The organism is Enterobacter sp. QK-SA4 (assembly GCF_056856775.1).
The window spans coordinates 626809-682816 of sequence record NZ_JBXFXH010000007.1 but is presented as its reverse complement, the minus strand read 5'-3'; the positions used below and the strand labels follow the sequence as shown (position 1 = coordinate 682816).

At 54.4% G+C, this 56008-nt stretch carries 60 protein-coding genes (2 of these 60 running past the window's edge); 31 read left to right on the top strand and 29 right to left on the bottom strand.

Translation table 11 applies throughout. The features are described 5' to 3' along the window. The 16 genes from AC1VYI_RS04880 to AC1VYI_RS04805 form a co-directional block, all read right to left on the bottom strand. A protein-coding gene (locus AC1VYI_RS04880; protein ID WP_134867139.1) for a phage tail protein crosses the window boundary here: on the bottom strand, positions 1 to 1227 show its 5' portion. 555 nt of this gene lie to the left of the window's left edge; the window shows 1227 of its 1782 coding nt (coding positions 1-1227); it begins with the start codon at positions 1225 to 1227; its stop codon lies off the left edge, out of view. An 11-nt stretch (positions 1228 to 1238) separates the two neighbouring features. Beyond that, on the bottom strand, positions 1239 to 1769 hold the full coding sequence (locus AC1VYI_RS04875) for a phage tail protein I (protein WP_045353956.1): 531 nt from the start codon (positions 1767 to 1769) through the stop codon (positions 1239 to 1241). Continuing rightward, positions 1762 to 2670, bottom strand: a complete 909-nt coding sequence (locus AC1VYI_RS04870; protein ID WP_045353959.1) for a baseplate assembly protein — start codon at positions 2668 to 2670, stop codon at positions 1762 to 1764. Before AC1VYI_RS04870 ends, AC1VYI_RS04875 begins: the two co-directional genes overlap by 8 nt. A 5-nt stretch (positions 2671 to 2675) precedes the next feature. Then, entirely contained in the window at positions 2676 to 3026 is a 351-nt protein-coding gene (locus tag AC1VYI_RS04865) for a GPW/gp25 family protein (protein ID WP_023309241.1), read from the bottom strand. After that, entirely contained in the window at positions 3023 to 3664 is a 642-nt protein-coding gene (locus AC1VYI_RS04860; protein WP_032645069.1) for a phage baseplate assembly protein V, read from the bottom strand. Before AC1VYI_RS04860 ends, AC1VYI_RS04865 begins: the two co-directional genes overlap by 4 nt. Before the next feature lie 112 nt (positions 3665 to 3776). Further along, positions 3777 to 4244, bottom strand: a complete 468-nt coding sequence (locus AC1VYI_RS04855; RefSeq protein ID WP_134867138.1) for a phage tail protein — start codon at positions 4242 to 4244, stop codon at positions 3777 to 3779. After that, the gene (gene lysC / locus AC1VYI_RS04850; protein WP_230122831.1) at positions 4207 to 4452 is read right to left on the bottom strand and encodes an Rz1-like lysis system protein LysC; all 246 of its coding nucleotides are present in this window, start codon (positions 4450 to 4452) and stop codon (positions 4207 to 4209) included. The genes AC1VYI_RS04855 and lysC overlap by 38 nt, the downstream gene beginning before the upstream one ends. Continuing rightward, complete coding sequence (gene lysB / locus AC1VYI_RS04845) at positions 4340 to 4765, bottom strand: Rz-like lysis system protein LysB (protein WP_226484336.1); 426 nt, start codon at positions 4763 to 4765, stop codon at positions 4340 to 4342. Before lysB ends, lysC begins: the two co-directional genes overlap by 113 nt. Then, positions 4762 to 5271: a lysozyme gene (locus AC1VYI_RS04840; protein WP_023309246.1), complete on the bottom strand. Its 510-nt coding sequence runs from the start codon at positions 5269 to 5271 to the stop codon at positions 4762 to 4764. Before AC1VYI_RS04840 ends, lysB begins: the two co-directional genes overlap by 4 nt. After that, entirely contained in the window at positions 5255 to 5476 is a 222-nt protein-coding gene (locus AC1VYI_RS04835; RefSeq protein ID WP_023309247.1) for a phage holin family protein, read from the bottom strand. Before AC1VYI_RS04835 ends, AC1VYI_RS04840 begins: the two co-directional genes overlap by 17 nt. Further along, the gene (locus AC1VYI_RS04830; protein ID WP_023309248.1) at positions 5467 to 5670 is read right to left on the bottom strand and encodes a tail protein X; all 204 of its coding nucleotides are present in this window, start codon (positions 5668 to 5670) and stop codon (positions 5467 to 5469) included. The genes AC1VYI_RS04835 and AC1VYI_RS04830 overlap by 10 nt, the downstream gene beginning before the upstream one ends. Before the next feature lie 179 nt (positions 5671 to 5849). After that, positions 5850 to 6290 (bottom strand): DinI-like family protein, encoded by a 441-nt coding sequence (locus tag AC1VYI_RS04825; protein ID WP_029741403.1) that lies wholly within the window; start codon positions 6288 to 6290, stop codon positions 5850 to 5852. Positions 6291 to 6399: 109 nt separating this feature from the next. Then, positions 6400 to 8589 carry a replication endonuclease gene (locus AC1VYI_RS04820; RefSeq protein ID WP_045353968.1) on the bottom strand — a complete coding sequence of 730 codons (2190 nt, stop codon included), beginning with the start codon at positions 8587 to 8589 and terminating at the stop codon, positions 6400 to 6402. 1 nt (position 8590) lies between these two features. Then, positions 8591 to 8812: a TraR/DksA family transcriptional regulator gene (locus AC1VYI_RS04815; RefSeq protein WP_045404086.1), complete on the bottom strand. Its 222-nt coding sequence runs from the start codon at positions 8810 to 8812 to the stop codon at positions 8591 to 8593. Continuing rightward, entirely contained in the window at positions 8812 to 9039 is a 228-nt protein-coding gene (locus tag AC1VYI_RS04810; protein ID WP_134867137.1) for a DUF2732 family protein, read from the bottom strand. Before AC1VYI_RS04810 ends, AC1VYI_RS04815 begins: the two co-directional genes overlap by 1 nt. A gap of 68 nt (positions 9040 to 9107) precedes the next feature. Then, positions 9108 to 9446, bottom strand: coding sequence for a DUF5347 domain-containing protein (locus tag AC1VYI_RS04805; protein ID WP_023616298.1), 339 nt, complete (start codon positions 9444 to 9446; stop codon positions 9108 to 9110). Positions 9447 to 9673: 227 nt separating this feature from the next. Here AC1VYI_RS04805 and AC1VYI_RS04800 point away from each other — a divergent pair, with 227 nt between their 5' ends. From AC1VYI_RS04800 to AC1VYI_RS04775, 6 genes are all read left to right on the top strand, one after another. Further along, a complete protein-coding gene (locus AC1VYI_RS04800; RefSeq protein ID WP_045910040.1) occupies positions 9674 to 10249 on the top strand; it encodes a phage repressor protein CI in 576 nt (191 codons plus the stop codon). A 348-nt stretch (positions 10250 to 10597) separates the two neighbouring features. Next, positions 10598 to 11089 carry a type VI secretion system tube protein TssD gene (tssD, locus tag AC1VYI_RS04795; protein WP_134867136.1) on the top strand — a complete coding sequence of 164 codons (492 nt, stop codon included), beginning with the start codon at positions 10598 to 10600 and terminating at the stop codon, positions 11087 to 11089. 12 nt (positions 11090 to 11101) lie between these two features. Continuing rightward, a complete protein-coding gene (locus AC1VYI_RS04790) occupies positions 11102 to 11464 on the top strand; it encodes a tlde1 domain-containing protein (protein ID WP_134867135.1) in 363 nt (120 codons plus the stop codon). Further along, positions 11461 to 11928 (top strand): hypothetical protein, encoded by a 468-nt coding sequence (locus tag AC1VYI_RS04785; protein WP_134867134.1) that lies wholly within the window; start codon positions 11461 to 11463, stop codon positions 11926 to 11928. The genes AC1VYI_RS04790 and AC1VYI_RS04785 overlap by 4 nt, the downstream gene beginning before the upstream one ends. Positions 11929 to 12139: 211 nt before the next feature. Then, a complete protein-coding gene (locus AC1VYI_RS04780) occupies positions 12140 to 12574 on the top strand; it encodes a hypothetical protein (RefSeq protein ID WP_048991070.1) in 435 nt (144 codons plus the stop codon). Positions 12575 to 12779: 205 nt separating this feature from the next. After that, the gene (locus AC1VYI_RS04775) at positions 12780 to 13949 is read left to right on the top strand and encodes a coiled-coil domain-containing protein (RefSeq protein WP_134867133.1); all 1170 of its coding nucleotides are present in this window, start codon (positions 12780 to 12782) and stop codon (positions 13947 to 13949) included. Here the strand turns inward: AC1VYI_RS04775 and AC1VYI_RS04770 are convergent, their stop codons facing one another. Beyond that, positions 13950 to 14714, bottom strand: a complete 765-nt coding sequence (locus AC1VYI_RS04770; RefSeq protein WP_134867132.1) for a siderophore-interacting protein — start codon at positions 14712 to 14714, stop codon at positions 13950 to 13952. It abuts the gene before it with no gap. Between the two features lie 147 nt (positions 14715 to 14861). On the opposite strand from AC1VYI_RS04770, the gene AC1VYI_RS04765 reads away from it, so the two are divergent. Beyond that, entirely contained in the window at positions 14862 to 15356 is a 495-nt protein-coding gene (locus AC1VYI_RS04765; protein ID WP_029741394.1) for a PadR family transcriptional regulator, read from the top strand. Here the strand turns inward: AC1VYI_RS04765 and AC1VYI_RS04760 are convergent. Both AC1VYI_RS04760 and AC1VYI_RS04755 read right to left on the bottom strand, forming a co-directional pair. Next, positions 15353 to 16912, bottom strand: coding sequence for a methyl-accepting chemotaxis protein (locus AC1VYI_RS04760; RefSeq protein WP_023309265.1), 1560 nt, complete (start codon positions 16910 to 16912; stop codon positions 15353 to 15355). The genes AC1VYI_RS04765 and AC1VYI_RS04760 overlap by 4 nt on opposite strands. Before the next feature lie 335 nt (positions 16913 to 17247). After that, entirely contained in the window at positions 17248 to 18768 is a 1521-nt protein-coding gene (locus AC1VYI_RS04755) for a methyl-accepting chemotaxis protein (protein WP_134867131.1), read from the bottom strand. 435 nt (positions 18769 to 19203) lie between these two features. On the opposite strand from AC1VYI_RS04755, the gene ygjG reads away from it, so the two are divergent. The 9 genes from ygjG to pagP all read left to right on the top strand — a co-directional run bounded on the left by ygjG (position 19204) and on the right by pagP (position 27981). Further along, complete coding sequence (ygjG, locus tag AC1VYI_RS04750) at positions 19204 to 20580, top strand: putrescine aminotransferase (RefSeq protein ID WP_047743630.1); 1377 nt, start codon at positions 19204 to 19206, stop codon at positions 20578 to 20580. A gap of 260 nt (positions 20581 to 20840) precedes the next feature. Further along, on the top strand, positions 20841 to 21566 hold the full coding sequence (locus AC1VYI_RS04745) for a winged helix-turn-helix domain-containing protein (protein ID WP_134867130.1): 726 nt from the start codon (positions 20841 to 20843) through the stop codon (positions 21564 to 21566). Beyond that, positions 21529 to 22029, top strand: a complete 501-nt coding sequence (locus tag AC1VYI_RS04740) for a hypothetical protein (RefSeq protein ID WP_047743628.1) — start codon at positions 21529 to 21531, stop codon at positions 22027 to 22029. The genes AC1VYI_RS04745 and AC1VYI_RS04740 overlap by 38 nt, the downstream gene beginning before the upstream one ends. A 626-nt stretch (positions 22030 to 22655) precedes the next feature. Then, a complete protein-coding gene (locus tag AC1VYI_RS04735) occupies positions 22656 to 23333 on the top strand; it encodes a winged helix-turn-helix domain-containing protein (RefSeq protein ID WP_063927802.1) in 678 nt (225 codons plus the stop codon). Positions 23334 to 23454: 121 nt separating this feature from the next. Then, positions 23455 to 24894 (top strand): basic amino acid/polyamine antiporter, encoded by a 1440-nt coding sequence (locus AC1VYI_RS04730; protein ID WP_134867129.1) that lies wholly within the window; start codon positions 23455 to 23457, stop codon positions 24892 to 24894. A 21-nt stretch (positions 24895 to 24915) separates the two neighbouring features. Further along, a complete protein-coding gene (locus tag AC1VYI_RS04725) occupies positions 24916 to 26175 on the top strand; it encodes an arginine deiminase (protein ID WP_023333513.1) in 1260 nt (419 codons plus the stop codon). 12 nt (positions 26176 to 26187) lie between these two features. Then, the gene (locus AC1VYI_RS04720) at positions 26188 to 26658 is read left to right on the top strand and encodes an outer membrane lipoprotein (protein ID WP_023333514.1); all 471 of its coding nucleotides are present in this window, start codon (positions 26188 to 26190) and stop codon (positions 26656 to 26658) included. Between the two features lie 145 nt (positions 26659 to 26803). Then, on the top strand, positions 26804 to 27172 hold the full coding sequence (locus AC1VYI_RS04715) for an SHOCT domain-containing protein (RefSeq protein WP_226484340.1): 369 nt from the start codon (positions 26804 to 26806) through the stop codon (positions 27170 to 27172). A 167-nt stretch (positions 27173 to 27339) separates the two neighbouring features. Then, positions 27340 to 27981 carry a lipid IV(A) palmitoyltransferase PagP gene (gene pagP, locus AC1VYI_RS04710; protein WP_134867128.1) on the top strand — a complete coding sequence of 214 codons (642 nt, stop codon included), beginning with the start codon at positions 27340 to 27342 and terminating at the stop codon, positions 27979 to 27981. A gap of 98 nt (positions 27982 to 28079) precedes the next feature. Here the strand turns inward: pagP and AC1VYI_RS04705 are convergent, their stop codons facing one another. Beyond that, positions 28080 to 28625: a YfaZ family outer membrane protein gene (locus tag AC1VYI_RS04705; RefSeq protein ID WP_047743626.1), complete on the bottom strand. Its 546-nt coding sequence runs from the start codon at positions 28623 to 28625 to the stop codon at positions 28080 to 28082. A gap of 74 nt (positions 28626 to 28699) precedes the next feature. On the opposite strand from AC1VYI_RS04705, the gene AC1VYI_RS04700 reads away from it, so the two are divergent. The 5 genes from AC1VYI_RS04700 to AC1VYI_RS04680 all read left to right on the top strand — a co-directional run bounded on the left by AC1VYI_RS04700 (position 28700) and on the right by AC1VYI_RS04680 (position 33268). Continuing rightward, the gene (locus AC1VYI_RS04700) at positions 28700 to 29131 is read left to right on the top strand and encodes a hypothetical protein (RefSeq protein ID WP_063927800.1); all 432 of its coding nucleotides are present in this window, start codon (positions 28700 to 28702) and stop codon (positions 29129 to 29131) included. Positions 29132 to 29143: 12 nt separating this feature from the next. Further along, positions 29144 to 29437, top strand: coding sequence for a hypothetical protein (locus tag AC1VYI_RS04695; protein ID WP_023333518.1), 294 nt, complete (start codon positions 29144 to 29146; stop codon positions 29435 to 29437). A gap of 123 nt (positions 29438 to 29560) precedes the next feature. Beyond that, on the top strand, positions 29561 to 31009 hold the full coding sequence (locus AC1VYI_RS04690; protein ID WP_134867127.1) for an alpha/beta hydrolase: 1449 nt from the start codon (positions 29561 to 29563) through the stop codon (positions 31007 to 31009). 309 nt (positions 31010 to 31318) lie between these two features. After that, entirely contained in the window at positions 31319 to 32167 is an 849-nt protein-coding gene (locus AC1VYI_RS04685; protein WP_134867126.1) for a dihydrodipicolinate synthase family protein, read from the top strand. A 129-nt stretch (positions 32168 to 32296) separates the two neighbouring features. Next, the gene (locus AC1VYI_RS04680) at positions 32297 to 33268 is read left to right on the top strand and encodes a WaaS/CpsH family glycosyltransferase (protein WP_134867125.1); all 972 of its coding nucleotides are present in this window, start codon (positions 32297 to 32299) and stop codon (positions 33266 to 33268) included. A gap of 42 nt (positions 33269 to 33310) precedes the next feature. On the opposite strand, the gene lsrG is transcribed toward AC1VYI_RS04680, so the two are convergent. Genes lsrG through lsrA form a run of 6 tightly spaced genes read right to left on the bottom strand, consistent with a single transcriptional unit; the run spans position 33311 to position 38996 of the window. After that, a complete protein-coding gene (lsrG, locus tag AC1VYI_RS04675) occupies positions 33311 to 33604 on the bottom strand; it encodes a (4S)-4-hydroxy-5-phosphonooxypentane-2,3-dione isomerase (protein ID WP_008503162.1) in 294 nt (97 codons plus the stop codon). After that, complete coding sequence (gene lsrF / locus AC1VYI_RS04670) at positions 33601 to 34488, bottom strand: 3-hydroxy-5-phosphonooxypentane-2,4-dione thiolase (protein ID WP_134867124.1); 888 nt, start codon at positions 34486 to 34488, stop codon at positions 33601 to 33603. Before lsrF ends, lsrG begins: the two co-directional genes overlap by 4 nt. Before the next feature lie 11 nt (positions 34489 to 34499). Then, positions 34500 to 35501, bottom strand: a complete 1002-nt coding sequence (gene lsrB / locus AC1VYI_RS04665) for an autoinducer 2 ABC transporter substrate-binding protein LsrB (RefSeq protein WP_063409585.1) — start codon at positions 35499 to 35501, stop codon at positions 34500 to 34502. Position 35502: 1 nt separating this feature from the next. Continuing rightward, the gene (gene lsrD, locus AC1VYI_RS04660; RefSeq protein WP_045353999.1) at positions 35503 to 36480 is read right to left on the bottom strand and encodes an autoinducer 2 ABC transporter permease LsrD; all 978 of its coding nucleotides are present in this window, start codon (positions 36478 to 36480) and stop codon (positions 35503 to 35505) included. Continuing rightward, on the bottom strand, positions 36481 to 37512 hold the full coding sequence (gene lsrC / locus AC1VYI_RS04655) for an autoinducer 2 ABC transporter permease LsrC (protein ID WP_134867123.1): 1032 nt from the start codon (positions 37510 to 37512) through the stop codon (positions 36481 to 36483). Next, the gene (gene lsrA, locus AC1VYI_RS04650; RefSeq protein WP_134867422.1) at positions 37509 to 38996 is read right to left on the bottom strand and encodes an autoinducer 2 ABC transporter ATP-binding protein LsrA; all 1488 of its coding nucleotides are present in this window, start codon (positions 38994 to 38996) and stop codon (positions 37509 to 37511) included. Before lsrA ends, lsrC begins: the two co-directional genes overlap by 4 nt. Positions 38997 to 39211: 215 nt before the next feature. Between lsrA and lsrR the strand changes: the two genes are divergently transcribed. The 3 genes from lsrR (at position 39212) to AC1VYI_RS04635 (ending at position 44010) form a co-directional block, all read left to right on the top strand. Continuing rightward, positions 39212 to 40180: a transcriptional regulator LsrR gene (lsrR, locus tag AC1VYI_RS04645; protein WP_023309277.1), complete on the top strand. Its 969-nt coding sequence runs from the start codon at positions 39212 to 39214 to the stop codon at positions 40178 to 40180. A gap of 34 nt (positions 40181 to 40214) precedes the next feature. Beyond that, complete coding sequence (lsrK, locus tag AC1VYI_RS04640; protein ID WP_045354008.1) at positions 40215 to 41810, top strand: autoinducer-2 kinase; 1596 nt, start codon at positions 40215 to 40217, stop codon at positions 41808 to 41810. 178 nt (positions 41811 to 41988) lie between these two features. After that, the gene (locus tag AC1VYI_RS04635; protein WP_134867122.1) at positions 41989 to 44010 is read left to right on the top strand and encodes an NADPH-dependent 2,4-dienoyl-CoA reductase; all 2022 of its coding nucleotides are present in this window, start codon (positions 41989 to 41991) and stop codon (positions 44008 to 44010) included. On the opposite strand, the gene rlmG is transcribed toward AC1VYI_RS04635, so the two are convergent. Continuing rightward, positions 44007 to 45143 (bottom strand): 23S rRNA (guanine(1835)-N(2))-methyltransferase RlmG, encoded by a 1137-nt coding sequence (gene rlmG, locus AC1VYI_RS04630; protein ID WP_045354012.1) that lies wholly within the window; start codon positions 45141 to 45143, stop codon positions 44007 to 44009. The two genes, AC1VYI_RS04635 and rlmG, sit on opposite strands and share 4 nt — an antisense overlap. Before the next feature lie 83 nt (positions 45144 to 45226). On the opposite strand from rlmG, the gene AC1VYI_RS04625 reads away from it, so the two are divergent. The 4 genes from AC1VYI_RS04625 to sstT all read left to right on the top strand — a co-directional run bounded on the left by AC1VYI_RS04625 (position 45227) and on the right by sstT (position 49523). Beyond that, positions 45227 to 45730 carry a YgjP-like metallopeptidase domain-containing protein gene (locus AC1VYI_RS04625; RefSeq protein ID WP_023309281.1) on the top strand — a complete coding sequence of 168 codons (504 nt, stop codon included), beginning with the start codon at positions 45227 to 45229 and terminating at the stop codon, positions 45728 to 45730. Positions 45731 to 45800: 70 nt separating this feature from the next. After that, positions 45801 to 46799, top strand: coding sequence for a Gfo/Idh/MocA family protein (locus AC1VYI_RS04620; RefSeq protein WP_045354014.1), 999 nt, complete (start codon positions 45801 to 45803; stop codon positions 46797 to 46799). A gap of 251 nt (positions 46800 to 47050) precedes the next feature. Further along, positions 47051 to 48019: a TerC family protein gene (locus AC1VYI_RS04615; protein WP_023309283.1), complete on the top strand. Its 969-nt coding sequence runs from the start codon at positions 47051 to 47053 to the stop codon at positions 48017 to 48019. A 262-nt stretch (positions 48020 to 48281) separates the two neighbouring features. Continuing rightward, positions 48282 to 49523, top strand: coding sequence for a serine/threonine transporter SstT (gene sstT, locus AC1VYI_RS04610; protein WP_023309284.1), 1242 nt, complete (start codon positions 48282 to 48284; stop codon positions 49521 to 49523). Between the two features lie 137 nt (positions 49524 to 49660). Here sstT and AC1VYI_RS04605 read toward each other — a convergent pair whose 3' ends face one another. After that, entirely contained in the window at positions 49661 to 51148 is a 1488-nt protein-coding gene (locus AC1VYI_RS04605; RefSeq protein WP_134867121.1) for a UxaA family hydrolase, read from the bottom strand. 17 nt (positions 51149 to 51165) lie between these two features. Beyond that, on the bottom strand, positions 51166 to 52578 hold the full coding sequence (gene uxaC, locus AC1VYI_RS04600; protein ID WP_226484352.1) for a glucuronate isomerase: 1413 nt from the start codon (positions 52576 to 52578) through the stop codon (positions 51166 to 51168). Positions 52579 to 53053: 475 nt separating this feature from the next. On the opposite strand from uxaC, the gene AC1VYI_RS04595 reads away from it, so the two are divergent. The 3 genes from AC1VYI_RS04595 to yqjA all read left to right on the top strand — a co-directional run. Beyond that, positions 53054 to 54352, top strand: a complete 1299-nt coding sequence (locus AC1VYI_RS04595) for an MFS transporter (protein WP_029739665.1) — start codon at positions 53054 to 53056, stop codon at positions 54350 to 54352. Between the two features lie 115 nt (positions 54353 to 54467). After that, on the top strand, positions 54468 to 55244 hold the full coding sequence (gene exuR / locus AC1VYI_RS04590) for a transcriptional regulator ExuR (RefSeq protein WP_023309288.1): 777 nt from the start codon (positions 54468 to 54470) through the stop codon (positions 55242 to 55244). Between the two features lie 344 nt (positions 55245 to 55588). Further along, positions 55589 to 56008 carry the 5' portion of a DedA family general envelope maintenance protein YqjA gene (gene yqjA / locus AC1VYI_RS04585; RefSeq protein WP_023309289.1) on the top strand. 243 nt of this gene lie beyond the right edge of the window, so the window shows 420 of its 663 coding nt (coding positions 1-420); its start codon is at positions 55589 to 55591; its stop codon lies beyond the right edge, outside the window.

Sequence of the window (56008 nt, the reverse complement as noted above, 5' to 3'; positions counted from 1 at the left end):
TGGCACCAAAAAAGGTGCTGCGTTGTTTTGATACTGATCGGCAAAAGCACCCGCTCCGTACCAACCAGTGGAGTTCGTCTGGTAGTAAGTAGCATCAGACAAATACGCAACACTTCCGCCATGATTCGTTATGACCTTTGTCCAGCCGCCCCATACACTGTTATCGCCATTAAGAGCCCGGAATTTAAGCTGTTTCCCACCATCGCTATAAGATGCAGCGTATTGGACCCGGTAACCGCCAAGCCCGCCAACATCGAGAATCGTCGCCTCATAACCCGGCGAATTGGTTGCATTCGAATAACAAAAACTCACCGAGTTGAACGGCAGGGCATCGGCATTTGAAAGTCCTGTACCGGCTCTTGCAGATACAGATCTGATAGCCACTGCATTGCCGTTAACCAGCAACCGACCAGGAGTAATATCGTCAGGTGCCTCTTGCGCGTTTTTCGTCGCGGCGGTACCCAGGCTATTCCTGAGTTTAATGAGGTCATCGCCGACCGTTTTGACAGCCCTGGGTGTCGCCGCAAGAGACTCGGATTGACTATCAGTTACGCTACTGAGTTGGACAATCCCCTTTTGCCCTGTGGTCGCATCCTGAGCCGTATACTTACCACTGGCAAGGTCGTAGGCAGCTTTAACCGCTTTCGGCGTTGCTGCCAGCGCTTCAGAGGAGCTGTCAGTCGCACTACTAAGCTGAGTAAACCCTTTAGCCGTTAGCGTGGCATCAGGATGGCGGCGAGACTGCTCATGCTCTTCTAGCTTCTCATCAACATACTCCTGGGTCGCCATTATCGTAGACGTATCTATCGTAAGCTCAACCGAGGCGATATCACTGACCATGATCACCATTCGCACGGTCTGTGCACGGCCCGATCCCTCCTCCAGCAATGGTTTGTAACTTTCCGCCATGTTTCCGACGGCAATCAGCGTACCGGTGTCATCGTAAAGCCCCATCTCACGCATCCAGAAACCACCCGCTTCAGGAGGAATGAGAAGTTCTGCGATCACATAGTTACGCTTTTTATTGTCCTGGCTGATTTTATTCAACGCGTGGCGCCAGACTTCATTAACCAGCTTCGTCTGCCCGGCATCAGGAACCGGCAACGTGCCCCCACCGTCACCCACCGCCATCGCCGTAAAATTGACTTTCTTGCCGTTAGGGACGGTCGCGGCAGCCAGTTTTTCGGCACCGGCTTTGGTGATAACCGTTTTATATTTCACTGTCATTCTGCTCTCACTTATCCGGGATAAACCGTGATGATGTCGCCGTCATAGCTCAGGGCACCGGTATAGAGATAACCCGGAATGTCCTGGATGATATTCAGGCCAATAAGGTGGCGGCTGGCAGGCTTCGCATCGGCGATAAGCCTCTCCATTTCGTAATACATTTCCTCGGTGATGCCCGTGTCTAACACGCCGATATCAAGGCGGAAGGTGCCGGGCGGATCGTTGGTTTGCCACCACTCGGTGACGTTAATCAGATAGCCAAGCGGCTCCACCACGCGACGCACGGCGCCAATCGTTCCCTTGTGGGCATGAATAAACCACGCCGCGCGGATGACATCCCGCTTGGTGGCCTCGGGCCAGTTCTCATCCCAGCGGTCAACCGAAAACGCCCACGCCAGCCAGGGCAGCAGATTCGCCGGGCAGGTGTCCGCATCCCAGAGATGGCGCAGCGGAACGGGCGTATTTTCGATGTCCGCACAGGCGCGCGCCGCAGCGACCTCAAGCGCCGATGAGCCAACCGGTAAAAGGCGGGTATTACTCATCGTTTCCCCCCACGGTTACGCTGTAGTGGCTGCACCATGAGGCCTGAGTTTCATCAAGCACGATGTCCGCCGCGGGTGCGGTCAGCTCCACCCTCTGCACCCCTTCAACGTGAAGGGCAGCGTAAATGGCCGACTTGCGGATATCGCGTCCAAGCCGATGCTGCGCCGTGATATAGGCCTGTAGACGGGCCCTTGCCGCGCTAAGCACAGGCTCACTTTCAGGGCCGGGGAAGAGAAATAGCGAGGCGGCAATGCTGTAGTCGACAATGTTGGCCGACTGGACGGTCACGCGGTCGGCGACGGGCCTGACGTCCTCATCGTTCAGCGCATTGCGAACAACGGCGAGCAGTTCCTCAGAGGCCACGCCGTTGTTCTCCCGAGAAAGGACTGAGATCGTGACGTTCGCCGGCTGTGGGCTGATTACGGAGATGTCCGCCACCCGGCCATCTGCACTGCGACCATGGAACTGATACGCGCCCGTCGAACCGGCCACGCTAAGCCCTTCCGGCGCCTGCTGGATGCGCAAACGAAAATCGGTATCGGACTCCATCACGGCCGGAGTGGGCGGGAACGTGGCGTCATCGGCAGGAGTAATGACCAGACGCGCAAGGTTAGCGTTTGCCCCAATCTGGTCCAGATCGCTGCCTGCGGCATAGGCCAACATAACTGCACGCGCAGCCTCATTAACCCGCTGGCGCCAGATGACTTCCCGGTAGGCATTCTCCTGAAGCAGCTTCACAATCGGCTCGGATTCCAGCGTCAGCGTCCGTGCAATCGCTTCTCGCTCCTCTTCCGGATAGAGGGAGACAAAGGTGGCCTTTCGTTCTGCCAACAGCGTTTCATAATCCACCTCCTCCACGACATCAGGCGCGGCGAGCTGGCTCAGATCAACAATAGCCATAGCGTTTAACTCAGTGAAATGGTGATAGAAAAGGATTGCCCGGAGGTCGGGCGCGTGCCGGTGATATCGACATACAACGTCCCGTCGTTCTCCGAACGCTCGAAAGTGATGGCCGTCAGGCTTATCCGCGGCTCCCATTTCTGGATGGCGGAATAACAGGCGGCCATGATCTGCAGGCGCAGCGCCGGACTCTGCGGCCTGTCGATCATCGCCGCCAGCAGCGAGCCGTAATCCCGCCGCATGACCCGTGAGCCAATCGGCGTAACCAGAATGTCGCGCACGCTTTGACGGATGTGTTCCGCCTCTGAAATGCTCAGCCCGGTCTGCCTGTTCATCCCCCTGTAACGCACCGTCATTGTGTCCCCTTAGTCCAGCTTCCGCCGCTTTGCACACTGCCGTGCGCGTGGTTATCCACCTGCACCCCGTTGGAGGTGAATTTACCGCCGGAATGCTCAATATTTCCGGCCATCACACCGCCCTTCTGCACTTCAAGAGAGGCTGTAATTAACCTGTTGGTACACACCACTTCAGGCGTATCCAGCGTGATGCGGGACGTTGACGTCACCCGCACCTCCGGCACGGTGGCGGTCAGCGATTCAGAGGCGGTAATGTCGGCCGTTTTAATGCCTGCAACCGTCAGCGCCCCGCGCCCGGGTTCGTACTCGATCACCGCGCCGTCAGGGAACGAGACGTGGAACGCGTCAGGTGACCCGGACGGCGCCGGATGGTCGTCAGAGAAAATGCCGGGCAGCACAAAGGCGGTATCAAGCTCGCCGCCGATGGCCAGCAGCAGCACCTGTTCCCCCTCGGATGGGGCCCACCAGACGCGCGAACGTCCCGCACGACAGGTTAGCCAGTTCAGCCAGGTGGTTTTCATCCCGCCGGTCTGGACACGACAAAGCCCTCTGTTGAGGTCAACATCGGTCACAACACCGATACGAATCAGGTTGCGGATCGCGCGAGCGATGCCGTTCATGGAAGTTAATGTATTCATGAGAAGAGAATGCCGTTCAGGAGGAACGGCAGCAACGAGACGGGGTTTTCTGCGGGATGATACAACAAGCGGTCCAGACGGCAGGCGGCAGGCGGCCTTCAGCGCGGGTAAATTACTCCTCCCACTGGCTGACCAGCTCACCGTTGATGTACAACGCCTTCGGACGCGTGACAGGATCCGGCAGCGGCGGCTCGGGGGAATACGTCACGTGCAGAGCGCCCTGCTCCTGGGAAACAAGAATTCGCTCGGTTAATTGCACGCTGATGGTGATATCCATCGTATCGTCATCGTTTAAGACGACCGCGAAGGTGTAGCCGTTTTTGCGTCCTTCATCGAGGGTAAAAATATCCGGCTGGTTTTCCCGAAGCCAGGCCAGCACCGGGACGAAAAATCCCTCGCTGTCGCCGGTGAAGCCGCTGACCTTCGCGTTCAGCGCATACCGCTTTTCAAAGGAGAGCGAGGAGGCCAGTCGGGCGTCAATATTGCCGCCTCCGACCGACATCTGCAGGCGCTCCGGGTTGGCATTGAGTTGGGGGATCGCGTCAATTAATGCCTGACGCAGGCTCTTGAGTTTGTGCATCGAGTTTATCCTGACAGTCTTTGATGGTTTCAACCTGCAGCGCGCAGGCGATAAGGGCGTATTCCAGCCTGCGAATATCCGCGCTGAGATCGCCGTTAGTGGCGGGTTCGCTTCCCGGCATCGGGCAGCGGCTCACCTTCGGGCAGGCGTTGTAAACAATGTGCTGCGGAGGCGCAGGCGGAGCGGGTGTGCAGCCTGCGGACAGCATCAGGCAGCTGAGCGGTATACCAGCGGCGTAACGCTTCATTTTCATTGAGTAATCTCCCGATAGTCGCTTCCCGTCTTGCCCTCTCCTCGCCCGCGGTAACAAGCTCCTCACGGAGCCTGACCTGGGCATTTTCATTTGCTCTGGCCATCCGCTGCGACAGGGACAGCTGCTGGTTAAGCGTGGCGAGGGCCGTTTTTTGCTCGCTGGCGACCCGGTTGGCCGTGGCTAAGGAACGGGACAGGTTCAGGTTGTCATGACGAAGCCACAGCGTGATGGCCAGCAGCCCGGCCAGCGCCAGCATGAGCGTTCTCATGGCAGCCCCTTCATGCACCAGGCCTTCTCGCGGACGCGACGGTTTTCCAGACCGGCATTTTTGACGCCGTTGACGTACACCCAGCGGGTAAGCTGCCCGCATGCCTGCGGCCACTGTTTACGTTTGATAAAGGACACCAGCGTCGAACGGCAGGCGGCGCCTGCGCCGACATTAAAGGTAAAACTCACCAGCGCGTCATAGACCCGGGGCGGCATCTCCACCGGCGCACACGCCGCCAGACGCCGCTCAACGTTGAGCACATCAGCGACCAGATTTACCGCAGCCTCACGCTCGGTAATGTCCCGCGTCGGCACAACGTTTGCCGTGTGGCCAATGCCGGACGTCCATACGCCGGCGCTACACCGGTAGGGCGAGAGGCGACATCCTTCGAGATCGGCAATCAACGCCAACCCTTCCGGGGACGTTTTCAGTAATTGAAAGTCAGGCATCAGCACCGCCAGGGCCAGCACGCCGGCGACGCTGCAACGCTTAATGATTGAGTTCACGAATACTCTTCTTATCGAGGCCAAGAGACTGGAGATAGCGCCAGGTTTTTCGCTTAAACCAGTAATTCGTTAATGCGGTAAAAATGGCGCACAGACTCCCCACGTACAGCGCGACTTTTTCAGGAGACATCGCCCCGAACCAGGCCAGCGCCACGGCCAGCCAATAGGCGATAACCGTGGTGATTTTCTCCAGGCTCAGTCCCATAGGTTTACGGATTCTTTTGTGGGGGCGCTATTCACCTCCGGCATCTCTACCGGCGTGCCGTGAGGCAAGATAACGCCTAACTCCGCGAGGCCAGGATTGGCCTTCAGAACGGCTTCAACGACGCCAGCCGTGCGCCCATAAAAGCGGGCGCAAACGGCATCAAGCGTGTCCCCCTGCATTGCATAGATTTTCATCAGACGCTCCCAACATCCGGTTTCCAGGTACCGTAGAGTTTCCCGGGCCAGCAGGCTTTTCGCTATCGCTGGCAGATGGACAATCGCGGGCACAACAGATCGTCCGCGAGCGGCGAAGCGTGATTCAACGGAAGCGCAAAACAGGAATGAGGGTGTTGGTACGGGCGATGACGCCGGGGCTAGCGCCAGCTCTCGTCTTCCCAGACTTCCCGGAGGATAGCGTCCAGCGCCTCGCGATCGGCTTCTTTTTCAAGCCCCTGGAGCTCGACCCCCGTCACCGATCCGATTTTCACGTTCACCCGCGATGACGGAAACAGGGATCGTATTCTGCGGGTCAGTTCGCACTGAAAGGCCTCCACGACGGCATGGCCAATCTGCTGATCTTTATCGAGAGTAATGTTCACCCGAACGTTGCCCTCTTTTTTGATTCGTTCCGGAACAGGCGATGCTGAGAACACAACGGTAAATGCGTTGTTCTTGATTAAATTTCCCCGCGCAATCTCAGCAATCAAATTCAGGGCAATCTCACGATCTCTTTCCTGACACGTTCCTTCCGTCGTCAGTCGCGCAATCAGCTCGACTCGTTCAATCATGACCTGCTCGTTCAACTCTCTGTCCACACAACCTCCACTACGAGATACTGTATAAACATACAGTAGCACGTATTCATAAAAAGAGTGAAGCGAAAAATCAGAACCCTTCACGGTATGTACATGATATGGATGGAGATTAGCGGGCTCTCTGAGCGAAGAGATCCGTTAAATACCCCATACGTTCAAGGATTTTCCGCGCCTTTTGCTGGTAAGAACACGGTGCCGGAAATAGCGATCCGTCAGCTGCGCCCCTGCACCATTTATCGTTAAAGCGGCTGATGCCTCCCGCCATCAGATGCAGGGCTTCTGCCCGGCTGATGGCTATCCCGGTGACGAGCCGTATCTCATCGATCACCTTCTCCGGTACGCCGTTCTGCGGGTCGCTCGCGAAGACGACGGGCGACGACGCGCCAGGGCGGATGAATTTGATGCGTTCGGCTAACGCCCGCCTCGCACGTCGGCTGAGGGGTTGAGAAAGATCGGTCTGCGTACAGTTATTGACAGAACTCCGAGAGGATACGGGCACATCCTTAAGATCCGCGGCCCGCTTCGGCACAATTTTCCACTGCGTGAGTCGGGTTAAAACTGGGCTGCCCGCGCCAACGGCGGAATCGTACACGCCGCGGATGCGGACCGTTTCCTCGCCATACTGGTTAAACCCGGCGCGCGGCTCATACAGCGTGCGCACCTGTAAATTATCGCGACGCACAAACGGCCCGCCCTGCGCAGTAACGTAACCCGCCCAGTCCCCGGCGTCGGCAGCCTCCTGGACGGCGGCAAACTCAACGCTCAGACCGCGCGCGGCCTCGGTATCCACCAGACGTCGCAGCTCGCGGTAGACCGTTACCGGCGCGCCGCCGATGAACTGAAACTGGCGAATGTGCCAGCGCCCTGCCCAGGCCGACACGGCGGACGCCGTCTCCTTCAGCAATCCACCGCTTTCGCTATCGGTCTCGCCATCAAGCGCATAGCCGTCGATATTCTTTGAGATGTATTTGGCGATATAGCCGGTAGCGCTGCCTTTCTGCGGATCGATCGCGTCCGCGTGAAAGCGCGCCTGTCTGGCGCTTTCGCTCTGCAGCTCAGCGTTCTCCTCCTGCCGCGCGTAGTCCCCGATAATCCGGCGAACGCATTCGACGTCTTCCGGCAGCATAAACATCAGCATGTGCCAGTGGGGCGTACCGTCGTGATGGGGTTCCGCAACGCGGATACCAAAGATACGGCGCCCGTCCCGGTGCAGTTTTGCGCGGATACGCGCCCACAGGCGGGTAAAATAGATTTGCGTATCCGTCGGGCTGGCCCCGTTCCACTTCGCGTTGGGGAAGCCTGATTTCAGCGTCGCGTGATACTGCGCGGGCGCGGTTAAGGTATAGAACTCGCCCACGTAGCCCAGCGCCTCACAGATATTTTCAAACCCGCGGATGCGGGTCATCAGTTCACAGCGACGTATCGCCGGGTTGGCCACCGAGCTGTCGTATTTTTCAATCAGGCTGATGCGGTTTCCCTCTTCATCTTCCAGCTCCATGCCCTTGAGAAATTCGCGCGTGCGGCGCTTCTGCTCGCGCCACTCGGTCACGCAGCGTTTGCTCGCATACGCCGCTCTCCGTTTGCTGACGTTGCCAAGGGCAATCTGCAGATGTTCGCGCCAGGCAGCCGCGACCCGACGCAGGCGCCCGCGCCACCACGCCTCGGAAAACATGCGGATCACCGCCGCGGCAACGTCATCTTTGTTGAAAAATGTCTTCGACACCCGCTCCCAGTGCGGTGGCGACACGTTGAACTGTCGGGCGATCAGTCCGGCGCGCTGATACCAGACGTACAGCGTCTGGTATTCGCCCATTTCAGCATCGTTAATATTCGCCAGCTCGCCGCGTATAAAGCTGGCGATATCTGCGGCCAGCAGGTCGATGTCCGCGCGGGACATATCCGGAAGGCGGTTATAGCGGGCCACCAGTTCGACCATCCGCGAGGCGAGGTATTGCAAAAGCTGAGTGTCGAAATGGCCGTCGAACACGGCCCTGGAGACTTCGTCGTGCAGGCCTGTGCAGGCATAGCGATCGGAGACCCGCCGCAGGCGAGGTAACATCCTTTTGCAGAAGCGGATCAAAAAGGCGTTAGCCTGCGGGCTGCCCCGATGCTGTTCGAGGGCGTCAACCGTGCGCCAGATTTCGAAGCGTACGCAGTCGGGCTGCTGTGAAAGGGCAATTCTTGCCTGCTGCAGCGCCGCGAAAAGGCGATCGCGGCGCTGCTGTTGGGCATGGGTGAGATAAGGGCTGGCAATGGCCGACCGTGGGGCGTTCCACGGATAAGCAAATGACGTAGCCAACTTATCCTCCCCGGACGTGTTTATTTTTCATCTCTGCGATCTCCTGGCAGGTCACGCACAGGGCTACGCCGGGCACCGCTATTCGGCGCGCCTCCGGTATCGGCGCCTCGCAGTCCTCGCAGAGGAAACGCGAAGGCGATGCGGGTCGTCTGCGGGCGCGATTAATGTACCGCTCTCTGTCCTCCTGCTCGCGCGCCTGCGCAAGATCGATAAAATCGGCCATCAGTGCAGCTCCTGGGATTCGCGCTCATAGCGAGCCGCCTCGTGGCACAGAAGTTCGGCAACGTCTTCTCCGCTCATACCGGTTTTGTAGATATGGCTCGCCAGCGCCTCCAGACGCAGGGAGACCGCGAGGGCTCGCGCGCATCGTTCCTCTGTTTTTGCCTCCATCAGCAGGCGTTGCAGTTCTTCACTTCCAATCGGATAAGGGCGGTTTTCACTGTGTCGCATTACGCGTTCTCCTTAAATTCAGGCAACAGGGTGCCCGGCGGGTTTACGCCATTCGTTTTTGGGTTGGGTTACAACGGCATGGTCAGCCGTTCAGGAAATAAACTCACAACAGCACGAAAATGATTCATCGCGGTAATTAGCGCTCTTTTCTCCTCTGTGGTCAGCTCGCTGATATCGCACTCATGACGGGCGACGGGTAATCTCGCCAGGAAAAAGAGAGCGGCCAGCGCCCTGCTGTTCTCCTCAAAAAAGGGATCGCGCTTATCGCGCATGTCAGCCATAAACCGTGCCAGCTCTTTCCCGCTATCGCTCCCGTAGCGGGCGCGCAGTTCAGCGATGTGGTTAAGCCCGCTAAGACGCGCCCCCACGCTTAGTGGAACCCTTGCACGGGCAGCTTCTATCGCCATATCTCCCCTCGCGTAAATGTATGCACGCTAATGCGTTCAAAACGGGCAGAGCACGGCTTTTTCCGCCGTTTGAGGATTGCGATTTCGGAAGCCATGCTGCATGATTCCCATTTTGATAATGCCTGCAATCATTAGCCTCAGTTTGCCAACGTCTGCCGCTGATTGCCCGAATTTGTAATGATACTAATACTCAAATGAGCATTAGTAAACACCCAAAGGAATATATTTTGATACTAGATTCTCAAGTGAATAATGAAGAATTGCTCGATAGAATCTGTCAGGTATATGGTTTCACGCAGAAAATCCAGCTGGCCCGACACTTTAATATCGCCGCCAGCTCGCTTCAGAACCGCTACGCGCGCGGTACCATCTCTTACGACTTTGCGGTTCAGTGTGCGCTGGACACTGGCGCCAGCCTCCGCTGGCTGATGACCGGCCAGGGTGCGCAGTTTGCAGGAAACCCCGCCCCGGGCGATCCCGTTTCGGTTGCGACATTCACACTCAGTGACGGGAGGCTGGAAGAAAATTCCATTTTGAGTATCGACGCTGCTTTCTTTAGCAAACCGCTGACGCGCGGCATCGCCGTCCGCGCGGAGGGGAAGCTGCACTTTATCGAAAAAGAGGCGTCGTTAACCGACGGCCTGTGGCTGGTTGAGATTGAAGGCACCGCCAGCATCCGCGACCTCACGCTGCTGCCGGGTAAAAAACTCCACGTGGCGGGCGGCAAGGTTCCCTTTGAATGCGGTATCGACGAGATAAAAACGGTGGGACGCGTGGTGGGGATCTATAGCGAAGTAAGCTGAGAGCGTTTTATTCCCCCCCTCCTGCCCACGGATCTGCCGCAAGATACACCGATACAGAGAAGCGAATTATACTTCTGTATAATTCGCTTCTCTGTTCTTATCAGTAAACGATGCATTTCCCTTTTACTCACAGCAAAAAAAGCAACATCCACAAAAACATTGCAATATCGTAACGTTTTTAATCAGGCTTATGACACTTATAAAATATATATATTTTTACATTATATTTTATATTACTTCATTTAATGCATGAATACATGTAACAGTAGTGACATGAAATATTACAAACAGAAAAACCATGAAGGAGTAATGTCAAACTAATTAGTCAGCAAAATGGAGTTAATTAGAATGGCTATACCCGTTTATCTCTGGCTTTACAGCGAAGAAGGGAAGCAGTTAAAAGGTGGCGTTGATGTACATAAACGCGAAGGTAGCATTGAAATAACCGGACTATCACACGGCGTGGAGATACCTACAGATGATTACTCCGGAAAAATAACAGCCACACGCCAACATTCCCCTTTTGTTTTTACAAAAGCGCAAGACGTCTCAAGTCCTTACCTTTATCAGATCGTTAGTACGGGAAGAGTTCTTAAATCTGCTGAGCTAAAATTTTATCGAATCAACTATGAAGGGCAGGAGGAAGAATATTTTAATATTTTTATGGAAAATGCACGTATTACCTGCATTGTGCCTTATATGGAAGATGTGAAGGATCCCGACTTCACACATTATGATCATATGGAAGCCATAGAAATGACATATGAAAAAATAACATGGAAATATCTGGATGGTAACATTGTCCATTCCGATAGCTGGAAAGAACGCAGCGCCGCATAAGGGGAATAGCTCATGGCATGGATCTACTACCAAAGTACCGGTGAACTGTGGCATAAAGGTAAACTTATTGGCAGAGGATATTCCGGAAACCTGACAAACAAAAATAATCCAGACCGTCAGCACGTTAGAGGGATGGGACCATTACCACGCGGAACGTATCGTATAGGAGGCCATACATCCACAAGGGGGCCAATGACAATTAACCTTAAACAAACCTCTGGCGAGAGTTATGGGCGATCGCTGTTTCGCATCCATGGCGAGAAAAAGGCACCAGCCATTCCTGGTTTTGCGTCCGAGGGCTGCATAATCATGGGGCCTCACATTCGCTCTAAAATAATTCTTTCGTCAGATCGTACGCTTGAGGTAGTGCGTTGAAAAAGTACGCGCTGTATCTAATTGTCTGCATTATTTCGGCTTCCTGTATAGCGTCAGAGAGTGACTGGATAATCTATATTAAGCGGGTGTCCAGCGCTGACCAGGCAGCCATTCAGGCATTACCAGCGAAGATTAAAAGCACTGGTGATAATCTGGATGACGAGCATGCTGAGCAGTTGGCGACCGCCATCAGCATGGCGCTTATCCGCGCCCCCAAATTAGTGCTGAATGTCACCAATCAATTTGAGTTGAACCCAGATCCTTTACAGCAACGGTTTGGAACCACTTTGATATGTAGCATACCGATGATGATACACAGCACTAATGCGGAGGTTGAAACCTATTTAGCAAAGGCTAAACCAGCATTGGAGAAAGCGGGCTCCCCAGCAAGAGAATGCTTAAGCAATATGCTAGATGTAATCAATGAGGTTAAGCAAGAAAAGGATAAGGACTCAAAACGTTAGCATCATATTATAACAAGCGCTCTTCTGAGCGCTTAATCTTTGAACCATTAAATAATAAACCACATATCACTCCAGTTTATCCAAAAATAAAAGAGCACATGGCTAAATCCTCCCTTTCAACCATCACCGTATCAAATAACAGCGGCTGCTCGGCTATGAGTGCGACGCAGAAATTTGAAAATATCTATATCCCACCGGGAATGAACTTGATATGAAAACGATGCAGCTGTTTTTGATTATGTTAGTGATATCGCACGTGGCTTATGCAAATGACTGTACTTCTGTTGAAGAAATGGACAAGGCAGATAACGCAGCCTCTGCCATTCAGGACTGGCAAGGCATCCATTCTTTTTACAAAAATTACAGACAGTGTGATGAGGGATATATCGCAGAAGGGATATCAGCGACTATTGTCGGGCTGTTAGCCAACAACTGGAAGACCTCCCATCAACTCATGCAGCTATCTGTAAACGATCGCGCTTTTGAGTCATGGATGATTAATCACATCGATACGACCACGAACGATCGCGAGCTCGATAAAGTCGTGAGAAACGCCACGGATAGCTGTCCCGAAGGCGGTAAAGCGTTCTGCAATCAGATTGAGAATGCCGCACAAGGTGCGTTGAAGGAATTGCAAAGCCCATAGCCAAGAATGGTTTCACAGGTAGAGCAGGAAACGGAGCTATCCTCACCCTCCACCTTACAGGCTCCTGCTCACTTCCCCACCTCACAAACTGCAAAACTAAAGAAATCCCCCATCGCGCCGATCATCATCCGTGTGTATTATTTCCTGTAGCTTTTACAACAACTAACCTTAACTCAAATACTTAAGCGCCAAAGCGAAAGGCATCATGAGCACACCGATCAAACGGCTAGAAATCATTAAAAATGCCATTGAACTGGAAGATGACGACATCATCCAGAGCCAGCTGACACGCCTGAAAAATGAAGCGTTTGACGATGAGCTACAGGCAATCGTCGTGGCGCTCGAGGAGAAGAACTACACCGCGGCCATGGCGGCCATTACCGCCAGGCTGCAGGGCCAGCGCGCCGTGACTCCGTGGCGCGACCCGCAGGTGGCGGCCAGCAAGCTGGAGCTGAAGGCGCTGGAAGAGCGTCTGCGCGATCTGATTGACCGCCGCAACGCGCGGGTGCAGCAGCTTGATGAGTTCAACGATCTCTATTTCTCACGCCTCGGGCCGCTGATGCAGCAGATCCTCGCCCTGCGTAAAACGCTGGCGGAGCTGAACCTGCGTCGTCAGCAGGCGGAAGCGCGTCGTCGCGAGGAGGATTACCGTCGCTGCCAGCACTATATGGCGCAGGCGGTAGAGGTGCTGGCGACGCTCACCCAGCGCTGGCGCGATCTCCCGGCCGATTCCGTACAGGCCGCTGAGGCGCGTAAGCATCTGGAACAGCAAAGCAATCTGATTGCCAACCTGCTGGCCGAAGCGATGGAGCTGGAGAGCGGCTTAACGCGCGAAGAGGAGCCTGCGCGTCAGGCTCGCGACGAGGCCAACGAAGAGTACGAGAAGTATCGCGAACAGCATCACGATGCCGAAGTGCGGCTACGCAAAGGTAAGCATCTTTCGCAAGAGGACCAGAACGAACTCAAGCGTCTCTGGCGACAGGCGAGCAAGCTCTGCCACCCGGATCTGGTGGCGGACGATCTGAAAGAAGAAGCCAACAACATGATGGTGCAGCTTAACCAGGCGAAGCAGCGCGGCGATGTGAAAGCCATTCGCTCGCTGGTGGCCCGCCTGCAACAGGGCTTCGAGCCATTGATGGCCAGCGACAGGCTGAACGATCTGGAACGTATCCGCAAAAAAATGGCGCAGGTCCGCGAGCAGATCGACACCTTAGTGAACGAGCTGGCGGAGCTGGAGAAAGAGGAGTCCTGGCTGCTGGTCTCCTCGCTGAGCAATATGGAAGCGTATTTTGCTCAGCAGGAGAAAGCGCTGCACGAGGTCCGCGCCTCGCTCGAACATCAGGTGAGCGAAGCGCAGCTGGATTCGGCAGCCTGATTATTTGGCGTGCCAGTATGCGCTGGCACGCACCAGCTGAGGGTCAATGGCGTCGGCTTCAAACTGACGGCTCAGGCTTTTCACCACCTTCCCTTCCCCGGTCAGCCAGATGAAGTAGTCTTCCCCCGGAACGGTCAGCGCCGTCAGATGGTCTGCGACCGCCTGCTCGCTATGGCCCACCACCCAGGTGATATTGAACCCGCTCAGGTGCGCCAGATAGTCTTTATACGATTCATCCCCAACCGTCACGACCGCCTGCACATCCGGGCGAACCGGCAGTTCAGCAATGCTTTCTAAACGTCGACGCAGCGCGGGCATGCCGGATTCATCGCACACGTACAGCTGCCAGGCGTAATCCTCCGGCACCACCAGCGAACCGCGCGGGCCGCCGATAGTCAGCCTGTCGCCCGCTTTCGCCTCGACCGCCCAGCCGCTGGCAATGCCGCCGTCATGAATGAAGAAATCGAGAATCAGCTCATGATTTGCCTCATCGTAGAGCGGCGTATAGTCGCGCGCCTGCGGACGCACACCGTCACCCCAGTCGATGCCTTCATCGGTGACCACCGGCGGCGTAAACGTCGTCCCGGGTGCCGGGAAAAAGACTTTGGTATGGTCGTCGAAACCGCGGGAGCTAAAGCCCTCCAGCGCCTCGCCGCCGAGCACAATGCGCTGGAAACCCGCGCTGACGCGCTCAACGCGGAGCACCGTCAGTTCGCGAAAACGCAGGTCATTACGAACACGCTGTGGATAACGGGTAGATGCCATTTTTAGACCCTTTTCTGGTGAATACGATATATCTAAATCAATTTTCAAATGATAATGATTACTAATAAGGAAAAATGCAAGATCTTTTAGATTGCATCTGAATATATCTTAGATATAGTTTAGATATATCAAATTGAGAGAGCTACTATGCGACACGAACACGACAGCGGCGGGCGCCGACCGCGCTTTTTCGGCCATGGCGATTTGCGGCTGGTGATTCTGGATATTCTGACCCGCAGCGCGAGCCACGGCTACGAGCTGATCAAAGAGATCGAGAATCTGACCCAGGGGAATTACACCCCGAGCCCAGGCGTGATCTACCCGACCCTGGATTATCTTCAGGATCAGACCTTTATCACCATTACGGAAGAAGAGAACGGTCGTAAGACGATTACGATTACCGCTGAAGGACAACGCTGGCTGGACGAAAACCGGGAGCAGCTGGAACAGATCCAGGTGCGTATCAAAGCGCGTTCCGTCGGTTTTCAGCTGCGCAAAAACCCGCAGATGAAGCGGGCGCTGGATAACTTCAAAGCGGTGTTAGACCTGAAGGTGAATCAGGGAGAACTCAGCGACGCGCAGCTCAAGCAGATTATCGGCGTTATTGACCGCGCGGCGCTTGAGATCTCCCAGCTGGATTAAGCCGGAGCGTGCTCGCTCACGCGGAAGACGCGCACCAACTCCTTCAGGTGCATCGCCTGTTCGTTAAGCGATGCTGCCGCCGCGACGGACTCCTCCACCAGCGCGGAGTTCTGCTGGGTGGTGGCATCAATCAGGCCAATCGCGCTGTTAATCTGCGAGATACCTTCCGTCTGCTCGTGGCTGGCCTGGCGGATTTCGCGCAGGATCACGTCCATCTCTTCCACGTTGCCGACCATCCCATTAATCAACGCACTCGCTTTTTCAACCAGGTTCATCCCGTCCTGGGTCTGGCTGGTAGAGCTCTCAATCAGCTCGCGGATTTCGCTGGCAGATGACGCACTCTTCTGGGCAAGCTGGCGAACTTCACCCGCCACCACCGCAAAGCCGCGGCCGTGCTCGCCGGCGCGCGCCGCTTCCACCGCCGCGTTCAGCGCCAGAATGTTGGTCTGGAACGCAATGGCGTCGATCAGGTCGATAATGTCGGACATCCGGTTCGACGTCTCGTTAATCAGGCGCATTTTGCTGGTCACCTGCTTCATCATCTCGCCGTTGTTTTTAACCACCGTGGCGGCATCGGCCGAAAGGTTGGTCGCTTCCCCGGTATGCGAGGCGGTATTTTTCACCGTCGCGGTGATCTGCTCCATCGAGGCGGCGGTCTGTTCTACAGAACTTGCCTGCTCTTCCGTGCGCGCGGCCAGATCCTGGTTCCCGGCGACAATCTGCGCGGCTGCGCTGGAGATATTCTCCGAGCCGGTTTGCACCTGCTGCACGATGTCCAGCAGTCGCGTTTTCATCTCCATCAGCGCATGCAGCAGCAGACCCGTTTCGTCTTTGCCGTGTGGCGTGATGCTGCCCGTGAGATCGCCCTCAGAAATGGCTTTTGCAAAATGTACCGCCTCGCCGAGCGGACGAGTGATAGCGCGCACGATAAACCAGCCAATCAGGCTGCCTGCCGCAATGCTAAAGAGCGTGAGCAGGATCAGCAGCAGTCGGTTAGACCTGAAATCCCCTTCCACCTGCGCACCGGCACTTTGCATCTCGCTGTTTTGAATGGTAATCAGCTCCTTCACCTTCGCTTTATAAGCCTGCTGCACGGCGAGGGTGGTGGTCATCATCTCCTGAATAGCGCCCGCACGATTGTTGTTCTGCACCGCCTGCAAAATGCGGTAGCGCGAGTCCAGATACTGCTGGCGCACGCTGCGGATCTCCGCCAGCACCTGCTGAGACTTTTGATCCTGCAGCGCGTTGTTCAGCTCGCCCAGGATCACCGTGATGTGCTCGCTGATCTCTTTCAGGCGCTGCTGAGATTGCCCCGTATAGGTGCCCTGCTCGTCCAGCAGCATCAGCTGTTGAGTGCTAATAAATTCCTGGAAGTTATCGATTAACTGGTTCGCTTTTACCGTGGTCGGATAATCGCTGGTAATAATCGATTGCATCCCGTTATTAGCCCGGTTCAGGCTTATCAGAGACAGGCTCGCGCTGAGCGCCATCAGGACAATAAAGAACCCAAACGCCAGAAATAATTTCGTGCCGATCTTTACGTCATGTAAGAACATATTTTCTCCATCGATGTGATTATTTCTCAGACGATCGCTGTTATCGGTAACGATTTCGCTAACTTTATGAGTTTGATCGTTTTTTATTTCATAACCGTCGCAATGGATAGGTAGAGGCTATTAATATTGCTCCATCGATCGTTACCAGACCACCGGAGGGGTATTTTTCAAAATAGCGTTCTGGATAACTGACTTAGGCAGGGATAAATAACTGAGGCACTTTCTTTAGTTATTTAATATTAAATTAACAATAAAATACATTAATAGTCACAACCAGAAAATAAAAAGCCGTTTATTCCTTACGAAATAAACGGCTTTTTTAGAACATTACTGACTCAATGAAGCACAGTTACCGCATCCTTAAGGCGTCCGGCGCGGTGCTTCACCATCGCAGAAATGTGGGCGCTCTCTTCGACCAGGTCGGCGTTTTTCTGCGTGATGCTGTCGAGTTCAGCCACCGCGCGGGTCAACTCTGACAGTCCAGTTGCCTGCTCGGAGGTCGCGTGGCTGATCTGGGCAATAAGCTGCGTCACGTTTTTCACCTGCTCTACAATATCATCCATCGTGCGGCCTGCGGCGTGAACCTGCTCAGAGCCGGACTGCACCTTGCTGGCGCTGGCATCAATGAGTTTACGAATATCATTGGCGGCACTGGCGCTGCGGCTGGCGAGATGGCGCACTTCGCCCGCGACCACGGCAAAACCTTTTCCCTGCTCTCCTGCCCTTGCCGCTTCAACCGCCGCGTTCAGCGCAAGAATATTGGTCTGGAAAGCGATATCGTTAATCAGGGAGGTAATCGAGCCAATTCGCTGCGTGCTGTCGGCAATGTCATCCATGGTTTTGACCACGGTCTGCATCGCGTTGCCCCCTTTCGTCGCCGCGCTGCTCGCGGCTACGGAGAGTTTATCCACCTCGGCGGCGGTTTCAGAGTTACTCTGAACGGAAGCGGCCATCTGGTTCATTGTCGCGACGGTCTGCTGCACGTTCGCCACGGTCTGACGCGTGCGATCGTTCAGGTCTTCATTTCCCTGCGCCAGCCTGTCGCTGCCGTCACGGACGCTCACCACCTGGCTCGACACGTCATTGATTAACCAGCGGCACATCAGGCCCAGCTGCCCGACCGCGCGCAGCGTCAGCCCCAGCTCGTCGCTGCGTTTCAGATGCTGCACGCTGTTGCGCTCACCGGTTGCGACCTTCAGGGCCTGTCGCGCCACATTCTCTACAGGGCGGACAATCTGCTGCTCAAACAGCAGTGTCCCCAGCAGCATGACCAGAGCGGCTGCGGCGAGCGGCATCCACCCGGCGGAGGTCGCGATCAGCGTGGCGGCGAGAACGGCAAAAAGCGCCGCCATCACGCTGCGCACGCGCCAGCGCAGCGGCATAGCCGGCAGTTTGCCCAGCCAGCCTTTTCCAACCACCAGCCCTTTATGAATACGTTTCTTACAGCTTCCGTCGTTCAGCGCCCGGTAGAGCGGCTCCACGGCGGCAATCTCTTCCGCTGTGGCTTTGGTGCGAATGGACATATAGCCTGTCACCAGCCCCTGGCGCACCATCGGCACCGCATTCGCACGCACCCAGTAGTGGTCACCGTTTTTGCGCCGGTTTTTGACAATTCCGCTCCACGGCTCGCCCTGCTGCAGCGTGTACCACATATCGGCAAACGCGGCTTTTGGCATATCGGGGTGGCGCACCATATTGTGCGGCTGGCCCGTCAGCTCATCGAGCTGGTAGCCGCTCACCTGCACAAAGGTGTCGTTGGCGTGTGTGATGTAGCTGTGGACGTCTGTGGTAGACATTAAGGTGGTGTCATCGTCCAGAGGATATTCATTCTGGGTGACATAGGTTGGAGAGGACATCGTGGGCATCCCTTGCAGGTTATTTGAATGTTAATTTTGTGGGTCAATGTTTTTTCGGCGGTAAACAATTTATCTTTAGTTGTTAAACTTGATGAAGATCGCAGATTTGACTTAAACCATACTTTTTGTGCGATTTTATAATTCATTGATTTCAAATACTTTCGCAAAGAAATTACCTGTAAAGCATGACCAGTTAATGCCCACTTAAGTTGCAGCGAATGCACTTCTTTAGTGCAGATGCGGTTTTCCGCCCTCATTTATCCTTTCTGTCCTGTACCGCTAAATCCCGTTTCGGTTGCTCCGGCATGATTAAATATTGTGCAACATTATTTTAACCTGGCGTTTATCCCGATTTTCGTTAAGTCATCTGAAGTGGCGTAATCCCTGCAATACTTAAACCAGTATCATGTGATACGCGATCCCCGGGAGCACATTTTGAACAGGTTACCTTCCAGCGCCTCGGCTCTTGCCTGTACCGCGCACGCACTGAATCTCATTGAGAAGCGAACGCTCGATCATGAGGAGATGAAACAACTTAACCGAGAGGTCATCGATTACTTTAAAGAGCACGTCAATCCAGGTTTTCTGGAGTATCGCAAATCTGTTACCGCCGGCGGGGATTACGGAGCCGTAGAGTGGCAAGCGGGGAGTCTTAACACGCTTGTCGACACCCAGGGACAGGAGTTTATCGATTGCCTGGGTGGTTTTGGTATCTTCAACGTGGGGCACCGTAATCCAGTTGTGGTTTCCGCCGTACAGAATCAACTTGCGAAACAACCTCTCCATAGCCAGGAACTGCTCGACCCGCTTCGCGCCATGCTCGCGAAAACGCTGGCGGCCTTAACGCCCGGCAAACTGAAGTACAGCTTCTTTAGCAACAGCGGCACGGAATCGGTCGAAGCGGCGATTAAACTCGCCAAAGCGTACCAGTCACCGCGCGGGAAATTCACCTTTATCGCCACCAGCGGCGCGTTCCACGGTAAATCTCTGGGCGCACTGTCTGCTACCGCCAAATCCACCTTCCGCAAACCGTTTATGCCGCTGCTGCCGGGCTTCCGCCACGTGCCGTTTGGCGACATCAACGCCATGCGCACCGTGCTGAGCGAATGCCGTAAAACCGGCGATGACGTGGCCGCGGTGATCCTGGAGCCGATTCAGGGTGAAGGCGGCGTAATCCTCCCTCCGCAGGGCTATCTGCCCGCCGTGCGTCAGCTGTGCGATGAGTTTGGCGCGCTGCTGATCCTCGACGAAGTCCAGACCGGGATGGGGCGCACTGGCAAAATGTTTGCCTGCGAGCACGAAAACGTTCAGCCGGACATCCTGTGCCTGGCGAAGGCGCTCGGCGGCGGCGTGATGCCGATTGGAGCGACGGTTGCGACTGAAGAGGTCTTCTCGGTGCTGTTCGACAACCCGTTCCTCCATACCACCACCTTTGGCGGTAACCCGCTGGCCTGTGCGGCCGCGCTGGCGACCATCAACGTACTGCTGGAGCAAAACCTGCCCGCCCAGGCGGAGCAGAAAGGCGACATGCTGCTGGACGGCTTCCGTCAGCTAGGCCGGGAGTATCCGGACCTGGTGCAGGACGCGCGTGGCAAAGGGATGCTGATGGCGATTGAGTTTGTCGATAACGAAACCGGCTATAGCTTCGCGAGCGAGATGTTCCGCCAGCGGGTGCTGGTCGCCGGAACGCTCAACAACTCGAAAACCATCCGCATTGAACCGCCGCTGACGCTGACGATTGAACAGTGCGAGCAGGTGCTGAAAGCGGCGCGTAAAGCGCTGGCAGCGCTGAGAATAAGTGTGGATGCGTAATGAATATTTCCCCTCTGCCCGAGGGGAAATATTTTTCCTGAATCGACAGTCTGCTTATTCTGCTATCTAAATTCCTGTCAACGCGTAATAATGCGTGAAAAAATGCAACCTTCAGGCTACATTGTAAAAATAAACCTCTGATGTTTAACATCAGCGTTTACATCCATAAAAATCAATCTTTCCAGACAAAAATCATAATGTTGCATAAGATTAGCGCTCAAATTATAATGCTTATATTCATCTATGAGGGCGTTTAGGCGATGGAGTACCTACTTGACGGTATTGTGCATTATAATAATGACTTACGCACTTTAACCGATAATAAACATACAGTTGAGCTATCACTGGCCACTTCACGATTATTAAATGCACTCATTGATGCAAATAACAGGCAAATAAGTCGTACTGAACTACTTGAAAAAGTGTGGGAAGAGCATGGACTGGTTGCATCAGATAATAATTTAAACCGAAACATATCGCTATTGCGGAAAGCATTTCTTGAATTTTCACTTGAAGACAAAATCGAAACAATACCGAAGCAAGGTTTTGTACTTCACTGTAAATGCACTCCTGTTAATCCTATCAGCAGCAATACTCGCGAAAAACTAAAGAATATATACTCTTCGAACAAAAGTTTTCACATCAGCACAATAATTTTAACATTCCTGATCCTGTCTACATTCGGTACATTTTATTTAAACCACGCAAACAATAGCAATTTGCATAAATATAAATCCGTGGGATTATGCGATGTTTTTAGTGATGTAAATGTAATAAAACAAGAAAATATCGACGCATTTTTTAACACAACGCTAGGTCAGAAAATCGCCTTACAGTGCACCAAAAAAACCAGCATAATATATTTTGATGACAACAGAGCCCCTTTAAAAAGCATGGTATACTCCACTCACATTGCCGTATGCGGCAAAGTAAATACAGGGAAAGGTCATGAATGCGAAAACTACGTCAATATTAACAATAATTAATATTGTCCTTAGTCTGCTGTTACTCCCATTGCTTGTGGTGGGCATACACAAGCTTGTTGGCATTTATAGCTACTTACCTATGAACTGTATGTCAACCGTACATATCAACCGTGCAGATGAGAAAAATGCCCGGGAAGGCATAAACGGCAATATCAAAATAGTTTTTCATATTACAAATGAAGGTCTCGTAACGGTGAGTGAGTACGGCACCTTGAATTATCTTGGTAAAGAGTACCTTGTCGATCGCACTGGGAATATGATGATGGACAAAGATGTTCAAAACGGCTTCCATAAAGTTACAAAAGGTAAATTTGTTTCCAATCTTCAGCATAATGCGCCTTCTGAGTTGACTGAAAAACTCACCTCAAGCCAACCTGTTTTGCATTACAAGATAGATAAGCTTGACACCGAAACCTGGCGAATAAGCGATTTACAGCGTTCTATATTTATTTGCCGAAAATGAGTCAGCTGCGTAAGTACATAGCACGTTATAATAATATTACAAATGCATTATCGATGTACTAATTGTTAAAGCAAGAGCGCTTTCTACGTTTACTCTTTAACAAAAGACAAACTATAGAGCAAACAAATAAACCATATATTAATCTATACAGGAGCACCCACTTACAGAATTAAAGAATAAAAACCTTATTAAACCTGACTAAATGTGATTTAATTCTACTTCATCTGCTTTTCACACCATCTCCCCTGCACTTCTTTTATTTTGGCATTTATTATTTTGTATTTACTGCTCACCTCTTAAAAGAATTGCCTCGATTTTTTTAGAAAGTACTATTTAGCGAACGTTAGATGATGATGCTTATACCTGATAAGCAGAGAAATCTATTTCATTAAACATCAGTAACCGCAATAAATGACGCAACTAAAACGAGGGGTGAAACATGGTTATTTATCTATTATACGCATTATGTATCGCTCTGATTGCAGAGGCGGTGTTAATAACCTTTATAGATAAAGATCTTTTTGAATTCATAATAAACGCATCAGATCTATCAAAGGCCTATAAGCGTCTTTACTCGGTAATTATGTAACAAGGTTATCATATTGCATATGAGATAAGAGGAAGATATGCGTGTTCTAATATTAGATCCTAACATTGTACATCAGCATTTTTTGAAAACACAAATTGAGGAAGCAGGCATATTAACTGATGTGTCTTCAAGCATTCAGGAAGTGGAGCTATTTATGTTTTCAAATAAAGCTGAATTGCTAATTATGTCATGCGAGACTCTTTCAACGACCGAGTTACAGGCGATTCGTAAGTGGCGACGCGAAGGACGTAATATCCGCATTATGATCCTAAACAGCAGTAACGATATTGAACACAAAGTGAAAGCGCTTGAAAGCGGAGCGGATGATTATGTAGTAAGAACATGTCATATTGAAGAAATTATCATTAGAATTTGGGTTTTGGTACGCAGAAATTACCTTACCCCTTCCAAACGTATTTCTGCTGGTAATTTAGAACTCGACTTGAACAGTAAAATACTTTTCATTAATAAAGAAAAAATTAGGCTAACTGGTTTTGAATTCGAGATTATGAAACTTTTGATGAAGAACAAAGGTCAGGCCTTGAGCAAACGTAAAATAATGAAACATCTGTATCACGACTGGATTGGGAAAGAAAACAATACTGTCGAGGTTCTTATTGGTCGCTTAAGAAAGAAGCTTGCACCTTATAACAGCGGACAAATCCGACATCAGCGAGAAGAAGGTTATTACTACGATCTAAATGGCGCCATCTGAATAGGTGTCAGACACTGTACTGTCTTTTATGACATAAACGTTAGCTTCATTTAGGAACGGTATATTAACAGCCTCTAAGCTTTCATTTCATCAATTACAGCTTCATTTTTAAGAAAACTTTATGAGCAAAACTGCGAACAATACGCTATCGCTTTGGTCTTTAACGACCCTTGTTGTTGGAGCAATGATCGGGGCGGGTATATTTTCATTACCTGCGACATTCGGACGCGCAACCGGTGGGCTGGGCGCAATGATTGCCTGGGTGATAGCTGGCGGCGGTATGCTGATGCTGGCATTCGTATTTCAGAACCTTGCGGAAAGGAAACCTGAACTCAATGCTGGCGTTTTCAGCTATGCCAAGGCCGGTTTTGGCGAATATCCCGGCTTCATTTCCGCCCTGGGCTTTTGGGCTGGTACATGTATCGGTAACGTATCCTATTTTATTTTAATTAAATCCACATTAGGCGCCTTTTTCCCTTCATTTGGTGAAGGGAACACCTGGCTCGCGATCGCCGTATCATCGATTGTTTTATGGTCATTCCATCTCCTTGTTTTACGGGGCATTAAAGAAGCTGCTTTCATTAATACCCTGGCGACGTGTGCCAAAATTATCCCTATTTTTGTGTTTATCGCCATCCTGATAATGGCGTTCAAAAAAGATATGTTTATGCTTAATTTCTGGGGCGGAGCCGCCGGAGAGCCTCCTCTCCTCAGATCGATCTTTTCCCAGGTCAGAAGCACTATGCTGGTGACTGTATTTGTATTCCTTGGGATCGAAGGCGCAAGTATTTACTCACGTTATGCGACTAACAGAAAAGACGTCGGCCTGGCCACCGTATTCGGTTTCATCGGGGTTCTGTGCTTATTGATGTTAGTCACCATGCTTTCTTATGGCGTTATGCCTCAAGCCGAACTGGGAGCTTTACGGCAACCCTCTATGGCCGGCGTCCTCGAAAGCATAGTGGGTCGCTGGGGTGTGATTTTCATCAGCGTGGGGTTAATTATCTCTGTACTCGGGGCATATCTTTCCTGGTCATTACTCGCCGCAGAGGTAATTTATTCTGCAGCATTAAAAAAGAGTATGCCTTCGGTGTTTGCCCGTGAGAACCGTTGGTTTGTTCCTTCTTCAGCCGTATGGTTGACCAATATTGCCATACAGCTTTTTTTAATCATCACTTTTTTCAGCGATTATGCATTCCAGTTAGCGCTTGAACTTACCAGCGCAATGACGCTGATCCCCTACCTCCTGGTTGCAGCTTATAGCCTGAAACTGGTGATTACACGTGAAACATATGAGCATTCTTCTAAAGGATATTATAAAGATCTGGTGATCTCGTTAATTGCCACCCTCTATGCATCCTTGATGATTTATGCCGGAGGATTAACTTATGTTCTGCTCTCCGCTGTCATTTATGCTCCCGGCACGCTTCTTTATTACATAGCCAAGCGTGAGCAAGGCAAAAAAATATTCTCTGGAACTGAGAAAACATTATTTACCGTCATCGCACTGGCTGCTGTGGCCTGTATTTATGGAATTGTAACTGGAAGTATTACCATTTAATTAATCCCTTAAGGAGTCTATATGCAAGAGGTACCATTCGGTGTTCACTCTGAGGTCGGCCAATTACGCAAAGTAATGGTGTGCGCCCCTGGGTTAGCGCATAGCCGTCTTACACCAGGCAATTGCGACAGACTTTTATTTGATGATGTCATGTGGGTAGAACGTGCCCGGCACGATCACCTCGACTTTATTAATAAAATGCGTGGATGTGGTGTTGAAGTTGTAGAAATGCATGATCTGCTCGCAGAAACGCTGGCTAACCGCCAGGCCCGAAACTGGCTTACAGAACAGCAGATCACTGCCGATGAAATCCCATTAGGTTTACTTAATGAAACACGTTCGTTCCTGGATTCGTTGTCAGCAAATCATCTGGCAGAGTTTATGATTGGTGGGCTTTCAACAAATGATTTGCTCAATAGACGGAGGGGAGATAAAGAAGAGCTTGAACTCGTCGGAAGAGCGACAGGGCTTCGTGAATATTTACTTCCGCCGTTACCCAATACGCTTTATACGCGAGATACAACCAGCTGGATTTACAACGGGGTTACGCTTAATCCACTTTACTGGCAGGCGCGTCGTGAAGAAACGTTACTGACTACCGCTATTTATAAGTTCCATCCTGATTTCACCCGTCAGACGATTAATACATGGTGGGGGGATCCGACACGTTATCACGGTTCAGCCACCCTCGAGGGCGGTGATGTTATGCCTATCGGCAATAAGGCCGTTTTAATTGGCATGAGCGAACGTACGTCATATCAGGCGATTGCACAGCTCGCATCAGCCCTGTTTTCAAACCCGCTTAGCGATGTCGAGCGCGTAATCATTGCAGCGATGCCTAAACTCCGAGCGGCGATGCATCTGGATACGGTATTCACATTTTGTGACCGGGATTTAGTGACGCTCTATCCAGCCATTGTTGATCAAATCGAAGTCTTTGCACTGATAAAAGACGATTCCCCCGGCGGGATGCGTCTGGAGCATTATTCAGAACCGTTAACTGACGTGGTTGCCGGAGCACTTAATTTAGGAAAACTTAGGGTTGTTGAAACTGAAGGTAATGTTTACGACACCGAACGTCAGCAATGGGATAGCGGTAATAATGTGGTCGCCATGTCTCCCGGAGTCGTTATCGCCTATGACCGTAATACGAAAACAAACGATCGATTGCGTAAAGAAGGCGTTGAGGTCATCGAAATCGTTGGTAGTGAATTAGGCCGTGGACGCGGCGGCGGCCACTGTATGACTTGTCCATTAATTCGTGATGCTGTTGATTATTAATAAGGAATAAAGATGTTTAAACGCTGTGTTTTTATTTTCGTCGGATTGTTTACATTGGTTGGCTGTGCGGAAAAGCCCGTAGGTTCTGCCAATCATGCGAGTGCTGCGCTTTCCGGTCAGGTTATGGCGCTTTCACATGGCACAATAACAGGAGTCAGAAATATTACCATCCAAAGCGACACTGGAAACAGCGCTGCCGGTACGGTCGGGGGGGCTTTGATTGGCGGTGCTGCTGGTAATGCTATTGGCGGCGGAAGCGGCCGTCTGTTAGCGACAGCGGGTGGTACCGTTGCGGGTGCGATGGCAGGACAGTCAATACAACGTGGAATGGCGCGAAATAATGCTGTGGAACTCTTTATTCGTCCTGATAATGGTCCAGAATTCGTCACAGTACAGCCAGCCCGTGAAGGAGAATTTGTCGTCGGGCAACGTGTGAATATCACCTCCCATCGCGGTCAGGTAACTATTTCTCCAGCTCGCTAAATCACTTTATCAGACCTGCCACAACAGGATTAATGTACTTTAACTCAGCATGAATATATTTTGCGGCAGGTTTTTTTAGGTTTTTATCAAAATCTTATCAATCTTTTTTACCTCATGACCATGTATAATTTTTAAAGGGCACATCATGACCACTCATTTATTGCAATTCTGGAATATGGCAGCAACTGTTTTTTCATTATTCTTTTTCGTTGCTTATTTGTTTGTTATTTTCCAGATAGTTACTGATTTATTTCGTGATAATACATTGAATGGCTTTTTTAAGTCATTATGGATAATACTTTTGCTTTTCATTCCCCTAATCACCTCAATTTTTTATCTCATTCTGAGAGGAAAAGGAATGGCAAAAAGACAACGTGCTTACCGACTGGATACCAATGCTGCAACTCTATGTAAATCACCAGCGGAGCAAATATGGGATGCGAAAAAAATGCTGGAGCAAGGAGTTATTAATCAAGAGGAATTCGAAACCCTTAAGAAAAAAGCCATTAATTAAATTGAACTGGCTAAGGGGAGTAAAAATCTGCCTTAGTCAGTTGTATTTAGTCAATTAACCATCTCTAAAGCAGCTAGCACCTATTTCAAAGCTTTATTAAATAGCTCAGCTTAACCATCATTTAAACAATTAGTTTTTACTTAACCATATCAACTGGAGCGTTCGCGATGAAAAGCGCCTCACCCTGGAAACATTATAAGGAAAAAATCTATTTTATTGGCGGGATTTATCATTTATTTTTGATAACTTGCTCAGTTGTACTATGGTGTGGGCTGCTTTTTTTTGCCTCGCGAGCGTATAGCCAGACTCATTTAAATGATAATGCAGCGAACTGGAGAGGCAAAATCGTTTCCGACATCACGCTAACGTGGACAGATTATGACAGTCACGATATCTATCTTCCTTATATTAGCTGGCATAACCGTTTCATGTACGATAAAGAAAAAACAGACCGCTATAACGAAATGCCCTGGGGCGCTGGGGTTGGTATTTCTCGTCACCATAGCGAGGGCAACTGGAGTGCAATCTATGGGATGGTATTTAAAGACCCACATAATGAATGGCAACCGGTGACAGGTTATGCATGGGAGAAGGGATGGTATCCAGACCAACAAAAAGAGTTCAGGTTTGGGTTAGGGGTTACCGCCGGGATAACGGCGCGTAAAGATATGGGTAACTATATCCCTTTGCCTATGGTATTCCCGCTTTTTTCGGTAAGTTATAAAAAAGTGAATTTTCAGTTCACCTATATTCCAGGCACGTATAATAATGGAAATGTACTTTTCGGATGGTTACGCTATAACCTGTAAATGCGTACTCACAGGTGCTAATTGAGAGGGATTAACGTTTTTGAAGGTGGAAAAATGCAATAACTCACCGCGAGCCTATCGCTCGCGGTGAGTCTATTTTAGAATTTAAGTGAGGCCCCCAGGTAAGCGCCATCAAGCAAAGTGTGATTCGGTGTGCTGGATTTACCATGGACGCTAATATGACGGTAACCCGCTTTGAGTTTCACCGAATCTTGTACCTGCCAGGCCAATCCTGCATCAACCTCAACATAATTTTCTACGGCATTGTTCAGGCCGCGCGGCGCCGTGTAACCTTCACCGTATGCATAAAGCTCATTGCTAAAATGCAGACGTAAACCGCCGCCAATAGGTGCCGCAAACCCGTTATCGCCTTTTTTAGGCGCCAGATAGATGGCTTTGGCGCCAGCGTAAAGATCGGCTTTCCCCAAAGATACCTGATAGCCCAGGCCAACACCGCCTGAATTACGGCCATCATTATAGTTATTCGCCCAGTTCGCAGTATAAAAAATGCCGGTCTGCTCTGGCGCTATCAGTGCATTTAACTCCGTATGCTGTGTACCTAACTGGGCACCAATTTCAGCAGCATTAGCGCTGACAGAAAGAGTTGAAAGAATTGCCACTACCGTAAGTGTTTTTTTAAACATCAGTTATCACCTAATCTACATTAAAAAATGGAAGTCAGAGCCTTTCTCAGGGGCCTACTGGTGACTTACTTTAGATGAAGAAGTTATATGAAGTTCAAACAAAGAAGAGATACCAATCTGCTGGGTTGCAATTCATCAATAACCTTTTGGTCTTGGGTGTACTCTATAAAAATGAAGTACGTTTAGAATCCATCTATCTTCCCAGAATAGAATGCGTCCTTATTTTCAATGAAACCAGAGAGGGAAGCATGTTTCCGGCAGAGAATATCCAACGCCAAAAAAAGCCAAGCTTTATCCGATATCTTTTTCTGTTCAATCTGTTATTACTGCCACTATTCATGGTTGTGGCACGCACATTGTGGGGACAAGATTTATTTTCAGTTTCGCCAACTGGAGTCTTATTCTGGCCCGGGGCCGTCACACACGTTTTGCTGCTGGGTGGGGTTTGGTTGTTTTTAGATGTCCTGTTTATGATTTGGTTTTATATTAGCAACAAAAAAAGCTGAGAGGAGGAAATCATGCTACTATTTATCTCATGGCTTTTTGCATTAATTGGCAGTGAATTACTTTTGTTGCAGATAAATTCTGCGAGCATTATCATACCAGTTTTATATTTATCTATGGGAGTAATGTACTTATATCAAAAAAACAAAATAAGAAATATGGTATGGCTAGATGAAAACTTAAAAAAAAGACGCACACTCAATTTAAAAGTGTTATTTTTAGCCGCACTTCTTATTATGTTATCAATAGTCGCCCATATCAATTTCGCCATTAACTCATTACTGATTGTACAATGGATAAAAGCATAAATGATGCAACGCCAAACACTGTAATATGCATCCAAAGTTAACCATGCTGTCTCTTAAAAAATGACGGCAGGTATCTGGTTTAGTTATAACCATATTGCATACTATCCATAGCTTAGAGAAATCATGCGCAAGAAAACTTTAATTCTAATAAAGCGTTTTATATTTATTTTGGTTGGCGTCATGATTTGCGTAATGATAGGCCTGTTTTATTGGCTTCAGCGTAGCGGTGAACTCCAGCCATGGCATACGTATGTCCCGAATGAATTGCGTGAAAAAGATATCGATCGAGCCGACTGGGATGATTATATCAATGCCGAAAACACCCTCTTTATGGAGGTCCATAAGCATGTCGTCATGAAGCAAGCCGATCATGATACAACGAGTTTAAATCGTTATAACTCGTTAAGCCCGGTGTATCCAGATAATCTTCCCACGGACTGGAATCGATCCTACATCATGCAGACAAAGACGGAACCGAGAGGTGCAGTCGTGTTATTGCACGGGCTAACGGACTCCCCATACAGTTTGCAGCATATTGCCCGGCTGTATCAACAAGCAGGATTTGTCGCAATCGGGATCCGTTTACCTGCCCATGGCACCGTACCAGGGGCTTTAACGGATGTTAAATGGCAGGACTGGCTGGCTGCAACACGCCTTGCCGTGCGCGAGGCGACGAAAATGACAAATGCCGGTACGCCTCTGCATATTGTTGGCTTTTCAAATGGTGGGGCACTGGCCATGAAATATGCCCTCGACGCCCTTGACGACAGTAGTTTGAGGAAGCCACAACAAATAGTCCTTATTTCCCCCATGATAGGGGTAAGTCGCTTTGCTCGCTTTTCGGGAATGGCCGAATGGACGGCCTTTCTCCCGGCCTTTTCTCGTGCGGCATGGTTAGGTCTGGTCCCCGAATTTAATCCTTTTAAATATAATTCTTTTCCCGTGAATGGCGCACGACAGGCTTATCTACTTACCGAGTCATTAAAACGCGAGCTTAACCGGCGCAATTCAAGTTCGCGCTGGAAAGAATTTCCTCACGTACTAACGTTTCAATCCGTTCTGGATTCCACGGTCAGCACCAGAGCAGTATTGGATGTTCTTCATCAAAACCTACCGGATAACGGTAGCGAACTGGTTTTATTTGATATTAATCGCGCGGTCAATTTTCGTGCACTCTTTCGTCACTCTTCCGATCGTGCGCTATCGCATTTGCTGGCAACGCCAGAGCGTACCTTTACGACGACTATTGTCAAAAACGCCTCTTCAGAGAGCATGAAGATGGTGGCTTCGACACACTTAGCACACACAACAACAGCAGACGTTCAGCCACTTAACCTGCTGTATCCGCGAGATGTTTTTTCTTTATCACATGTTGCACTCCCTTTTCCTGTACATGATTCCTTATATGGAAGTGAACCGTATGAACCGAATCGCTATGGGCTCAGCCTTGGAATTTTAAGAGTCAGAGGCGAGCGTGCCGTTTTGCTCGCGGATATGGACTCCTTAATGCGTATCACGTCAAATCCCTTCTTTCCCTACCTGATGGATAGGATCGCGGGCGTAATAAAGTAAAAAGCGGAGCCCAGGCTGTGTTTTTGTAGGCCCGGACGCTACACGCCACCGGGCGGTTGTTACCGGTGAAACTCTGCCATCGTCTCATCGACCGTCAGGGTTGATAAGCCCTCGTTCACATGCAATAACTTGATTGTCCCATTCCCGTGTCCTGGCGAAGTGAACGGCTCCCCTGAATCCGGTGGTGGATATTTCCGCGCGGTGAGTCTTCGCTACATCATTCTGGTTGGCGGTGAAATCTCTTTGCTTATTCTGGCTCGCTGGCCGACGGCAGTGAGCCGTTTAATACTTTCAAAGAAGGACAACACGATGTTTCACGGGTTAAGCGCGTTTCCGTTAACGCCCCTGAAAGAGGGGACGTTTGACGAGCACGCCTTCATCAATCTTCTGCGCCCCGTGGTCGACGCTGGCGTGGATTCACTGGGCATTTTGGGCTCAACGGGAAGTTACGCCTATCTGACCGTTGAAAAGCGCGGTCGGATCGCACGCTGCGCGGTGGCGCATGCTGATGACATTCCGGTCATCGTCAGCATAGGCGCATTGCGGCTGGACGATATTCTGCGTCTGGCTGACGACGCGCAATCGGCAGGAGTCTCCGGCGTACTGCTGGCACCCGTGTCGTACCAGCGATTAACGGAAGACGAAGTGTTTCATCTCTATGAGACGGTGACCCGCCAGATCTCCGTACCGCTGTGCATTTACGATAATCCCGCCACGACTGGTTTTTCGTTTAGCGATGAACTGTTATTTGCCGCCGCGGCCCTGCCGAATATAGGGTCCATAAAGCTTGGCCGCGTGCCGGAGGACCTGGCGCAGGTACGCGCTCGTCTTCCGGATACCGTCACGCTGGGCATCGCCGGTGACTGGCGAGCGGCCTCCGCCCTGCAGGCCGGGTTTGACGTCTGGTACTCGGTGGTCGGCGGGTTGTTTCCGCAAACAGCGCTGGCGATTGCCCGTTCGAAAGAGTCGGCACAATCCGAGCGGCTGGAGCCGCTTTGGGCGCTGTTCCGCCATTATGGTAGTTTGCGGGTGGTAGCGGCAGCGGCAGAAATGCTGGGGAAAGTGGAAACGCCCGCGCTACCCTTCCCCCTTCAGGCTATTCAGGGTGAGCCGCGCAAAGCGCTTGCTGCGATAATTGCGGATCTGGTGCTGGCCTGAACAACGCCGGGTGGCGCTAGCGCTTACCCGGCCTACAAAAGCAATACAACCTCAGCATACCGGCATAATGATTCTCCCTTTGGAATAGGATATCATTTGGAAAAAATCGACCATCAACCTTGAGGGACCATGCGCTACTATTTTCTGGAATGGGTAAATGATTTTGAAATTATGATGCTTAATTCTCTGGCGAAGGATTATCCCGTCATGAAAATTAATCGTATTATGCGGCGCTATAAATCAGTTAATGCCCTTATGCCCGGTACGCTGTTAAAAAAATGGCATAAACGTTTTCATTGTGCAGTTAAATTATCAGCGATAAAACCAGATGATATTGTAATTTGTAACGGCTATAGCGTTTTCCCCTTCCTGGATTATATTGCCAGCATGCAGTGCAAAAAAGTTTTAATCCTGCGCGATTCGGTTGTGGCCTTAACACGCAAGCGCCGCCTCCTGGGTCAACTCAAAGAAGACGAAGACTATATCGAAACGGTTCGCCCGGTATTTGACGTAATATTTAGTTTTGACTCAGCTGACTGCCAACGCTATAGCCTGGCAATGATTGAGCAATTTTTACCGTTCAGCCTGCATGAAATTCAACGGTTACAAAAAGAGAGCAAGATCGAGAATAAGCGCTGTTTTTTTGTTGGAGGCTATGAACCGATTCGTGCAGAAATCCTAAAAATACTTACGCCTGAACTTGAGAATAGCGGTTATAAACCCGATTTTTATCTGTTGGATAAATACAATAATCATGATAGCTATCCGGACAACTGTCAAAATAAAAGGCTTAGCTACATCGAAAACATTGAGAAGGTGAAGCACGCCTCTGCTTTACTGGAAATCAATAAACCAGAGCAACGAGGATTAACGCTACGTGCTTTGGAAGCACTTATTTTCAATAAAAAATTAATTACCACAAACGCGTCGATTCGAAGCATGGATCTTTACGACCCTGCACGAATCTTTATTTATAACGTGGATGATCTTGAAGGTCTTCAGGACTTTTTGCAAAGCCCTCTCCCCCATGTGGATGAAAAGCTACTGAGTAAATACAGTGCTGATAATTTGATAATGACACTGCAGAAGGTTAATTTCTGACAACGTGTTTACCCGACAGACAGGCTCTGTCGGGTAACTCCGCTACTCCGGCAACAGCCCCACAAAACTGCGTTTCTTGCGCGGCTCCGACATCAGCTCCTCAAGCTTATCCACGCACGCCAGATAGTGCGGGGTTTGCTTGTGCGCCAGCACCGCCTCTTCGTCTTTATAGGCTTCGTAGATAAAGAACCGGGTCTTCACCCTCGGGTCCTGCAATACGTCAAAGCGCAGGTTTCCCGGCTCCTGGATTGCCCCCTCGTGGTTGGCGCGAAACACCTCCAGAAATTCGTCCACCCGCTCGGGCTTGATGTTGATCTCAACCAGCGTCACGTTCATTTTGCTTCTCCCTGTTTCTCTTCCTGCCAGAACTGGAACGCATCGCGGGCGTTCCAGTTCTCGTGAACCACTTTTTTCACCGCCTTCAGCATGGCGAGCGGCGCGCTGGACTGGAAGATATTGCGCCCCATGTCCACGCCGGACGCGCCCTGGTCGATCGCCCGCCAGCACATCTCCAGCGCCTCGTGCTCCGGCAGCTTTTTGCCCCCGGCGATCACAATCGGCACCGGGCAGCTGGCGGTCACTTTTTCAAAGCCCTCGTCCACGTAGTAGGTTTTGACGAACTGCGCCCCCATTTCGGCGGCGATGCGGCTGGCCAGCGAGAAATAGCGCGCGTCCCGCGCCATCTCTTTACCGACGCCCGTCACCGCCAGCGTCGGCATGCCGTAGCGCGCGCCCGCATCGACAAGCTTGATGATGTTGTTGATCGACTGATGCTCAAACTCGCTGCCGATATACACCTGCGCCGCCACCGCGCAGACGTTCAGGCGCAGCGCGTCCTCCATCGCCACCGCCACGCACTCGTTGGAGAGTTCGCCAAGAATCGAGTTACCGCCGGAGGCGCGCAGCACCACCGGTTTGTTCGTCGCGGCAGGCACCTGGCTCCTGAGGATGCCGCGGGTACACATCAGCACGTCGGTTTCACCGAACAGCGGCGCGATGGAGAGATCGATACGCTCAAGGCCGGTGGTCGGCCCCTGAAAATAGCCGTGGTCAAAGGCCAGCATCACCGTGCGGTTGCTTTGCGGGTTAAAGATGCGCGCCAGCCGGGACTTCATGCCCCAGTCCAGCGAGCCGCAGCCCTTCAGGGTGTAAGGCACATTCTTCTGCGGCGTGCCGATGCCAAAATCCTTGCCGTCTTTGATATCGTCTAAATCAGCCATTTGCTCCCCCGTCAGAAATCGTATTTGCTGATGTTCTCTTTGGTGAACACCACCCGCTCCGGCAGCAGCACGATGCCGTTGCCCTTCGCCTCATACTGGTAGCCCTGCACGCTGTTCGGTTCGACCTTCAGCGCGCCGATATTTTTTACGTCCACGCTGTCGCCGACGTTAAGATCGCCTTTTTTCAGCAGGCGATCGGCGACATTGACCGCAATTTTGCCCTGTTGCACCACGTCCCACAGGCCAAAGGCTTTCACCGTGCCGCGCTCAACGTAGGGTCGCATCACGTTCGGCGTGCTAAACCCGACAATCGCCACCCCTTCCCGCTTCAGGTTTTCCGCCGCCTGCGCCGCCGCCGGCAGCGCGTTGGCGTCCGGGGCGATGATCGCATCCAGATCCGGATACGCTTTTAAGATCCCTTCGGCAGTCTGCAGGGATTTGGTGGCGTCGTTATAGCCAAACTGGGTCGTCACGATCTGCCACTGCGGATGATCTTTCTCGATTTTGGCCTTCGCCTCTTTCACCCACTGGTTCTGATCGGTGACGGTCGGGCTTGAGTAGAAGAACGCCACTTTAGCGTTCGGTTTGGTGACCTGCTTGCCCGCCATCTCAACCAGCAGGCCGCCCAGCTGTTCCGGCGTCCCCTGGTTGATGTAGATGCTGCGGCACTCCGGTTTGGTGTCCGAATCCCAGGTCAGAACCTTGACGCCGCGCTGCATCGCGCGCTTCAGCGCCGGACACAACCCATCCGGCGACACGGCGGAGACGATGATGGCGTTATAGCCCTGGTTGACGAAGTTATTGATGAGCTGCACCTGGCCGGAGACGCTCGGCTCGGTCGGGCCGTCGTAGGTCACGTCCACGCCGAGATCTTTCCCCGCCTCTTTCGCGCCGTTGCCGCCGCTAGTGAAGAACCCCACGCCCACCAGCTTCGGGATAAAGGCAATGCGGTCCGCCGCCTGCGCCGAGGCGAAGCTGAGGGCCATTGCCAGGACTATCAGTTTTGTTTTCATCTTACGCTCCGGATAGTTTTCTAAAGAGAGAACGCACCCACTCGCGGTGCAGACTCAGCGAACGTCCCATCACCACCACAACCAGCAGCGCCCCTGACAGTGCGCTCGACACCTGGTTAGGGATGCCGACCATCTGTAAACCCTGCTGCAGGTAGCCCACCAGCAGCGCAGCCAGCGCCGTACCGACAACCGAACCTGACCCGCCGTAGATATTGGCCCCGCCCAGCACGGCGGCGGTGAGCGCAGGCATCAGCAAATCACGCCCCAGATCCGAACGCGCGGAGCCGAAATAGGAGACCATCACCAGCGCGGCAATCGCCGAGGCCACGCCCACCAGGCCGTACAGCGCGTAGGGCATGCCGTTCACCGACAGCGCCGCATAGCGCGCCGCGCGCGGGTTTTGCCCGATCAAAAACAGGTGACGGCCAAAGCGCCCGCGGTGGGTAATCAGCCAGAAGAAAACGGTAATCACCGCGAACAGCACCAGCGGGATCGGCAGACCCAGCACCGTGAGGTTAGCGAACGCCGTGAAGCTGTCCGGGAAGCCGCCGATGCCCTCATAGCCCGTCGCGCCCGCCATGCCGGAGAGCAGCAGCGCGCCGCCGCCGTAGAGGTAGAGCGTGCCGAGGGTGATCACCAGCGGGCTGATGCCGGTGTAGTGAATCAGCGCGGCATTAAGTAATCCGCACAGCAGGCCGAGCAGCAGCGTCAGCGGAACGGCGACCGCCATCGGCCACCCCGCCTGCATCATCACGCCCAGCGCGATGGCGCACAGGCCGATGGTAGAGCCGAGGGAGATGTCGATCCCGCCGCTGACGATCACCAGCGTGAGCGGCAGCGCCACAATGCCGATGCAGATGAAGTCGCTGGTGCTGAACAGCAGCATGTTGATGTCGAGCATGCGCGGGTTGATGGCGCCAAAGAGCAGGATCTCCAGCACCAGCAAAATCAGCAGCGCGCTTTCCCAGTTAAGCCTCATTTACGCCACCTCTTTTTTGCGTTTGGGAAACGGGGTGACGTGCTTTCCCCCTTTGTTACCCGGCTGGAAGCGGCCGTACTTCAGCACCCGCTGATGGCGTGCCAGCGCCTGGCGCAGGCGCCCGTCGAGCACCAAAACGCCCAGCAGCACCAACCCGGCGATAAAGTCGTTCCACCACGCCGGGAGCCTGAACAGCACCAGCACGGTGTCGATTTGGGTCAGGAAGAAGGCGCCGAGCAGCGCGCCAACCAGCGTGCCCGTGCCGCCCAGCAGCGAAATCCCCCCGAGCACGCAGGCGGCGATGGCCTTCATCTCCAGCCCGCTGCCGGTCTGGTTGGGCACAAAGCCAATCTGCGCGGCAAAAACGATCCCGGCGCAGGCCGCCAGCATGCCGTTCAGGGTAAAGGCGATCATGCGGGTGCGGTTCACCGCAACGCCCAGCTGGCGCGCGGCGGCGAGGTTATCCCCCACCGCGTAGAAATCACGCCCGAACGCGGTGCGCGACAGCGTCCATGCGCCCACGACGGCGATAATCAACACCAGCATGCCGAGCGGCGAAATGCCGATGGCGGCAGGCTCAGAGAGGGATTTCAGCCCGGGCGGCAGCCCTTCAATCCACTTTCCGCCGGTCCAGAGCAGCATCGCGCCGCGGTACAGCCCCAGCGTGCCGAGGGTGGCGACAATCGCCGGGATGCGCAGCCCCACCACCAGGAACCCGTTGAACGCCCCGGCCAACGCGCCAATAGACATCGCGAAGAGAATGGAAACGGGCAGGCTGTAGCCGCTATTAAGCGCCACGCCAACGGCGATGGCGGACAGCCCGACGATGGAGCCGACGGACACGTCGATATTGCGGGTCAGCATTACCAGCGCCGCGCCGATGGCCAGCAGGATCAGGATCTGCGAGCTGGCGAAGATCATCCCCAGCGTCTGCAGGCTGAAGTAGGACGGGTTCAGCGCCACCAGCACGGCGAACAGCGCCAGAATGGCGAGAAACGCGCTCAGCTCGCGGTTTTTGAGTAAGGTCTTCATGATTGCCCTCCAAACGCCAGCGCCATCATCCTGTCGAGGCTGACGGCGTGGCGCGGCAGCTCGCCGCTGAGCACGCCCTGATGCATCACCAGCACCCGGTCCGCAAGGCCCGGAAACTCGTCAAGATCGCTTGAGATCATCAGCACCGCCACGTTCTGCGCCGCCACGCTTTTTATCAGCTGGTAGATGTCGGCGCGCGCCGAGACGTCCACCCCGCGCGTCGGTTCATCGACGATCAGCAGTAAAGGGTTGGCCTCCAGGCAGCGCGCCAGCAGCACCTTCTGCTGGTTGCCGCCGGAGAGCGTGCGCACGGTTTGATCCGCATGGTTGAGCTTGATCCCCAGCGCCCGGTGATAGCGCTCCACCACCGCAGACTCCCGCTTGCGCTGCTGCCAGAGCGACGGCTCGTTCAGCGCCACCGTGTTCCAGCGGATCGGCGCGTCGAGGAACAGGCCGGACACCTGCCTGTCTTCCGGCAGGTAAACCAGCCCTTTTTCCAGGCGTGAACTTACCGGATCGCCGGTGATCTCCTGGTTTTCCAGCCAGACGCGCCCACCGCGTACCGGCCGCAGGCCGTAGAGCGTTTCCGCAAACTCGGTGCGCCCGGATCCCACCAGCCCGGCCAGGCCGACGATCTCGCCGGCGTAGATCTCAAGGCTCAGATCGATAAACCCTTCCCCGGTGAGATCGTCAACGCGCAGCACCGGGAAATCCTGCGGCTGGGTGCGGCGGTTGCCCGGCAGCGCCAGCCACAGCTTTTGCGTATCGCTCAGAGATTTCTCCCGGCTTACCGGCGTCATGGCGGCGATCAGGGCGCTGTCGTCAAACTCCGCGGTTTCACCGCTCAGCACCATCGCGCCGTCGCGCATCACCGAGACGTGGCTTGCCAGCTGACGAATCTCCGGCAGCTTGTGCGAGATAAAGACAATCCCGACGCCGAGCGCCTGCAGGGCGCGGATCTGGCGGAACAGCCGCTCGGTTTCGCCGGGCGTGAGGGAGGCCGTGGGTTCGTCGAGGATCAGGATCCTGGCGTTGCGCATCAGCCCGCGCAGGATCTCCACCATCTGCTGATCCGCCACTTCCAGGGTGCTGGCAGCGGCGTCGAGGTTAAGCTGGCACTGTAGCTGCTGGAGCTTCTCCGCCAGCCGCTTTTCCAGATCGCGTTCGCGCGGCAGGCGGAACAGGATGTTTTCCCGCACCGTCAGGTTGGGGAACAGCAGCGGCTCCTGCGGCACCAGATAAATGCCTAACCTGTGCGCCTGAGCGGGCGTGAGCCGCGCATATGACTGCCCCTCGACAGAAAGTTCACCGCTGTCCGGCGTTTCCACCCCGGCGATGATCTTCATCAGCGTCGATTTTCCCGCGCCGTTTCCGCCCATCAGGGCGTGAACCTGGCCCGCAAGCAGCGTGAAATCAATGCCTTTCAAGACCGGCACGCCTGAGAACTGCTTGCTGATATTCCGCGCGTCGAGAAGTGGTGTCATCATCGCTCCGCTATTGAACAAATGATTTTTAGATTTAATAATGTTCAAAAGCGTAGACGGTGAACTATATTTACAACCGTGCAGGGATCACAGTTTTATCGATTGAGATACAGATAAACCAGAAACGATCGAAAAGATCCGTTTTGTCGCGTGGCTCACACTTTCCCTTCGCGCCATCACGAACATATGATCTAAATTTTTATAAGAGTTCAACTATGAGCGATAAACGCACTGCGGAAGAAGGACGGTTTGCCGGGCTGGCACTGGCGGAAGAGGAACTCGTGGCGCGCGTGGCCTGGTGCTACTACCACGACGGATTAACCCAGAACGACATCGGCGAGCGGCTCGGGCTGCCGCGCCTGAAGATCTCCCGCCTGCTGGAAAAAGGCCGTCAGTCAGGGGTGATCCGCGTGCAGATTAACTCCCGCTACGAGGGCTGCCTGTCGCTGGAAACCGAGCTACAGCAGCGCTTTGGCCTGAAGCTGGTGCGCGTGATGCCCGCGTTAAATACGCCGCCGATGAACGTGCGGCTCGGCATTGGCGCGGCGCAGTCGCTGATGGGCGTGCTGGAGCCCGGCCAGCTGCTGGCGGTGGGGTTTGGTGAAACCACCATGAGCAGCCTGCAGCACCTGAGCGGCTTTATCAGCTCGCAGCAGATCCGCCTGGTGACGCTCTCCGGCGGCGTCGGGCCGTATATGACCGGTATCGGCCAGCTGGACGCGGCCTGCAGCGTCAGCATGATCCCCGCCCCGCTTCGCGTGTCATCCGCAGAGGTTGCCGGGATCTTAAAACGCGAGACCAGCGTACGGGACGTGATCCTCGCCGCGACCGCCGCCGACGTGGCAGTGGTCGGCATTGGTTCAGTGAACCAGCGCCGTGACGCCACGATACTGCGATCCGGCTATATCAGCGAAGGTGAACAGCTGATGTACGCCCGCAAAGGCGCGGTCGGCGACATTCTCGGCTATTTCCTCAATGCCGAAGGCGAGTGCGTTGAGGAGCTGGAGATCCACAAAGAACTGCTGGGCGTCACGCTCGATGAACTGGCGCAGCTGCCCACCATCGTTGGCGTGGCCGGAGGAGAAGAGAAAGCCGATGCGATTTATGCCGCACTGAAGGGTCGCCGTATCAATGGCCTGGTGACGGAGGAGACGACAGCCCGCGCGGTGCTGGCCCTGACGTAACGGGCAGGCCCTGCGCTAACAACGAGGCAAGCTCATGAGTTACCTTTTAGCGTTAGATGCAGGGACAGGCAGCGTTCGCGCCGTTATTTTCGATTTACAGGGCAACCAGATTGCCGTCGGCCAGGCCGAGTGGAAGCACCTGAGCGTGGAGAACGTGCCGGGATCGATGGAGTTCGACCTCGAGACCAACTGGCTGCTGGCCTGCCGGTGCATTCATCAGGCGCTGGAACGTGCGCGCCTGAGCGCGGCGGATATTAAGTCTGTCGCCTGCTGCTCAATGCGCGAAGGGATCGTGCTGTATGACCGCAACGGCGAGGCCATCTGGGCCTGCGCCAACGTCGACGCCCGCGCCAGCCGCGAGGTGGCCGAACTCAAAGAGATCCACGACGATCGTTTTGAATCCGAGGTGTATGAGGTTTCCGGCCAGACGCTGGCGCTGAGCGCCATGCCGCGCCTGCTGTGGCTGGCGCACCATCGCCCGGATATTTACCGCAAGGCCGCGACCATCACCATGATCAGCGACTGGCTGGCGGCGAAGCTCTCCGGCGAGCTGGCGGTCGACCCGTCTAACGCGGGCACCACCGGCATGCTGGATCTCTTCTCTCGCGACTGGCGTCCGGCGCTGCTCGACATGGCCGGGCTACGCGCCGATATCCTCTCCCCGGTGAAAGAGACCGGTACCGTGCTGGGCGCGATTACCAAAGAGGCCGCGCAGCAGAGCGGTCTGCGCGAAGGCACGCCGGTGGTGATGGGCGGCGGCGACGTGCAGTTGGGCTGTCTGGGGCTGGGCGTGGTCCGCGCCGGCCAGACGGCGGTACTGGGCGGTACCTTCTGGCAGCAGGTGGTCAATCTGCCGCAGGTGCGCACCGACCCCGACATGAACATCCGCGTGAACCCACACGTTATTCCCGGTATGGCGCAGGCGGAGTCGATCAGCTTCTTCACCGGGCTGACCATGCGCTGGTTCCGCGACGCCTTCTGCGCCGAGGAAAAGCTGATTGCCGAGCGGATGGGGATGGACACCTATTCCCTGCTGGAAGAGATGGCCAGCCGCGTGCCGGCGGGCTCCCACGGGGTGATGCCGATCTTCTCCGACGCGATGCATTTCAAGCAGTGGTACCACGCCGCGCCGTCGTTTATTAACCTCTCCATCGACCCGGAAAAGTGCAACAAAGCGACGCTGTTCCGCGCCCTGGAGGAGAACGCGGCGATTGTCTCGGCCTGCAACCTGGCGCAGATCTCGCGCTTCTCCGGCGTGACGTTTGAAAGCCTGGTGTTTGCGGGCGGCGGGGCTAAGGGCGCCCTGTGGAGTCAGATTTTAAGCGACGTCACCGGGCTGCCGGTGCGCGTGCCGGAAGTGAAAGAGGCAACGGCGCTCGGCTGCGCGATTGCCGCCGGCGCGGGCGCCGGGCTGTTTGCCGATATGGCCTCGACGGGCGAGCGGCTGGTGAAGTGGAGCCGCGAGTTCACGCCGAACCCGCAGCACCGCGAGCTGTACGACGGCATGATGCAGAAATGGCAGGCAGTGTACGCGGACCAGCTCGGGCTGGTGGACAGCGGGCTGACGACGTCGATGTGGCAGGCCCCGGGGCTGGTGCGGACATCCCCCTCACCCCGGCCCTCTCCCTAAGGGAGAGGGAGATTACGTCCCCTCTCCCCGTGGGAGAGGGTTAGGGTGAGGGCATCAGGCCACACCAATATTTGAATCCCATCACAATCACTGCATTCGCCTTTTCCCTTTTACTCCCCGCTGGCTAAATTAGTAACTCATCCGACCACATAACAATAATTTTACACTGGAAGAGACTATGAGCCGCTACCCGTCGTTATTCGCCCCTCTCGATCTGGGGTTCACCACACTCAAAAACCGCGTGTTGATGGGCTCGATGCACACCGGGCTGGAGGAGCATCCGGACGGGGCCGAGCGTCTGGCAGCCTTCTATGCCGAGCGCGCCCGCCACGGTGTGGCGCTGATTGTCACCGGCGGCGTGGCCCCTGCCCCTTCCGGCGTGGGCATGGAGGGCGGCGCGGTCCTGAACGATGCGTCACAACTGCCGCACCACCGCATTGTGACCGACGCGGTACACCGCGAGGGCGGTAAAATCGCCCTGCAAATCCTGCACACCGGACGCTACAGCTATCAGCCGAACCTGGTCGCGCCGTCGGCCATTCAGGCGCCAATCAACCGCTTTAAACCTCACGCCCTCAGCCACGATGAGATCCTGGCGCTGATCGACGACTTTGCCCGCTGCGCGGCGCTGGCCCGCGAGGCGGGCTACGACGGCGTTGAGGTGATGGGCTCAGAAGGCTACCTGATTAACGAGTTCCTCGCGGCCCGCACCAACCAGCGCGACGACGAATGGGGCGGCGACTATGCCCGCCGGATGCGCTTTGCCGTGGAGGTGGTGCGCGCGGTGCGCGAACGTGCGGGCGCAGACTTTATTATCGTCTTCCGCCTGTCGATGCTCGACCTGGTGGAAGGCGGCGGCACGTTCGACGAAACCGTGCAGCTGGCGCAGGCGATTGAAGCCGCAGGTGCCACGATTATCAACACCGGCATCGGCTGGCACGAGGCGCGCATCCCGACTATCGCCACGCCGGTGCCGCGCGCGGCGTTCAGCTGGGTAACACGGAAACTGAAAGGCAAAGTCTCTGTTCCGCTGGTCACCACCAACCGCATTAACGATCCGCAGGTGGCGGACGATGTGATTTCGCGAGGCGACGCCGATATGGTGTCGATGGCGCGTCCGTTCCTGGCGGATGCCGAACTGCTCTCCAAAGCGCAAAGCGGCCGTGCGGATGAGATCAACACCTGCATCGGCTGTAACCAGGCCTGTCTGGATCAGATCTTCGTCGGCAAGGTCACCTCTTGCCTGGTTAACCCGCGCGCCTGCCATGAAACCAAAATGCCGATCGTTGCGGCGGTCAGTAAAAAACGCCTGGCCGTGGTAGGCGCAGGCCCGGCGGGGCTGGCGTTTGCGGTGAATGCCGCCTCGCGCGGGCACAGCGTGACGCTGTTTGATGCAGCAGGGGAGATTGGCGGGCAGTTTAATATCGCCAAACAGATCCCCGGCAAAGAGGAGTTCTATGAAACGCTGCGCTACTACCGCCGGATGATCGAGCTGACGGGCGTCGATCTGCGGCTTAACCAGTTTGTCAGCGCAGCGGATCTGATCGGTTTCGACGAGGTGATCCTGGCGAGCGGGATCGTGCCGCGCACGCCGGCGATCGAGGGTATCGATCATCCGAAGGTGTTGAGCTATCTGGATGTATTGCGTGACAAAACGCCGGTCGGCGAGAAGGTGGCGATTATCGGCTGCGGCGGGATCGGCTTTGATACCGCAATGTACTTAAGCCAGCCGGGCGAGGCCACCAGCCAGAACATTGCCGAGTTTTGCGTGGAATGGGGTATCGACACCAGCCTGAACCAGTCCGGCGGGCTGCGCCCGGAAGGGCCGCAGCTGCCGAAAAGCCCGCGCCAGATCGTGATGCTGCAGCGCAAGGCCAGCAAACCGGGCGAAGGGCTGGGCAAAACCACGGGATGGATCCACCGCGCCACCCTGCTCTCGCGCGGGGTGAAGATGATCCCGGCGGTCAGCTACCAGAAGATCGACGACGAGGGTCTGCACGTCACGATCGGCGGCGAGCCGCAGTTGTTACGTGTGGATCATGTGATTTTATGCGCCGGGCAGGAGCCGAAGCGGGATCTGGCCGATCCGCTGCGCGAGGCCGGTAAAACAGTGCATCTGATTGGCGGGTGCGACGTGGCGATGGAGCTGGATGCGCGGCGGGCAATTGCGCAGGGCACCCAGCTTGCACTGGTTATTTAACGACGACGTCCCAGCTTCACCGCCTTCAGCACCACGAACTTATTGTTCGTCGCAATGGTGACGCAGTTGCCGAAAATCTTCTTCAGCTTGTGGAAGTAGTCGAGGTGGCGGTTCGCAACGATGTACAGCTCGCCGTTGATTTTCAGGCAGCGGCGCGCGTGGTGGAACATCTCCCACGCGACGTTATCCGTCAGGGCGTGCTTCTGGTGGAACGGCGGGTTGCAGAACACGGCGTTGAAGCGGAACGGCTCTACGCCGGACAGCGCGTTGTTGATCATAAACTCGCAGCGGTCCAGCGCTTCCGGCATGTTGGTTTCCACGTTCAGACGGCTGGAGGCCACCGCCATCGGCGATTCGTCGCTGAACACCACGCTGGCGTCCGGGTTCTTCGCCAACAGCGTCAGCCCAATCACGCCGTTACCGCAGCCCAGATCGACAATCTCACCTTCCAGATTTTCCGGCAGATGTTCCATAAAGAAACGCGCGCCGATATCCAGCCCGGTGCGGGAGAAGACGTTCGCGTGGTTGTGGATGGTCCAGTCGGTCCCTTCCAGCTTCCAGCTCAGGGTCTCCGGCGCGTCGGCCAGCTCCGGTGCGCTGAAGGTACAGTTGATCAGGCGCGCTTTTTTCCAGGCCAGCGTGGTGGTGGTCGGGCCGAGGACCTTCTCGAACAGCTCGAGCGTCGAAGTGTGAATATCGCGCGCTTTGGCTCCCGCGATAATGCGCGTTTCCGGCGTCACGACCTTACGCAGCGCGCGCAGCTGTTGCTCCAGCAGCGCCATGGTTTTTGGCACTTTGATCAGCACCACGCCCGGCGCCTGCGGGTAGTCCGCGGTGCTGTCGAGGAACTTCACGCTGGATTCTTCGATGTCGTTATGGCGCAGGTTTTCACGCGTCGCCAGCTCGCTCAGGTAGGAATCGCCGATGCTGTAAGGCGTGTGCTCCGCCAGGGCGCAGCCCAGCGCGCCAAAGGCGTCATTCAGGATCAAAACCGGGCCGCGGATTTCAGTCTCATCCAACTGCTGCAGCAGATATTCATCCGCCGCTTCCCACGCCTGAAGCGGGTTAACGTCATCCGTTTCCGGGAAACGTTTAAGGTTGAGTGAACGGAAACCGTTGTCTAAGTGGCTCATCGGCCCTCCTGAATGGTAAAATTTGGCGTATCCCTGAAAAGGGTGCGTGAGTATACCCGTTTTATTGTCGATTTGGGGCGTTGATGAACCAACTTACTTATCTCCAGGGCTATCCGGAGCATTTACTGACTCAGGTTCGCAGCCTGATTGCCGAGCAGAAGCTCGGCGCGGTGCTGGAAAAACGCTATCCCGGCACCCACGATTTCGCGACCGATAAGGCCCTCTGGCAGTATACGCAGGATCTGAAAAGCAGGTATCTGAAGAGCGCGCCGCCGATCAACAAGGTGATGTATGACAACAAGATCCACGTGCTGAAAAACGCGCTCGGCCTGCACACCGCCGTCTCCCGCGTACAGGGTGGCAAGCTGAAGGCGAAGGCCGAAATCCGCGTCGCGACGGTTTTCCGTAACGCGCCGGAAGCGTTTCTGCGGATGATCGTAGTGCACGAGCTGGCGCACCTTAAAGAGAAAGAGCACGACAAAGCGTTCTATTCCCTGTGCTGCCACATGGAGCCGCAGTACCACCAGCTGGAGTTTGATACCCGACTATGGCTTACGCATTTATCGTTAAATGGTAATGCGGAATAGCGCACGCGAATTGTCATGATGACGTGCTACAGTGGCTAAAGGTTCCCCGCTACGGAGTACGTAAACGTTTATGATACGTTTCGCAGTCATTGGTACGAACTGGATCACGCGCCAGTTCGTCGACGCCGCCCACGAAACCGGCAAACTGAAACTTACCGCAGTCTATTCCCGCAGCCTTGAGCAGGCGCAGAGTTTTGCCAACGATTACCTCGTTGAGCATCTCTTCACCTCGCTTGATGACATGGCGCAAAGCGACGCCATTGACGCGGTGTATATCGCCAGCCCGAACTCCCTGCACTTCCCGCAAACGAAGCTGTTCCTCAGCCATAAAAAGCATGTGATTTGCGAGAAGCCGCTGGCGTCAAATATCCAGGAAGTGGAAGCGGCCATTGCGCTTGCCCGCGAAAACCAGGTGGTGCTGTTCGAAGCCTTCAAAACCGCCAGCCTGCCGAATTTCCTGCTGCTGCAGCAGTCCCTGCCGAAAATTGGCAAGGTGCGTAAAGCCTTTATCAACTACTGCCAGTACTCGTCGCGCTACCAGCGCTATCTCGACGGCGAGAACCCGAACACCTTTAATCCGGCCTTCTCTAACGGCTCGATTATGGACATAGGTTTCTACTGCCTGGCCTCTGCCGTGGCCCTGTGGGGCGAGCCGCATGGCGTGACGGCCACCGCCAGCCTGCTGGAGAGCGGCGTGGATGCACACGGTGTAGCGGTGCTGGATTACGGTGATTTCAGCGTCACGCTGCAGCACTCCAAGGTGAGCGATTCCGCGCTGCCGAGCGAAATTCAGGGCGAAGCGGGCTCGCTGGTTATCGAGAAGATCTCCGAGTGCCAGAAGGTGAGTTTTGTGCCGCGCGGCGGCAAAGCGCAGGAGCTGACGCAGCCTCAGCATATTAACACTATGCTCTATGAGGCAGAGGTCTTCGCCCGTCTGGTGGAAGACAACGAAGTGAATCATCCAGGCCTTGCGGTGAGCCGCACCACGGCGAAGCTGCAAACGGAGATCCGCCGTCAGACAGGCGTGGTGTTCCCGGCTGACGGCGTGAGCGCGGAAGCTATCGCGTAAAGCTGTGTAATGAAACGGCGCAGACCATTGACGAAACCAATGGTCTGACATATTTTGTTACCTGCAAAGGGGAGTAACTTCTTCGTCGGTGGATCGTCATTACGATGCGTGCAATACCGCATCCGGTCGCCGGGCAACCTTCGTGGTTGTAAGTGAGACCTTGCCGGAAGGCGAGGTCTATGCATAAAAAGCTAACGGCTATCGTCTTCTGACCATGGCCGTTTTTGTTTTTTATGTGTAAGGAAAATAGTATGCATTCTGTCGGCACTCCAATGTTGTGGGGCGGATTCGCGGTTGTCGTGCTCATCATGCTGGCGATCGACCTCTTTTTGCAGGGGCGTCGCGGCGCGCACGGCATGACCATGAAACAGGCTGCGGCCTGGTCGCTGGTGTGGGTCACCCTCTCCCTGCTTTTCTGTGCCGCCTTCTGGTGGTATCTGGCCTCGACCGAAGGCCGCGCGGTGGCCGATCCTCAGGCGCTCGCCTTCCTCACCGGTTATCTGATTGAAAAAGCCCTGGCGGTCGATAACGTCTTCGTCTGGCTGATGCTGTTCAGCTATTTCGCCGTGCCTGCGGCCCTGCAGCGCCGCGTGCTGGTATACGGCGTGCTGGGGGCGATCATTCTGCGTACCATCATGATCTTCGCCGGCAGCTGGCTGATTACCCAGTTCGAATGGCTGCTGTACGTCTTCGGCGCGTTTCTGCTGTTCACCGGGGTCAAAATGGCGTTGGCGAAAGAGGACGGCTCCGCGATTGGCGATCGCCCGCTGGTGAAGTGGATCCGCGGTCATCTGCGCATGACCGACAAGATCGAGAGCGAGCACTTCTTCGTGCGCAAGAACGGCCTGCTGTTTGCCACCCCGCTGCTGCTGGTGCTGATTCTGGTTGAGCTGAGCGACGTGATTTTCGCGGTGGACAGCATTCCGGCGATCTTCGCGGTGACCACCGACCCGTTCATCGTCCTGACGTCTAACCTCTTCGCCATTCTCGGCCTGCGTGCGATGTACTTCCTGCTGGCGGGCGCGGCGGAGCGCTTCTCAATGCTGAAGTACGGTCTGTCGGTGATCCTGGTGTTTATCGGTATCAAGATGCTGATCGTCGATTTCTACCATATCCCGATCGCCATTTCGCTCGGCGTGGTGTTTGGCATTCTGATCGTGACGCTGATTATCAATACCTGGGTTAACCGCCAGCACGATAAGAAGCAGCAGGTGGAATAAAAGGGCTGATGCCCCCACCCCGACCCCTCTCCCACTGGGAGAGGGGGAAATGCAATGTAGGCCGGGTAAGCGTAGCGCCACCCGGCACTTTCGTTAATCAATAGTTAAAAAACATGACGCAACACGTAAAATCCAGCATTTTACGCTTCCTTCCTTTCGCGCATTCCCTATACTCGACCAGGCAAACATTTACTTACATCCGGACATAAATGTGACTAAGAGCACATCCGGGATGGAACGCAATTTCACTCAGGAAATACGTATGAGCACACAATCAAGCGGACTGTTCGCGCGCCTGGCGCAGGGCAGCCTCGTTAAACAAATTCTGGTCGGGCTGGTGCTGGGTATTCTGCTGGCGATGGTGTCAAAACCTGCGGCGGAGGCCACGGGGCTGCTCGGGACCCTTTTCGTTGGCGCGCTGAAGGCCGTAGCACCGGTACTGGTTCTGATGCTGGTCATGGCGTCGATTGCCAACCACCAGCACGGACAAAAAACCAACATTCGCCCTATTTTGTTCCTGTATCTGCTGGGAACCTTCTCGGCGGCCTTAACGGCCGTGGTGTTCAGCTTCCTGTTCCCGTCCACGCTGCACCTGACCAGCGCGGCCGGTGACATCACGCCGCCATCCGGCATTGTCGAAGTGCTGCGCGGACTGCTGATGAGCATGGTTTCTAACCCCATCACCGCGCTGATGAGCGGAAACTACATTGGCATCCTGGTCTGGGCGATTGGTCTGGGCTTCGCGCTGCGTCATGGTAACGAGACCACGAAAAACCTGGTCAACGATCTGTCCAACGCCGTGACCTTTATGGTGAAGCTGGTGATTCGCTTTGCGCCAATCGGTATTTTCGGGCTGGTCTCCTCTACGCTTGCAACCACCGGTTTCGACGCGCTGTGGGGCTACGCGCAGCTGCTGGTTGTGCTGGTCGGCTGTATGCTGCTGGTGGCGCTGGTGATCAACCCGCTGCTGGTGTTCTGGCAGATCCGCCGCAACCCGTATCCGCTGGTGCTGACCTGCCTGCGCGAGAGCGGCGTGTATGCTTTCTTCACCCGCAGCTCTGCGGCTAACATTCCGGTTAACATGGCGCTGGCGGAGAAGCTGAACCTGGACCGCGATACCTATTCCGTGTCGATCCCGCTGGGCGCAACCGTGAACATGGCGGGCGCGGCAATCACCATTACCGTTCTGACCCTGGCGGCGGTGCATACGCTGGGCATTCCGGTGGATCTGCCAACCGCGCTGCTGCTGAGCGTGGTGGCATCACTGTGTGCCTGTGGCGCATCCGGCGTGGCGGGCGGTTCGCTGCTGCTGATCCCGCTGGCGTGTAATATGTTCGGCATCCCGAACGAGATTGCGATGCAGGTTGTGGCCGTCGGCTTTATCATCGGCGTGCTGCAGGACTCCTGCGAAACCGCGCTGAACTCCTCTACCGACGTGCTGTTTACCGCAGCGGCCTGTCAGGCGGAAGACGCGCGTTTAGCGAAGAACGCCCTGCGCAGTTAAAAACAAAAGCCCGGTGGCGCTACGTCTTACCGGGCCTACAGGGTAAATGCAAAACGGCAACCAACGGTTGCCGTTTTTAGTGTTTGTACCCTCTCCCCGTGGGAGAGGGTCAGGGTGAGGGCATCAGGCCGCACCGATTACAGCGTCACACCACTCTTAAAGATCGCCAGCTCGCGGAAGTCGTTCTTCTCGTTACAGGTCTGCTTGCCGTTAGCAAATTCCACGATAGTATCCACGAACTCCGTCAGCAGCTGCGGCATGGCTTTCCCGTGAATCAGCTGGCCCGCATCAAAGTCGATCCAGTGCTTTTTCTTTGCCGCCAGCTCGCTGTTGGTGGCGATTTTCACCGTTGGCACAAAACCGCCGTACGGCGTGCCGCGACCGGTACTGAACAGCACCATATGACAGCCGGCCCCCGCCAGCGCGCTGGTGGCGACCGCATCGTTGCCCGGCGCGCTCAGCAGATTCAGACCGTGGGTTTTCAGGCGCTCGCCGTAGCGCAGCACGTCAACCACCTGGCTCGCGCCCGCTTTCTGAGTGCAGCCGAGGGATTTCTCTTCCAGCGTGGTGATTCCACCCGCTTTGTTGCCCGGCGATGGATTCTCGTAAATCGGCTGATTGTGGGCGATGAAGTACTGTTTGAAGTCGTTCACCATGGTGACGGTCTTCTCAAAGGTCTCTTCGTCGCGGCAGTGGCTCATCAGAATACGCTCCGCGCCGAACATTTCCGGCACTTCGGTCAACACCGTCGTGCCGCCGTTGGCAATCACGTAATCCGAGAAGCGGCCCAGCATAGGGTTAGCGGTGATCCCGGACAGGCCATCTGACCCGCCGCACTCCAGCCCAAACTTCAGCTCGCTCAGCTTGCCCGGCTCGCGCCTGTCGTGGCGCATCACCTCATAAAGCAGGTGAAGCTGTTCAACGCCCGCTTCCACTTCGTCGTCCTGATGCTGGCACACCATAAAATGCACGCGCTCAGAATCGAACTCGCCCAGCGTGTCGCGGAAGGCGTCCACCTGGTTGTTCTCGCAGCCGAGGCCAATCACCAGCACCGCGCCCGCATTCGGGTGGCGCACCATGTTTTGCAGCATGGTGCGGGTATTGATGTGGTCGTCGCCGAGCTGCGAGCAGCCGTAAGTGTGGCTGAACAGATGCACACCGTCAGTCCCTTCAGCATCGTTGGTCTCTTTCAGGAAACGCGTCTGAATTTGCCGCGCAATCCCGTTGACGCAGCCGACGGTCGGGAGGATCCACAGCTCGTTGCGGATCCCCACGTCGCCGCTGGCGCGACGGTAGATCTGCACCTCACGATCCGCCGCCTGACGTTCTTCTGCGGGTAAATCAGGTTGATAGCTGTACTCGTCCAGATCGCTCAGATTGGTGCGGGTATTGTGGGAGTGAATGTATTCACCCGGCGCAATATCCGCCAGCGCATGGCCGATGGGCAAACCGTACTTCACCACGTTCTCCCCTTTCGCAATGGGGATCAGGGCAAACTTATGTCCACGAACGATCGCCTGACGCAGGGTGACGCTCTGGTTATCAACGGTCACCACGTCGCCTTCACCGAGATCCGTCAGCGCGACGGCCACGTTATCCAGCGAATGGATTTTGATGTATTGCATATCAACCTCAAACGGCCTTAGTTCAGTTCAATGGCGAAGTAGTCACGCGCATTGTTAAAGCAGATGTTTCTCACCATTTCGCCCAGCAGCTGGATATCCGCTGGCGCTTCGCCCGCGTGTACCCAGCGGCCAATCATCTGGCACAGAATGCGGCGGAAGTATTCATGACGGGTATAGGAGAGGAAGCTGCGGCTGTCGGTCAGCATGCCGACAAAACGGCTCAGCAGGCCCAGCTGCGCGAGCTGCGTCATCTGACGCTCCATGCCGTCTTTCTGATCGTTGAACCACCAGCCGGAACCGAACTGCATCTTGCCCGGCATCCCTTCGCCCTGGAAGTTGCCGACCATGGTACCCAGCACTTCGTTATCGCGCGGGTTCAGGCAGTACAGGATGGTTTTTGGCAGCAGGTTTTGTTCGTTCTGTTTGCTCAGCAGTTTTGACAGCTCTTCCGCCAGCGGACGATCGTTGATGGAGTCGAAGCCCACGTCAGCGCCGATCAGTTTGAACTGGCGCTGGTTGTTATTGCGCAGCGCGCCGATGTGGTACTGCTGTACCCAGCCGCGACGCGCGTATTCCGCACCGAGGAATACCAGCACCGCCGTTTTAAACTGCGCCACTTTGTGCTCGCTTAAGCCTTCGCCGGAGAGACGACGCGCCAGAATGCTGTCCAGCTCGGCTTCGTTTGATTCCGCAAACAGCACCACGTCCAGCGCGTGGTCAGACACTTTGCAGCCGTGCGCGGCGAAGTGATCCAGACGTTTGGTCAGCGCGGTTTGCAGGTCAGCGAAACGACGGATGTCGGTATCCGACACTTCCGCCAGCTTCGCCATGTAGTCGGTGAAGGTGGCCTGCTCAATGTTGAAGGCTTTGTCCGGACGCCAGCTTGGCAGCACTTTGATATCGAAAGAGGTGTCTTTGGCGACAACGGCATGATGCTCCAGAGAGTCGATCGGATCGTCGGTAGTGCCCACCATCTTCACGTTCATCTGCTTCATGATGCCGCGCGCGGAGAAGTTATCCTGCGCCAGCAGCGCGTTGCAGCGATCCCAAATTTCATCCGCGGTCGTTGGGGAAAGCAACTTGCCGGTGATGCCAAACGGACGGCGGAGCTCAAGATGGGTCCAGTGGTAAAGCGGGTTGCCGATGGTGTGCGGAACGGTCGCCGCCCAGGCGTCAAACTTCTCGCGGTCGGTCGCATCGCCGGTACACAGGCGCTCAGCCACGCCGTTGGTGCGCATGGCACGCCATTTGTAGTGGTCACCCTTCAGCCAGATGTCATACAGGTTTTTGAAGCGATAATTTTCGGCAACCTGCTGCGGCGGTAAATGGCAGTGGTAGTCGAAAATCGGCTGGTCTTTTGCGTAGTCGTGGTACAGGCGGCGGGCAAATTCGGTATCTAACAGAAAGTCTTCGGTCATAAACGGCGTCATTATCGTCTTCCTCATTACGGGAGCGCAGAAAGCGTATGTTCATATGCTGCAAAGTTATCACACCAATTTCCACCAACCGAAGCTTTTTTCGTGAGTGAGATCAATAAACGCCAACAAATAAATTACCCTCAATGAAGTAAACCCTTCTGCAACCCCCGCCAGTACTGGCTTTGCGCGCGACGATTAATGTCCCCACAAAGAATCATACATTTGTGATGTCACTCACCTTTTAAAGCTGTATGACAAGTTATCTTTTCGCCGTCGCAAACTATAAGCCGACGGAATGCATTACCGGTGTGAGAGACATCGGGTTTAACGGTACGGATACCGACTTATGCACGCTTACTTATGGCAAGGTTCGGGCCGTTCCGGGACATGCTCCTGGTTACGCCCCTCCCGTTACACAACTGCTCCCGGAAACGGTTGAGAGGTTGCCGTGCTCTGGCGCGGAAATAACATAACGATGAGGTTTTAGATGCGTAAAATTAAAGGGTTACGTTGGTATATGATCGCACTGGTGACGTTAGGCACCGTGCTGGGCTACCTGACGCGTAACACGGTGGCAGCAGCAGCGCCAACGTTGATGGAAGAGCTGCATATCTCCACGCAGCAATACTCCTACATCATTGCTGCCTATTCCGCGGCTTATACCATCATGCAGCCTGTTGCGGGCTATGTGCTGGACATTCTCGGTACCAAAATCGGTTATGCCTTCTTCGCCATCGCCTGGGCGGTGTTCTGCGGCGCAACCGCGCTGGCAGGCAGTTGGGGTGGACTGGCGCTGGCGCGCGGTGCGGTCGGTGCGGCTGAAGCCGCGATGATCCCGGCGGGTCTGAAGGCCAGCTCCGAGTGGTTCCCGGCAAAAGAGCGTTCCATTGCCGTCGGCTACTTCAACGTGGGCTCGTCCATCGGGGCGATGATAGCGCCGCCGCTGGTGGTGTGGGCCATCGTGATGCACAGCTGGCAGATGGCGTTCATCATCTCAGGCGTGCTGAGCTTTGCCTGGGCGATGGCGTGGCTGGTTTTCTATAAACACCCGCGCGATCAGAAAAAACTGTCTGAAGAAGAACGTGAATACATCATTGGCGGTCAGGAAGCGCAGCATCAGACCAACAACGGCAAAAAAATGACCGTCTGGCAGATCCTGGGCACCCGTCAGTTCTGGGGTATCGCCCTGCCGCGCTTCCTGGCTGAACCGGCCTGGGGTACCTTTAACGCGTGGATCCCCCTGTTCATGTTTAAAGTCTACGGCTTTAACCTGAAAGAGATCGCGATGTTCGCCTGGATGCCAATGCTGTTCGCTGACCTGGGCTGTATCGTGGGCGGCTACCTGCCACCGCTGTTCCAGCGCTGGTTTGGCGTGAACCTGATCGTTTCCCGTAAGATGGTGGTGACCATGGGCGCGCTGCTGATGATTGGCCCGGGCATGATCGGCCTGTTCACCAGCCCGTATGTCGCCATTGCCCTGCTGTGCATCGGTGGCTTTGCTCACCAGTCCCTGTCCGGCGCGCTGATTACGCTCTCGTCTGACGTCTTTGGTCGTAACGAAGTGGCAACCGCCAACGGCCTGACCGGCATGGCCGCCTGGACCGCGAGCACCATGTTTGCACTGGTGGTCGGCGCGCTGGCGGATACCATCGGCTTCAGCCCGCTGTTCGCGGTGCTGGCGATCTTTGACCTGATGGGTGCAGTGGTTATCTGGACGGTGCTGAAAAGCAAATCGGCAGAGGAGCTGGCGAAAGAGTCCATTGGCAAACCGGCTACGCAGAGTTAGCGAAAATACGTTTCAACTAAGCCGCCTCCGGGCGGCTTTTTTAATGGCAAAATCTGGAGAGTGGCACGCAAAAGTGGTATAACAAATCATCTGCCGTACCCTGCCTGGAGCGCATATGGAAATCACCGAACCACGTCGTTTATATCAACAACTTGCCGCGGAGCTGAAAGATCGCATCGAGCAAGGGGTCTATCTTGTCGGTGATAAACTTCCCGCCGAGCGCTTTATCGCGGATGAAAAAAGCGTCAGCCGCACCGTGGTGCGTGAAGCAATTATCATGCTGGAAGTGGAAGGCTACGTTGAGGTACGTAAAGGCTCCGGCATTCACGTGATTTCTAATCTGCCGAAACACTCTCCCGTCGCGGACGAAAGTCTGGAATTCGCCAGCTATGGCCCCTTCGAGCTGCTCCAGGCTCGCCAGCTGATCGAAAGCAATATTGCTGAGTTTGCGGCGACGCAGGTGACCAAGCAGGACATCATGAAGCTGATGGAGATCCAGGAGAATGCCCGTAAGGAAAAATGTTTCCGCGATTCAGAGTGGGATCTGCAGTTCCACGTTCAGGTCGCCCTGGCAACCCAAAATACGGCGCTGGCAGCTATCGTAGAAAAAATGTGGACTCAGCGCGTTCACAACCCGTACTGGAAAAAACTGCACGACCATATCGATTCCCGTACCGTTGACAACTGGTGCGACGATCACGACCAAATCCTTAAGGCGCTGATTCGTAAAGATCCGCATGCCGCTAAGCTGGCGATGTGGCAGCACCTGGAAAACACCAAGCAGATGCTGTTCAACGAAACCAGCGATGACTTCGAATTTAACGCTGACCGCTATCTTTTTGCCGATAATCCGGTTGTTCATCTCGATACGGCTTCCAGTGCCGCAAAATAGATGACCTTTCTGCTGGCAGGCGCTACGTTGCGCCTTCCGGCTTCAGTGGGTAAGCAAAACATATATAGTGTCAGCCTTTGTAAATCCCCTCGCTCACTTCCTGGGCTTACGCCAAAATCAACTCACCCCTGCAAATTCTGTGACGCAGAACGTTGGGCTTTGTTACAATTGGATTCAATTCCTTATTTTGTAAGTTAGTGCTTGCTAACCAGCCAATTAACAGGGAACAGTGTTGGCCACACCGCAATGTGTCCGCGAGCGACCATAATGAAATCACAACAACGTCGCCGTGCTGTTTGTCCCGGATAACAGGCGTGACGTTAACCGATTTCCAGGAACACTGAATGGAACTTTTGACCCAACTGCTGCATGCCCTCTGGGCGCAGGATTTTGAAACGCTGGCCAACCCTTCCATGATTGGCATGCTCTATTTCGTCTTGTTTATGATCCTGTTCCTTGAGAACGGTTTGCTGCCTGCTGCCTTCCTGCCCGGTGACAGTTTGCTGGTGCTTGTCGGCGTGCTGTGTGCCAAAGGGGCGATGGCGTTTCCACACACCATTTTATTACTGACCGTGGCGGCCAGCCTCGGCTGCTGGGTGAGCTATATCCAGGGAAGATGGCTGGGCAATACCCGGATCGTCCAGAACTGGCTCTCGCATCTGCCTGCTCATTATCACCAGCGGGCGCACCATCTTTTCCATAAGCACGGGCTTTCCGCGCTGCTGATTGGCCGCTTTATCGCCTTTGTTCGCACCCTGCTGCCG

Excerpts from the sequence above, each read along its gene's own strand:
- AC1VYI_RS04875 (WP_045353956.1), bottom strand. The coding sequence starts at position 1,769 with ATGAGTAATACCCGCCTTTTACCGGTTGGCTCATCGGCGCTTGAGGTC.
- AC1VYI_RS04870 (WP_045353959.1), bottom strand. The coding sequence starts at position 2,670 with ATGGCTATTGTTGATCTGAGCCAGCTCGCCGCGCCTGATGTCGTGGAG.
- AC1VYI_RS04865 (WP_023309241.1), bottom strand. The coding sequence starts at position 3,026 with ATGACGGTGCGTTACAGGGGGATGAACAGGCAGACCGGGCTGAGCATT.
- AC1VYI_RS04860 (WP_032645069.1), bottom strand. The coding sequence starts at position 3,664 with ATGAATACATTAACTTCCATGAACGGCATCGCTCGCGCGATCCGCAAC.
- AC1VYI_RS04855 (WP_134867138.1), bottom strand. The coding sequence starts at position 4,244 with ATGCACAAACTCAAGAGCCTGCGTCAGGCATTAATTGACGCGATCCCC.
- lysC (WP_230122831.1), bottom strand. The coding sequence starts at position 4,452 with ATGCTGTCCGCAGGCTGCACACCCGCTCCGCCTGCGCCTCCGCAGCAC.
- lysB (WP_226484336.1), bottom strand. The coding sequence starts at position 4,765 with ATGAGAACGCTCATGCTGGCGCTGGCCGGGCTGCTGGCCATCACGCTG.
- AC1VYI_RS04835 (WP_023309247.1), bottom strand. The coding sequence starts at position 5,476 with ATGGGACTGAGCCTGGAGAAAATCACCACGGTTATCGCCTATTGGCTG.
- AC1VYI_RS04830 (WP_023309248.1), bottom strand. The coding sequence starts at position 5,670 with ATGAAAATCTATGCAATGCAGGGGGACACGCTTGATGCCGTTTGCGCC.
- AC1VYI_RS04815 (WP_045404086.1), bottom strand. The coding sequence starts at position 8,812 with ATGGCCGATTTTATCGATCTTGCGCAGGCGCGCGAGCAGGAGGACAGA.
- AC1VYI_RS04810 (WP_134867137.1), bottom strand. The coding sequence starts at position 9,039 with ATGCGACACAGTGAAAACCGCCCTTATCCGATTGGAAGTGAAGAACTG.
- AC1VYI_RS04805 (WP_023616298.1), bottom strand. The coding sequence starts at position 9,446 with ATGGCGATAGAAGCTGCCCGTGCAAGGGTTCCACTAAGCGTGGGGGCG.
- tssD (WP_134867136.1), top strand. The coding sequence starts at position 10,598 with ATGGCTATACCCGTTTATCTCTGGCTTTACAGCGAAGAAGGGAAGCAG.
- AC1VYI_RS04790 (WP_134867135.1), top strand. The coding sequence starts at position 11,102 with ATGGCATGGATCTACTACCAAAGTACCGGTGAACTGTGGCATAAAGGT.
- AC1VYI_RS04780 (WP_048991070.1), top strand. The coding sequence starts at position 12,140 with ATGAAAACGATGCAGCTGTTTTTGATTATGTTAGTGATATCGCACGTG.
- AC1VYI_RS04775 (WP_134867133.1), top strand. The coding sequence starts at position 12,780 with ATGAGCACACCGATCAAACGGCTAGAAATCATTAAAAATGCCATTGAA.
- AC1VYI_RS04770 (WP_134867132.1), bottom strand. The coding sequence starts at position 14,714 with ATGGCATCTACCCGTTATCCACAGCGTGTTCGTAATGACCTGCGTTTT.
- AC1VYI_RS04765 (WP_029741394.1), top strand. The coding sequence starts at position 14,862 with ATGCGACACGAACACGACAGCGGCGGGCGCCGACCGCGCTTTTTCGGC.
- AC1VYI_RS04760 (WP_023309265.1), bottom strand. The coding sequence starts at position 16,912 with ATGTTCTTACATGACGTAAAGATCGGCACGAAATTATTTCTGGCGTTT.
- AC1VYI_RS04755 (WP_134867131.1), bottom strand. The coding sequence starts at position 18,768 with ATGTCCTCTCCAACCTATGTCACCCAGAATGAATATCCTCTGGACGAT.
- AC1VYI_RS04745 (WP_134867130.1), top strand. The coding sequence starts at position 20,841 with ATGGAGTACCTACTTGACGGTATTGTGCATTATAATAATGACTTACGC.
- AC1VYI_RS04740 (WP_047743628.1), top strand. The coding sequence starts at position 21,529 with ATGAATGCGAAAACTACGTCAATATTAACAATAATTAATATTGTCCTT.
- AC1VYI_RS04735 (WP_063927802.1), top strand. The coding sequence starts at position 22,656 with ATGCGTGTTCTAATATTAGATCCTAACATTGTACATCAGCATTTTTTG.
- AC1VYI_RS04730 (WP_134867129.1), top strand. The coding sequence starts at position 23,455 with ATGAGCAAAACTGCGAACAATACGCTATCGCTTTGGTCTTTAACGACC.
- AC1VYI_RS04725 (WP_023333513.1), top strand. The coding sequence starts at position 24,916 with ATGCAAGAGGTACCATTCGGTGTTCACTCTGAGGTCGGCCAATTACGC.
- AC1VYI_RS04720 (WP_023333514.1), top strand. The coding sequence starts at position 26,188 with ATGTTTAAACGCTGTGTTTTTATTTTCGTCGGATTGTTTACATTGGTT.
- AC1VYI_RS04715 (WP_226484340.1), top strand. The coding sequence starts at position 26,804 with ATGACCACTCATTTATTGCAATTCTGGAATATGGCAGCAACTGTTTTT.
- pagP (WP_134867128.1), top strand. The coding sequence starts at position 27,340 with ATGAAAAGCGCCTCACCCTGGAAACATTATAAGGAAAAAATCTATTTT.
- AC1VYI_RS04705 (WP_047743626.1), bottom strand. The coding sequence starts at position 28,625 with ATGTTTAAAAAAACACTTACGGTAGTGGCAATTCTTTCAACTCTTTCT.
- AC1VYI_RS04700 (WP_063927800.1), top strand. The coding sequence starts at position 28,700 with ATGAAGAAGTTATATGAAGTTCAAACAAAGAAGAGATACCAATCTGCT.
- AC1VYI_RS04695 (WP_023333518.1), top strand. The coding sequence starts at position 29,144 with ATGCTACTATTTATCTCATGGCTTTTTGCATTAATTGGCAGTGAATTA.
- AC1VYI_RS04690 (WP_134867127.1), top strand. The coding sequence starts at position 29,561 with ATGCGCAAGAAAACTTTAATTCTAATAAAGCGTTTTATATTTATTTTG.
- AC1VYI_RS04685 (WP_134867126.1), top strand. The coding sequence starts at position 31,319 with ATGTTTCACGGGTTAAGCGCGTTTCCGTTAACGCCCCTGAAAGAGGGG.
- AC1VYI_RS04680 (WP_134867125.1), top strand. The coding sequence starts at position 32,297 with ATGCGCTACTATTTTCTGGAATGGGTAAATGATTTTGAAATTATGATG.
- lsrG (WP_008503162.1), bottom strand. The coding sequence starts at position 33,604 with ATGAACGTGACGCTGGTTGAGATCAACATCAAGCCCGAGCGGGTGGAC.
- lsrF (WP_134867124.1), bottom strand. The coding sequence starts at position 34,488 with ATGGCTGATTTAGACGATATCAAAGACGGCAAGGATTTTGGCATCGGC.
- lsrB (WP_063409585.1), bottom strand. The coding sequence starts at position 35,501 with ATGAAAACAAAACTGATAGTCCTGGCAATGGCCCTCAGCTTCGCCTCG.
- lsrD (WP_045353999.1), bottom strand. The coding sequence starts at position 36,480 with ATGAGGCTTAACTGGGAAAGCGCGCTGCTGATTTTGCTGGTGCTGGAG.
- lsrC (WP_134867123.1), bottom strand. The coding sequence starts at position 37,512 with ATGAAGACCTTACTCAAAAACCGCGAGCTGAGCGCGTTTCTCGCCATT.
- lsrA (WP_134867422.1), bottom strand. The coding sequence starts at position 38,996 with ATGACACCACTTCTCGACGCGCGGAATATCAGCAAGCAGTTCTCAGGC.
- lsrR (WP_023309277.1), top strand. The coding sequence starts at position 39,212 with ATGAGCGATAAACGCACTGCGGAAGAAGGACGGTTTGCCGGGCTGGCA.
- lsrK (WP_045354008.1), top strand. The coding sequence starts at position 40,215 with ATGAGTTACCTTTTAGCGTTAGATGCAGGGACAGGCAGCGTTCGCGCC.
- AC1VYI_RS04635 (WP_134867122.1), top strand. The coding sequence starts at position 41,989 with ATGAGCCGCTACCCGTCGTTATTCGCCCCTCTCGATCTGGGGTTCACC.
- rlmG (WP_045354012.1), bottom strand. The coding sequence starts at position 45,143 with ATGAGCCACTTAGACAACGGTTTCCGTTCACTCAACCTTAAACGTTTC.
- AC1VYI_RS04625 (WP_023309281.1), top strand. The coding sequence starts at position 45,227 with ATGAACCAACTTACTTATCTCCAGGGCTATCCGGAGCATTTACTGACT.
- AC1VYI_RS04620 (WP_045354014.1), top strand. The coding sequence starts at position 45,801 with ATGATACGTTTCGCAGTCATTGGTACGAACTGGATCACGCGCCAGTTC.
- AC1VYI_RS04615 (WP_023309283.1), top strand. The coding sequence starts at position 47,051 with ATGCATTCTGTCGGCACTCCAATGTTGTGGGGCGGATTCGCGGTTGTC.
- sstT (WP_023309284.1), top strand. The coding sequence starts at position 48,282 with ATGAGCACACAATCAAGCGGACTGTTCGCGCGCCTGGCGCAGGGCAGC.
- AC1VYI_RS04605 (WP_134867121.1), bottom strand. The coding sequence starts at position 51,148 with ATGCAATACATCAAAATCCATTCGCTGGATAACGTGGCCGTCGCGCTG.
- uxaC (WP_226484352.1), bottom strand. The coding sequence starts at position 52,578 with ATGACGCCGTTTATGACCGAAGACTTTCTGTTAGATACCGAATTTGCC.
- AC1VYI_RS04595 (WP_029739665.1), top strand. The coding sequence starts at position 53,054 with ATGCGTAAAATTAAAGGGTTACGTTGGTATATGATCGCACTGGTGACG.
- exuR (WP_023309288.1), top strand. The coding sequence starts at position 54,468 with ATGGAAATCACCGAACCACGTCGTTTATATCAACAACTTGCCGCGGAG.